Origin of the sequence: Stenotrophomonas sp. GD03930 (assembly GCF_029839665.1) — a bacterium.
In the GTDB taxonomy this organism is placed as follows: Bacteria; Pseudomonadota; Gammaproteobacteria; order Xanthomonadales; family Xanthomonadaceae; genus Stenotrophomonas; species Stenotrophomonas forensis.
The window spans coordinates 226,203-283,605 of record NZ_JAOCAV010000003.1; the positions used below are offsets into that span (position 1 = coordinate 226,203).

Below are 57,403 nucleotides of genomic sequence, written 5' to 3' on the forward strand. Positions count from 1 at the left end.
CCGAAGCGCTGCGCGGCGAACACCATCAGCAGTACCACCACCGTGATCGGCACGATGAAGGCATGCAGTCCGGGCGCGGCCACCTCCAGGCCTTCAACCGCACCCAGCACCGAGATCGCCGGGGTGATCACACCGTCGCCGAAGAACAGCGAGGCGCCGAAAATGCCGAGGATGCCGACCACATAGGCCGAGCGCGACCCGTTGCGCAATGTGCGCTGGGTCAGCGCCATCAGCGCCATGATGCCGCCCTCGCCGTCGTTGTCGGCGCGCATGATGATGGTCACGTACTTCAACGTGACCACGATGTTCAGCGCCCAGAACGCCAGCGACAGCACGCCCAGCACGGTGTCATGGTCGCTGTTGAGCCCGTAGTGCGGCGAGAACGCCTCCTTCAGGGTGTACAGCGGGCTGGTACCGATATCGCCGAAGACCACACCGATCGCACCGATGATCAGCGCCATGCCTCCCGCGGGAGGGGCGTGACCGTGGCCACCGGGGGCGGCTGCGTGCGGGGTTTGACTGCTGGACATGGGACTCCTGGCGGGGCTCAGGCGGTTCGTTGGGGGAAAGGAAGGCGGCTCAGCGCAGCGCCGACTGCAGCGCCTTGCGGATCACGGTCGCCACTTCGTCGCCTTCATTGAAGGCATCACGGGCCATGCGCGCCGCTTCGGCCGGTTTGTAGCCCAGCTGCTGCAGGGCCACGGTGGCGTCGGACAACGGATCGGCCGGGGCCGGCCCACTGCCGGTTGGCAACGCGCCGCCTGCGCCGAACTGGGCGGCGCGGTCGCGCAGTTCCAGCACCATGCGCTCGGCGGTCTTCTTGCCGATGCCCGGAATGCGGGTCAGCGCGGTGATGTCACCGGCCTGGACCATGCGCGCGAACTCCTCGACGGTCACCCCGGACAGCACGGCCAGCGCGATCTTCGCGCCGATGCCACTGACCTTCTGCACGTCGCGGAACAGGCGCCGCTCGCCCTCGCGCAGGAAGCCGTACAGCGAGACGCTGTCTTCCTTCTGCGAATAATGGGTATACAGGGTGACCTCGCGGCCGAGCTCGGGCAGGTCGTAGAAGGTGCTCATCGGCGCCTCCAGCTCGTAGCCCACCCCGTTCACGTCCACCACCAGCCACGGCGGCGCCTTGTAGGCGACGATGCCGCGCAGTCGACCGATCATTGCGTGCAGCTCCTCATTTGCGGCCCCACGCCTGGCGGGCGCTGAGCCCCAGGCGGTTGGCCGTTGCCCTTACGTGGGCATGGGTGATCGCCACCGCCAACGCGTCGGCCGCGTCGGCCTGCAGCTTGGTTTTCAGGTTGAGCATGAGCCCGACCATGTGTTGAACCTGTTGCTTTTCGGCGCCACCGCGACCGACCACCGCCAGCTTGATCTCGCTGGCAGCATATTCGTGCACCGGCAGGTCACGCAGTACCACGGCGGAAATCGCCGCGCCACGGGCCTGGCCCAGCTTCAGCGCCGAATCGGGATTGCGCGCCATGAAGACCTTTTCGATGGCCACTTCGTTGGGCTGGTATTCCCGGCACAGGTCGGCCAGGCCCAGCACCAGCAGCTTCATGCGCTGCGGGAAATCGTCGGCGCCCAGCAGCACCAGCGGCTGGTGGTGCACGTGGCTGACGCGGCCGGCGGCGTCGACATCGATGATGCCGACCCCGGTCCGCTGCGAACCGGGGTCGATGCCGAGGATGCGGGTCATGCCGCACTCCTGGCGGGACGGAACGGGAAGCGCTGGCAGGCGTATGGGCTCATGTCTGTCCGCGGTGACCGTTCAACGGCCCGCGCCCAGGCCGTCAGGACGGCTCAGGCGTAGGCGTCGGCGCCGAGTTCGGCGTTGGAGTACACGTCCTGCACGTCGTCCAGGTCTTCGAGCATGTCCAGCAGCTTCTTGACCTGCAGGGCGACCTCGCCCTCGACCTTGATGTCGTTGTCCGCGCGGAAGGTGATCTCGGCGTGGCCGGCGACATGGCCGGCCGCGGCCATCGCGTCCTTGACCGCGTTGAACGCGTCAGGACTGGTGACCACATCGATCGCACCGTCGTCCGGGTAGACCACGATGTCATCGGCGCCGGCCTCGATGGCGGCCTCGGTGATCGCCTCTTCATCGGCCCCCGGGGCGAAGCTGAGCACGCCCAGGCGCTTGAACATGAAGGCCACCGAGCCTTCAGTGCCCATGTTGCCGCCGCACTTGCTGAACGCATGGCGGACATCGGCCACGGTGCGCACGCGGTTGTCGGTCAGGCAGTCGACGATGACGGCCACGCCGCCCGGGGCATAGCCCTCGTAACGGATTTCCTCGTAGTCGACGCCTTCCAGCTCACCGGTGGCCTTCTTGATGGCGCGCTCGATCACGTCCTTGGACATGTTCACGGCCAGGCCCTTGTCCATCGCCACGCGCAGGCGCGGGTTGTTGTTGGGGTCGCCTCCACCGCCGCGCGCGGCTACGCCGATCTCGCGGATGATCTTGGTGAAAATCTTGCCGCGCTTCGCGTCGGACGCGTTCTTGCGGGCTTCGATGGAGGGGCCTCTACCCATGGGTGCTACCGTCTGGCTGCTTCAGGATCAAGGCGCGGATTCTACCTGATCGCGCGCTGCAACCGTGTCTAGGGCGGAGGGATGCCGCCGGGCATGGGCCGGCGAAGAGCGTGCGAACCAAGGTTCGCACCCACCAAGGTAGGACGGTTCGCACCCACCAAAGCAGGCCGGCCGCACCCACCCACCTACGCGGCAGCGGCGTCGCGGCTGTGGTCGAACTGGCCGTGGCGCAGGAAATACGCGGTCTGCCGTGCGGCATCGGGCGATACCACCAGGCCGCTGTGGCTGGTGCGCACCACGCAATGGTCGGAAAGGCCCGGCAGGCGCGTCTCGGCCAGCGCCACCGTGCCATCGGAGGCGTCGTCCATCGCGCCCAGCAGGCTGCCCAGCCCATGCGGCACCGAGCCGGCGATCAGGCCGACCTCGGCCTTGCCCTGCCAGTCCGGCAGGCCATCCAGCAGCAGCTCGCTGCTGCGCCCCAGCGCCAGGCCCCAGCCATGGTCGGACAGCGACCGCGCGGTGCCGCTGCCACGCAGCGGCGAGCCCAGGCAGACCACGCGCTGAACATCCAGCTGCGGCTGGCGGCGCAGGGCCTCCAGCGCCAGCAACCCACCCAGGCTGTGGCCGACCAGCGACAACGGCCCGGCGTCGGTCAGGCGCTCCAACAGCTGCGGCACGGCCACGTCGGGGCCACCGAACACCGAGGAATAACCGAAGGCGTGCACCTGGAAACCACGCGCGCGCAGGCGCCAGGCCAGCGGCCCGACCCAGGCACGGGCATTCCAGATGCCATGCAGCAGCAATACGGGGGGAGTCATGCAAACAGCCTGGCGGTCAGCGGGGCAGGAACGTACGGTGATTGAACACGCGCGCGCAGCAAGCGGCGGTGAACGTCAGGCCACGCGCGGTGCGCGGCGCAGGATGAATTCAAGGTCGTGGGTGTCACCGACCGGGAACAGGTACTCGCCGGCCTTCTCGAACCCGTAGCGGGCGTAGAAGCGCTGCGCGCCGAAATTCTCCGACCACACGCCCAGCCACAGCGTGCGCGGGCCTTCGTGCTCCAGCCAGGCCAGCGCGGTTTCCAGCAGGCGGCTACCCCAGCCACAACTCTGCTGGGCCTTGATGAGATACAGGCGCTTGAGTTCGCCGTCACCGGGCTTCACCTCCGGATGCGGCAGGCCACAGGGGCCGGCGGCGGCATGGCCGACCGCCTCCCCGTCCAGCTCCAGCAGCCACACCGCGTAATCCGGGTGGGCCAGGATCACGCGCTGGCGCTCGACCGAGTAGGCCTCCCCGAGGAAGGCCTGCAGGTCCTGCGGCGGGTACAGATGGCCGAAGGTTTCGGTGAACGTGCGGGCGGCCAGCGCCGACAGGGTCGGCGCGTCGTCCACGGTGGCGCGGCGGATGGAATACATGCAGGAAGTTGACGTCAGGGCGACGCGCGGGTCAAGCCTTTTCCGGCGCTTCCGCGGCTTCGTCTTCCTCGTCCTCTTCCTCGTATTCCTCTTCGTCCTCGTCCTCTTCTTCCTCGCCTTCCTCGTCCTCGTCGTACTCTTCCTCTTCGTCGTCCTCGTAATCCTCGACGCCGAAGTCTTCACCATCCCAACGGCCTTCGCCGTCGGCGACGAAGGTCAGGGCCATCGCCGCCGGATTGGTACCGACGCGGACCAGCCAACCCCCGAACACGCGCGCACGCTCGGTGACCAGGTTGGCCTCGGAGCCTTCATTGCCCAGCTTTTCCCACTCCAGCGAAAACGCAAACTCGGTCATTGCCTGGATCTCCTGATCAGTTGGTCTTGGGGCGAACCTGGATGTGCACTTCGGCCAGCTGCACGTCGACGATCGGCGACGGCGCGTCGGTCATCAGATCCTGTGCACCGGTGGTCTTCGGGAACGGGATGACGTCGCGGATCGACTCGGTGCCGGCCATCAGCGCGGCGATGCGGTCGATGCCGAAGGCGATGCCACCGTGCGGCGGCGCGCCGTAGTTCAGCGCGTCGAGCAGGAAGCCGAACTTGGCGCGGGCTTCTTCGGCGCCGATGCCGAGCAGTTCGAACACCGCGCTCTGCATGTCCGGACGGTGGATACGGATCGAACCGCCGCCGATTTCATTGCCGTTGAGCACCATGTCGTAACCGCGCGAGACGGCGGTACGGGCGTTGGCGCGCAGGTCGGCGATGTCATCCACGGCCGGTGCGGTGAAGGGGTGATGCAGGGCGACGTAACGCTGTTCTTCCTCGTCCCACTCGAACATCGGGAAGTCGGTGACCCACAGCGGTGCCCAGCCGTCGGCGACCAGGCCGAAGTCCTTGCCGGCCTTCAGGCGCAGCGCGCCCATGAAGTCGGAGACCTTGTTGTAGCCACCGGCGCCGAAGAACACGATGTCGCCGTTGCCGGCGCCGACGTGGGCGACCAGGGCAGCGAACGAGCCCTCGCTGAAGAACTTCTGGATCGGCGAGCTGACCTCGCCGTTATCGGCGATCTTGATGTAGGCCAGGCCCTTGGCGCCGTACTTGGCGGCGTGCGCGGCGTACTCGTCGATCTGCTTGCGCGACAGCGAGGCGCCGCCCGGGATGCGCAGCGCGGCGACGCGGCCTTCGGCATCATTGGCCGGGCCGGTGAACACCGGGAACTCGCTGTCCTTGACCAGTTCGGCCACATCGACCAGTTCCAGCGCGATGCGCAGGTCCGGCTTGTCCGAGCCGTAGCGGCGCATGGCTTCGGCCCAGGTCATGCGCGGGAAGGTGGCGGCCAGCTCGACGTCGACCACTTCCTTGAAGATGGCGCGGATCATCGACTCGACGAAGTCCTGCACGTCCTGCTCGCGGACGAAGGCGAACTCCATGTCCAGCTGGGTGAATTCCAGCTGGCGGTCGGCACGCAGGGCTTCGTCGCGGAAGCAGCGCGCGATCTGGTAGTAGCGGTCGAAGCCGGCCACCATCAGGATCTGCTTGAACAGCTGCGGGCTCTGCGGCAGGGCGTAGAACTCGCCCGGGTGCATTCGCGCCGGCACCAGGAAGTCGCGCGCGCCTTCCGGGGTGGCCTTGGTCAGGATCGGGGTCTCGATGTCCTGGAAGCCCTTTTCGTCCAGGTGGCGGCGCAGCGCCTGCACCAGCTTGATGCGGGTGCGCTGCATGCGCTGCATTTCCGGTCGGCGCAGGTCCAGGTAGCGGTACTTCAGGCGGGTTTCCTCGCCCGGGTTCTCATGGGCGTGGAACGGCAGCGGCGCGGCCTTGTTCAGCACGGTGATGGCGGTGGCGATCACTTCCACCTTGCCGGTGCGCATCTTGTCATTCACTGCATGGCGGGCACGCACCACGCCTTCCACCTGCAGCACGTCCTCGTAGCCCAGCGACGCAGCCACGGCGAACACTTCGGCGTTGTCCACCTCCACCGTCACCTGCACGATGCCTTCATGATCTCGAAGATCGATGAAGCAGACGCCGCCCTGGTTACGGGCCACGTCGGTCCAGCCGGCGAGGGTGACAGTCTGGCCAATCAGGGTCTCGTCGACCAGGCCGCAGAAGTGGGTACGCATGGGGGGAAGCTCCGCTGGAGAACGCCGGCACCGGATGGGGGCCGGAAAGCCTCGTATTCTGCGGCCGAGGCCCCGGCCGGGGCAAATCCGGCCAGTCACACCGGCTTGATCGCCCCCCTCCCTATAGTCGGGCACCTGCCACCGTATGGGATGCCGCCATGAAACCGCTGTCCCTGGCCAGCCTGGCCGTGACCCTCAGCCTGGGTGCGCTGGGCACCCTCGCCCTGCCCGTCCCTTCCGCCACTGCGCAGAACGGGGTGATCCGCTGCGAAAGCCAGAGCAACCGCGAACGCGTCTGCAACACCGGCTGGCGCAACGCGCAGCTGGTCCGCCAGTTGTCCGGCAGCCCGTGCGAGGAAGGCCGCACCTGGGGCAGCCGCAACGGCAGCATCTGGGTCACCAGCGGCTGCCGCGCCGAATTCGTCGAGTCCCGTGGCGGCTGGGGCGGCGGCAACGGCGGTGGCTGGGGCGGCAACAACGGCCGCCCGGGCGACACCATCCGCTGCGAAAGCCAGAACAACCGCGAGCGCAGCTGCCCGGTCGGCTGGCGTAATGCCCGCCTGGTGCGCCAGCTGTCCGGCAGCCCCTGCGACGAGGGCCGCACCTGGGGCGTGCGCAATGGCGCGGTCTGGGTCAGCAATGGCTGCCGCGCCGAATTCGCCGAAGCCCGCGGCTGGGGCGGCGGCGGCGGCTGGGGCGGTGGCAACAGCAACTACTCGGTCACCTGCAGCAGCAACAACAACCGCTCGCAGACCTGCGACTGGGATGACCGCCAGGGCCGGCCGGTGCTGCAGCAGCAGCTGTCCGGCAGTGCCTGCCAGGAAGGCCGCAGCTGGGGCTATGCGCGCGGGCAGGTGTGGGTGAGCAACGGCTGCCGCGCGCGCTTTGGTACGCGCTGAACCCCCGGGGTCGGATCCCTGCCTGGGCTCCGACCCTGGCCAGGCATTCACCCGCGCATCGCGTGATCTACTGGGGTGCCTTCTCGTCATCCCAGGGCGCTGGCGGCAGGTCGACCGGCTGGCTCAGGTCGAACTGCACGCGGAAACGGCGCCCGTCGGGACGGGTCAGTTCGTAGACGAACGTCTGGTCGGGGTCGATTTCCATCGCCCAGGTATTGAACGTCGAGGCCAGCATGTCGGCCCGACGGAACATCGCCACTGAATCGGCATCGGCCGGGAACTGCTGGCGCTCGGCGGTTCCCGGCGGCGTGCTGTCGCCGCCGTACAGGGTGATCGCATCCGGGCTGCCGTCCTGGTGGCGATGATCGTGCTTCAGGCGGAGGCCGTTCGGCGTACGGGTCAGCACCCAGGTGCGCGAATGGTCATCGCCGACATGGAACGGGATGCGCAGCTCGTGTGCCGGGTCGGCACAGCCACGCACGTGCATGACCAGGCGCTGGCCCGCGAACGGGTCCTTGCCGGCAGGTGCCGGCGTGTCCTCCACCACCTTGCCGGCGTAAGCCTGGCCGCAGTGCGCGGCAATGGCCGCCATGAAGGCATCGGCCGGTGCGGTCGCCAGATCATGGGCGACCGTATCGGAGCGCTGCGAACAGGCCGCGAGGCCGAGCAGGAGGGCGGAAGCGGTGACAACGGCAGGCAGTTTCATGCCCCAACCCTAACGGCCTGCGCCGATGGGCGCAAACCGTGCAGGTGCCCGCTCAGCGTGGCGCGGGCTGCGCCTCCGGCAGCGTCTCGGTGGCTGCCACCGGTGCGGACTCGCCCTCGCCTGCCGGCTCCTGTTCCACCGGATCGACATCGAACGGCGTGCGGAACACCAGCGACGGCAGCAGCGTGGTCAGTGCCGCGTACAGCAGCAGCGCGCCGAACAGCACCGCCGGAATCTGGAAGCGCTCGCGCATGATCGCCGCCAGCACCAGGGTGAAGATCAGGGTCGGCGCCAGCGCCAGCGAGACGCGCAGGCTGCTGCGGAAACTCTCGCCGAACATCACCCGCCGCTGCAGCCAGACCACGCCGATGCGCAGCGGCAACACCACCAGGGTGATCACGATGCCCAGCCCCAGCGCCTCGAAGCTGAGCGCTTCGCTGGGCACCTTGGTGCCGGCGTTGAAGAAATAGAACGGCACGAAGAACGAGGCGAACAGGCGCAGCGCGTGCAGGTTCTCGTGCGAGGCCAGCAGCGGCATGCGCTGGTGCAGCAGGCGCGCGACCAGGCCGGCGATGAAGGCGCCGACCAGGTAGTACACGCCCAGCAGATAGGTGATGTAGGCCGCGACCATGCCGACCATCACCAGCAGCGAGAACTCCGAGCCGGGCGCGTGCGGTGCCACCCAGCGTCCCAGCGCGATGAACAGCAGCGGCAGGCCGATCATCATTGCCAGCAGGGCCAGGCTGGACAGCGCCATATGGCCCGGATCACCGGCCTGCAGCACGATGAACAACGCCGCCAGCGCCAGCAGTTCGCCGGCAATGGCCTTGCTGGTCACCCAGAACCGCTCGTCTTCGCTCAGGCCCAGCCGCGACAGCGAATCCATGATGAAGCCGGTGGAGGGCGTCAGCAGCGCCAGCGCCAGCAGGCCCGCGGCCTGCCACGGCAGCTCCGCGTAGCGCCAGGCCAGCCAGCCCACGCCGAACAGCGTGCCGGTGCGGATCACCAGGTGCGCCAGCAGCGGCCACATGCCACGACGCAGCGCCCGCAGATCCACTTCCAGGCCGGCGAACAGGAACAGCGAAGAAATGCCCAGCGTGGCCAGCAGACCAATTACCGCGTCGTGCGCCTGGTCACCCAGCCACAGCATGCCGATGATGCCGAACAGCAGGCAGGTCAGCGGCGCTGGCAGGCTGAAGCGCTGCAGCGCGCGGGGGATCACCAGCAGCGCGAAGATCAGCAGCAGGTAGATCAACTCATGGCTCATCAGTGTCTTCCGTGGGGTTCGAACGCGCGCAGGATGCGCGTGCCGGACCGATCCGGCAAGCCATTTTCGAATGACCCCGGTTACCTCATCCGATCATCGCATCGGCCAGCGCCCCCACCCTTGCAAGCACCGCTGCGCGCTGGTCGTCGTCGACCGACGCGCCTTGCAGATAGGCGGTGACCACCCACGCTGGGCCGCCCGCATGCGGCCACAGCACGGCGATGTCGTTGCGCGTGTCATCACCGTTGCTGCCGGTCTTGTCGCCCACCCGCCAGCGCTTGCCCAGCCCGGCGCGCAGGCAGGCATCGCCGGTCTGGTTGTCGATCAGCCAATCGGCGAACTGCTGGCGCGATGCCGGCTGCAGGCCATTGCCCACCGCGAAGCGGGCCAGGCTGGTGGCCATCGCGGCCGGGCTGGTGGTATCGCGCGGGTCTCCCTTCGCGAACAGATTCATGTCCGGCTCGTTGCGGTCATTGCGGGTAACGCTGTCGCCCTGCCCGCGCAGGAATGCCGTCAGCGCCTGCGGCCCGCCCACCACGTCCAGCAGCAGGTTGGCCGCGGTGTTGTCGCTGGTGGTCAGCGTGCCCCGGCACAGGTCGCGCACCGTCAGGTCCTTGCCCACATGGCGGCGTGCCACCGGGGCGTAGGACAGCAGATCCTTCCCGGCGATGGGTACGCGGGTATCGAGCGAAACGCGGCCTGAATCCGCCAGGCTCAGCACGTGGGCCACCAGCATCGACTTGAACGTGCTGCACATCGGGAAGCGTTCGTCCTGCCGATGCCCGCCGATGCGACGGCCACTATCGGTGTCCAGCACGGTCACGCCCAGGCGGCCACCACTGGCTTTTTCCAGCGCGGCGAAATCGGCGGCGCCGGCAATGGCGGCGCTCGCGGCGGATGTGCCGGACGCAGGTACGACGTCCCGCGCCAGCGCAGGGGCAAGCAGCGAGGAAGCAACGGCAGCACCACTGAACTGCAGGAATCGGCGACGGGCGAGCATAGGGGTTCTCCTGGTGACCGCTCGATTATTGACGCCGCCTGCGGGGGCGACCAGCGCAAAAAATCAGCATCTGACATGAGATTTATTCATGCCTATTGCATTCAAACCCTTAATTTCCCGAAACCGGCCGGTGAAGCGCTAGGATCACCCATCACTCCAGCTCACGACTGCGCCATGCTGCACCCTACCCTGCCGCTGAACGCGCTGCGCGCCTTCGAAGCCGCCGCCCGCCACCAGAACTTCACCCGTGCCGCACTGGAGCTGTGCGTCAGCCAGGCGGCGTTGAGCCATCAGATCCGTGGCCTGGAGGATCGGCTCGGCATCCGGCTGTTCCATCGCCTGCCGCGTGGCGTCGCACTGACCGATGAGGGGGCGGCGCTGTATCCCGTGCTCAACGAATCGTTCGAGCGCATCTCGGCCAGCATCGCGCGCTACACCGGCGGACCCGCGCGTGAGGTGCTGACGCTGGGCGTGGTCGGCACCTTCGCCACCGGCTGGCTGCTGCCACGGCTGGCCGCATTCGAGGCTGCGCATCCGGACATCGAGCTGCGCCTGCAGACCCACAACAACCGCATCGACCTGGCCGGCGAAGGGCTGGACCTGGCGATCCGCTTCGGTGACGGCGACTGGCAGGGCCAGGCCTGCACGGCGATTCTCGATGCACCCTTCGCGCCGCTGTGTGCGCCGGCCCTGGCACGACGGCTGAAGCAACCGCGCGACCTCGCCACGCTGCCGTTGCTGCGCTCTTACCGCAGCGACGAGTGGCCGCGCTGGCTGCAGGCGACCGGGGTCAGTGGCGTGGAAGCACGCGGGCCGGTGTTCGATTCGTCACTGACCGTGGCGATGGCTGCCGCCGGGGGCGCGGGCGTGGCCCTGCTGCCGCTGCGCATGTTCGAGCAGGAACTGGCCGAAGGCCGGCTGCTGCAGCCGTTCGCCACCACGCTGGAGCTGGGCCGCTACTGGCTGACCCGGCTGCGCTCGCGTGCCGAGCGTGAGCCCGCCAAGCGCTTCCGCGAATGGTTGCAGGCGCAGGGCGCGTAGGTAGTGCCGGCCGCCGGCCGGCAACTCCTTGATCGTTGTGGGCGCACCTCGCTGCCGGCCAGCGGCCGGCACTACCGGTCAGGACTCCAGCAGCTCCATCCACGCCGCTTCGGCCTTTTCCAGCTGCGCGGCCGCGGTTTCGCGGTCGCGGCCGATCACCGCCATGCGGGTGGCATCAGCGTAGTTGGCCGGGTCGGCCAGCTGGCGGTCCAGCTCGGCCAGTGCACCTTCCAGTTCGGCCACCTTGGCTTCGGCAGCGGCCAGCTTGTGCGGGTTCACCGGCTTCTTCTGCACCACCTGCGCCACCGGTGCGGTCTTGACCACCACCGGCTCCTCCACCTGCTCCATGCGTGCCTTGGTGCCCTGCGCCTGCGGACGGGTGCGCAACCACGCGGCATACGCATCGAGGTCGCCATCGAACGGCTCGACCACGCCATCGGCCACGCGCCAATAGGTATCGCAGACCAGGCCGATCAGGTGGCGATCATGCGAGACCATCACGATCGCGCCCTCGAAGGTCGCCAGTGCTTCGGCCAGCGCTTCGCGCATTTCCAGGTCAAGGTGGTTGGTCGGTTCGTCCAGCAGCAGCACGTTCGGCTGCTGCCAGGCGATCAGTGCCAGTGCCAGGCGCGCGCGCTCGCCACCGGAGAAGCCATCAACCGGCTCGAACGCGCGGTCGCCGGGGAAGTTCCACTTGCCGAGGAAGTCGCGGAACGACTGGTTCGGTGCATCCGGCGCGATCTCGCGGAAGTGCTCCATCGGCGACTGGCCTTCGTGCAGCGACTCCACCGTGTGCTGGGCGAAGTAGCCGATCTTCAGGTCCGGGTGCGCCATGCGCTCGCCGACGATCGGCGCCAGTTCGCCCACCAGGGTTTTGACCAAGGTGGTCTTACCGGCACCGTTCGGGCCGAGCAGACCGATGCGCTGGCCCGCTTCCAGGCCGAAACCGACGTTGTGCAGGATCACCGCGTCCTTTCCATAGCCGGCCTCAACGTGATTCAGGCGGATCAGCGAGAACGGCAGCTTGGCCGGCGGCGCGAACTCGATGCGGAACTCGCGCTCGGCACGCACCGCTTCGGTACCGGCCAGCTTGGCCAGGCGCTTCATGCGGCTCTGTGCCTGCGCGGCCTTGCTGGCCTGCGCCTTGAAGCGGTCGATGAAGCTCTGCAGGTGGGCGCGTTCGGCCTGTTCCTTCTCGTGCGCGATCTGCTGCTGGCGCAACTGTTCGGCGCGCTGGCGCTCGAAATCGGTGTAGCCGCCCGGGTAGAGCTTGGCACCGCCACCGTGCAGGTGCAGGGTGTGGGTGGCCACGTTGTCGAGGAACTCGCGGTCATGCGAGATCAGCAGCAGCGTACCCGGGTACTTCAGCAGCCACTGTTCCAGCCAGTACACCGCGTCCAGATCGAGGTGGTTGGTCGGTTCGTCCAGCAGCAGCAGGTCGCTGGGCATCATCAGCGCGCGGGCCAGGTTCAGGCGCACGCGCCAGCCGCCGGAGAACGAGGACACCGCGCGGTGGTGGGTCTCGGCCGGGAAGCCGAGGCCGTGCAGCAGCTTGCCGGCGCGCGCTTCGGCGTCGTAGGCGTTGAGCTCGGCCATCTTCGTATGCGCCTCAGCGACCGCTTCCCAGTCCTCGCGGGCGGTGGCGTCGGCTTCGGCGGCCAGCACCGCGGCCACCTCGATATCGCCGCCCAGCACGAAGCTCAGCGCCGGGTCGGGCAGCGACGGGGTTTCCTGGGCCACGCTGGCGATGCGCACCTTGCCGGGCAGGTCGACGTCGCCCTTGTCCGCCTCCAGCTCGCCCTTCACCGCCGCGAACAGGCTGGACTTGCCAGCACCGTTGCGGCCGACCACACCCACCCGGTAACCGGCGTGCAGGGTCAGGTCGACATTGGACAACAGCAGCCGCTCGCCGCGGCGCAAGGCGAAATTACGAAGGGAAATCATCGGGGGAGGGGTCCATATAACCGGATGGAATGTGCTGGTGAGCACTGTTCCTGCGACGCAATTCTAGCGTTAACGAATACTTGACGCGTCCCGGGATGCGCGGCGGCCGACGTTCCTCTCTCCCACGTCCTCGCCGCGCGCCTCCCGGGCTCCCCCTCCCCGCCTGTGCCTGTGCGAGCTAAATGGTTGCTGCTGCAACGTTTTTTTCGATGACCGGCATTTGACAGCCACTGAATATCCCGTTAATTCCTGCCTTGCGCACCGCAACAACCGCCGTCCGCCTCACCCCCGTGATGTCGATTCCGGTGCCACCCCCGCCAACCGGAGCCCCATCCCGATGACCCGCAAGACCAGCCTGATCGCCGCCGCCGTCGCTGTCGCACTCGGTGGCTCTCCGTTCGTCGCCGCTGCCCAGCAGGCCGGCACCGCCGCCAACACCCTGGACACGGTGATCGTCACCGGCACCCGCGTGGCCGACCGCACGGTCGCCGAATCACAGTCGCCGATCGACATCATCACCCCGGAAATCCTGCAGTCCACCGGCACCGGTGAACTGGCCACCGCGCTGTCGCGCGCCCTGCCCTCGCTGAACTTCCCGCGCCCGGCCCTGACCGACGGCACCAGCGGCGTGCGCCCGGCGCAGCTGCGCGGCCTGTCGCCGGACCAGGTGCTGGTGCTGGTCAACGGCAAGCGCCGCCATACCTCGGCGATGATCAACGTCAACGGCAGCATCGGCCGTGGTTCGTCGGCGGTGGACATCAACGCGATCCCGATCGCCGCCATCGAGCGCGTGGAAGTGCTGCGCGACGGCGCTTCGGCACAGTACGGCTCGGATGCCATCGCCGGCGTCATCAACATCGTGCTCAAGGGCAGCGGCCGCGGCGGCAGCCTGGCGGTGGACTATGGCCAGTATTCGGCCGGTGACGGCAACAAGTACCAGCTGTCCGGCGACACCGGCGTCGAGTTCGGCAATGGCCGTGGCCGCGTGCACGTGGCCGGCCAGATCAGCCAGCAGGACGAGAGCAACCGCGCCGGCCCGTACCGCGGCACCACCCCGAACACCGGCAATTTCCCCAGCATCGGCCAGACCACCTTCATCGTCGGCGACCCGCGCGTGGATGCCACCGCCGCCTCGGCCAACGCCAGCTTCGACTTCAGCGACCACGTGACCGGCTACGCCAGCGCGCTGCTGAGCAACCGCGACATCACCTCGTTCGCGTTCTACCGCTCGCGCAACCACAACGGGCAGAGCGCGCTGCTGGCGCAGACCTACCCGGACGGCTTCGTGCCGGAGATCAACCAGTACTCCAAGGACCGCTCGCTGGTGGCCGGGGTCAAGGGCAACACCGACAACGGCTGGACCTGGGACCTGAGCCTGAACCATGGCGAGAACACCCTGGACTTCCACACCCGCAACAGCATCAACTACAGCCTGGGCGCCACCAGCCCGCGCTCGTTCTACGACGGCACGCTGAAGTACCAACAGGACATCTTCAACGCCGACCTGACCAAGTCGCTGGACTGGGGCCTGGCCTATCCGGTCACGCTGTCCTTCGGCGGTGAGTACCGCAAGGAGAAGTGGGACCAGAACCACGGTGAGCTGAATTCGTACACCGGCAGTGGCGCGCAGGGCTTCGGCGGTTTCACCCCGACCAACGAAGTGCATGCCGACCGCCACAACTACGCGGTCTACGCCGGCCTGGAAGCGGACCTGACCGAGAAGTTCTCGGCCGGCATCACCGGCCGTTACGAGGACTACTCGGACTTCGGCGACCGTTTCTCCGGCAAGCTGTCGGCGCGCTATGCGTTCACCGACAAGGTCGCGCTGCGGGCAACCGCCTCCAGCGGCTTCCGTGCACCGTCGCTGGCGCAGCAGGGCTACCAGGCAGTGACCAGCCAGTTCACCAACGGCGTGTTCGTCGAGCGCGGCACCTTCCCGACCACCAGCGCGGCTGCACAGGCACTGGGCGCCTCGCCGCTGAAGGCCGAGACCTCCACCTCCTACAGCCTGGGCCTGGTGCTGCAGCCGGTCGACCGCCTGTACATCACCGTCGACGCGTACCAGATCGACATCGATGACCGCATCGCGCTGTCGTCCAGCATTACCACCAACGCCGCCAGCAGCGCGCTGCTGACCAGCCTCGGCCTGCCGCAGGTGACCGCGTTCTCGTACTTCACCAACGGCCTGGATACGCGCACCCGCGGTGTCGACTTCGTGTCCAGCTACACCGTGCCGTTCGCGGCCAGCAGCCTGGAACTAACCGCGGCCTACAGCTACAACGACACCGAAGTGCGTCGCGTCGGCGGCACCCCGGCGGTATTCGGTACGCTGGGCCTGACCCAGTCGCTGATCGGCCGCGATGAAATCGGCCGCATCGAGGACAGCTACCCGCGCGACAAGGCGATCCTGAGCGGCACCTGGCGTTCGGACCACTGGGAACTGGGCCTGGCCGCCACCCGCTACGGCAAATTCACGGTGCGCAATTCGGCCACCGCGCTGCGCGACCAGACCTATGGCGACGCCTGGGTGGTGGATGCCTCGGCCAGCTACAAGCCGAGCAGCAACTGGACCCTGACCGTGGGCGCGGACAACCTGCTGGACAAGTACCCGGACCGCACCGAAGACCTGCAGAACTCCACCTTCGGCATGCTGCCCTACAGCAACTACTCGCCGTTCGGCTTCAACGGCGCGTATGTGTACGGCCGCATCAAGTACACCTGGTAAGCGGTAGTGCCGGCCACTGGCCGGCAACCCCTCGCCGTATCTGGAGGAAAGCCCCTTCTTGTTGAAGGGGCGCGCCAAAGGCGGGATAGAGGAGAAATGCGTGGGCAAACCCGCCGGCCACAGCATGTGGCCGGCGGGTTTGCCGTATCTGGCCTCATCGGTGAAAATCGGGACATCCCCCCGATTTCTGCGAGAGCCGATGCACCATGACACCGACCTGATCAACATCGTGGCCGTTGGCCTGGGGCTCGCCTTCATCTTCGGCGCGCTGGCCAACAAGCTGCGCTTGTCTCCGCTGGTCGGTTATCTGGTTGCTGGCATCTGTGTAGGCCCGTTCACCCCCGGCTTCGTCGCCGACCAGGCGCTGGCCAACCAGTTGGCCGAACTGGGCGTGATGCTGCTGATGTTCGGCGTTGGCCTGCACTTCTCGCTGAAGGACCTGATGGCGGTCAAGGCGATCGCCATTCCCGGCGCCATCGGCCAGATCGCGGTGGCCACCCTGCTCGGCTGGGGCGTGGCCTGGTTGATGGGCTGGCCGGCCCTGCACGGTGTCATCTTCGGTTTCTCGCTGGCCACCGCCAGCACCGTGGTGCTGCTTCGGGCCATGGAGGAACGCCGCCTGCTGGAAACCATGCGCGGCAAGATCGCGGTCGGCTGGCTGATCGTGGAAGACCTGGCCTGTGTGCTGGCGCTGGTGATGATGCCGGTGCTGGCCGGTGTATTCGGCCCCGAGGCCTCCAAGGAAACCCACAGCATCGGCAGCGTGCTGGCCGACATCGGCTGGACCTTCGTGCAGCTGGGCCTGTTCGTGGCGGTGATGCTGGTGGTCGGCCGCCGGGTCATTCCGTGGATCCTCGAACGCATTGCCGGTACCGGTTCGCGCGAACTGTTCACGCTGTCGGTGCTGGCGATCGCGCTGGGCGTGGCGTTCGGCTCGGCGATGCTGTTCGGCGTTTCGTTCGCGCTGGGCGCGTTCTTCGCCGGCATGCTGCTCAACGAATCGGAACTGAGCCACAAGGCCGCGCATGATTCGCTGCCGCTGCGTGATGCGTTCGCGGTGCTGTTCTTCGTCTCGGTCGGCATGCTGTTCGACCCGAACATCCTCATCCAACACCCGTGGCAGGTACTGGCCACGGTGCTGATCATCATGTTCGGCAAGTCAGCGGCGGCATTCTTCATCGTGCGCGCCTTCGGCCACCCGACCAGCACCGCGCTGACCATCTCGGCCAGCCTTGCGCAGATCGGCGAATTCGCCTTCATCATCGCCGGCCTCGGCGTGGCCCTGCAGATTCTGCCGAAGGAAGGCCAGTCGCTGGTCCTGGCCGGCGCGCTGGTCTCGATCATGCTCAACCCGCTGGTGTTCGGCCTGCTGGACCGCTGGCAGGCCAAGCAGGAGCAGTTGCCACAGCCGCCCGAGCCGGAAGAAGCCACCGGCCCGTCCCGGGACCTGCATGACCACGCCATCGTGATCGGTTATGGCCGCGTTGGCAGCGAACTGGCGCAGGTGCTGCGCGACCGTGGCGTGCCGGTGCTGGTCATCGATGACAACAAGGAGCACGTCGAGCAGGCCCACGCCAAGGGCCTGGCGGCGATCCGTGGCAGTGCCGCCGCCGACCGGGTGCTGGCCGAGGCGCACCCCGAACGCGCGAAGATCGCGGTGCTGGCGATTCCGCAACCGCTGGAAGCCGGCGAGGCGCTGGCCAAGCTGCGCGCGATCAATCCCGACCTGACCCTGCTGGCGCGTGCGCACAGCGATGCCGAAGTGAAGCATCTGCTGGAGCACGGTGCCGATGGCACGGTGATGGCCGAGCGCGAGCTGGCCTATTCGCTGGCGGAGATGATCATGTCGACGCCGCCGTACCGGAACCTGGGGCAGCACAGCATTCCGGTGGTGTGAGGGGCAGCGTGTGCAGGGCTTGCAGCCCTGCACCTGCCGAAGCAACGGCAACAGCAACGGCAACGACAAAAGCAGAAGCTGACATTCCGTGGGATGGCGGGGTGGGTCCGGTTGCGGGAGACGCCGTAAACCCATCCTTGGGGGCTTGGCCGCGGCTTGCTCGTGTGCGCGTTCCTGCGCACACGGCAAGACCGGGGTTGAGCGTCCTGCCCAACCCGCCCGAGGCATGCCTCGGGCCCATGCCGCGGACACTCCCGCAACCGGACCCACCCCGCCTTCGATAGATTCCTGCGATCTGTCCGAACGGCGTTCTGCTCTGGTGGGTGTCGACCTTGGTCGACACGGCGGCACAAAAAAAATCCCCGGTCGACCCGCATCGACCGGGGATCTGGATCGCCACGTTGCCACGCCTTGGAGAGGCAGTTCCACCGTAGCGCATTGCAGCGCCCGTGGTGATCGCCTGTGGCGATGACGACCAAGCCCGTGGCTATCAGGCGTTGGCCAGGGCCTGCTCCAGGTCCGCGCGCAGGTCGCCGATGTGCTCGATGCCGATCGACAGCCGCACGGTGTCTTCGCTGACGCCGGCCTTGGCCAGTTCGGCCGCGTCCAGCTGGCGATGGGTGGTCGAGGCCGGATGGGTGGCCAGTGATTTCGCATCGCCCAGGTTGACCAGGCGGGTGAACAGCTTCAGCGCATCGAGGAAGCGCGCGCCAGCTTCGCGCCCGCCCGGCAGGCCGAAGGTCAGCACGCCCGAGCCGTGTCCGCGCAGATAGCGCTGCGCGGCAGTGTGCTCGGGGTCGTCGACCAACCCGGCATAGCGCACCCAGGCCACCTTGGCGTGCGACTTCAGGAACTGCGCGACGGCCAGTGCGTTGGCATTGATGCGCTCCATGCGCAGGGCGAGCGTCTCGATACCCTGCAGGATCAGGAATGCATTGAACGGCGACAGCGCCGCGCCGGTGTTGCGCAACGGCACCACCCGCGCGCGGCCGATATAGGCGGCCGACCCCAGCGCTTCGGTGTAGACCACGCCGTGGTAGCTCGGGTCGGGCTGGTTGAGGCGGGCGAAGCGTTTTGGCTGCGCCGCCCAGTCGAAGCGGCCGGAGTCGATGATCGCGCCGCCGAGGCTGTTGCCATGGCCGCCCAGGTACTTGGTCAGCGAGTGCACCACGATGTCGGCACCGTGGTCGAACGGGCGCAGCAGGAACGGGGTGGCCACGGTGTTGTCGACGATCAGCGGCACGCCTGCCGCGTGAGCGACTTCGGCGATCGCCGCGATGTCGGTGACGTTGCCACGCGGGTTGCCGATCGACTCGACGAACACCGCCTTGGTGCGCTCGTCGATCAGCCCTGCAAACGCAGCAGGATCGGCCGGATCGGCGAAGCGCGCCTGGATGCCGTACTGCGGCAGCGTGTGCGCAAGCAGGTTGAGGCTGCCACCATACAGCGCACTGGACGCAACGATGTTGTCACCGGCCTCGGCGATGGTCTGGATCGCGTAGGTGATCGCCGCCTGCCCCGAGGCCAGTGCCAGTGCGCCGATACCGCCTTCCAGCGCGGCCAGGCGCTGCTCCAGCACGTCGGTGGTGGGGTTCATGATGCGCGTGTAGATGTTGCCGGGCACCTTCAGGTCGAACAGGTCGGCACCATGCTGGGTGTCATCGAAGGCATAGGCCACGGTCTGGTAGATCGGCACCGCTACCGCGCGGGTGGTCGGGTCGGGACGGTAGCCGCCGTGCACGGCCAGGGTTTCCAGTTGCCACTGCGGGTCGCTCATTGCACCAGGCTCCATCCGGGGAAACCGCCAACATAGGCCAAGCGGAGCCTGCTGCTGAAAGCCGCTGGCGATGACGTCCATACCGCCGGTTATCAGGTTGGCCGCGATTCAGGCAGCCGTCATGGTCCGTTGCTAGGCTTCGCCGCCGGGCGATCCTGCCCGGGCACGGAGGCCCAATACGCATGCAGCCCTCTCGCTGGACACCCGCCGCCAGCGGCGCGCCGACCCCGGTCCTGCTGGTGGAAGACGATCGCCGCCTGGCCGAGCTGGTCAGCGACTATCTGCACGAACATGGCTTCGCCGTACAGCACGTGGCCCGCGGCGACCTGGCCGGCGCGGCGTGCCGCCAGCATGCACCGGAACTGGTGGTGCTGGACCTGATGCTGCCGGGCCTGGGCGGCATCGATGTGTGCCGGCAGATCCGCAGCTTTTCCGATGTGCCGATCCTGATGCTGACCGCCTGCGAAGACGATATCGAGCAGGTACTGGGCCTGGAATCGGGCGCCGACGACTACGTGCACAAGCCGGTCGAGCCACGCCTGCTGCTGGCCCGCCTGCGCGCCCTGCTGCGCCGCCGTCATGGCAGCAGCAACTCCGGCACGCCGTGCCGGTTGATGCATGGCGAATTGCTGATCGACCGGATGCAGCGCGAAGTACACCTGCACGGGCTGCCGGTGGAGCTGGGAACGAGTGAATTCGAGATCCTGTGGCTGCTGGCCAGCCAGCCGGGGCAGATCCTGTCGCGTGACCAGATCCTGCAGGCAGTGCGCGGCATCGGTTTCGATGGGCTGGACCGCAGCGTCGATGTCAGCATCGGCAAGCTGCGCCGCAAGCTCGGCGACGACGCACGCGAACCCCGGCGGATCAAGACCGTGTGGGGCCGCGGCTACCAGTTCAATCCCTCGGCCTGGTCAGCATGAAGCGCCTGTTCCTGTGGTTGTGGTTCGTCACCAGTGCCTGTTTCCTGGTGTCGGTGTTCGTCCTCAACCACATCCTGGACGGCATCTACCTGCCGGTACAGGATCGCGTGTTCGCCGAGCAGGTGCGCGGGCAGGTGTATGCCCTGCGCACCGGGCTGGCCGGCCTGGACGCTGCACAACAGCGAGCGCGCGTGCAGCAGTGGCAACCCCACTATGGCATCGCGCTGACCCTGCTGGAGACGCCTCCCGTGCTCGACGCGCAGGAGCAGGTCCACCTGCAGGCACACGGCTTCATCGTCCGCGATCATTACCAGCAGATCCTGTTGCCCATCGAAGATGCAAGCGGCCGCTGGCTGCACCTGCGCCTGCCCGGCGAGGTGTTGATGACCACCTACATGTCCATCGCCGCCTACCTCAGCATCCTGCTGCTGGTCGGGGCCAGCCTGTATGCCTGGGTCCGCCTGCTGTGGCGCGACCTGGAAGCGCTGCGCCTGCATGCCGACCGCATCGGTGCCGGCGACCTGCAGGCACGGGCGCAGGTGTCGCCACGCTCGCAGATCCGGGTCATCGTTGACCATTCCAACCGCATGGCCGCGCGCGTGGCCGAGCTGGTGCAGCGCCAGCGCGACCTGACCCACGCGATCTCGCATGAACTGCGCACGCCGATCGCACGGGTGGCGTTCGGGCTGGACCTGATGCAGGACAGCGACGATCGCGCACGTCGCGCGAGCCTGGCGCAGGGGCTGCACGGCGATCTGGCCGAACTCAACCGGCTGGTGAGCGAACTGCTGGCCTATGAACGCCTGGAACACCCCAATGAGGGAGAGTCGCTGCAGCGCATCGAGGCCAACGACTGGCTGCAGGCCTGCCTGGCCGATGCGCGCCGCGACGCCGAACGTGCGGGCCTGGCACTGCGTGTGCAGCCCAGCGCGCTGCCGCGGGTGGATGCCGAGCCGCGCCTGCTGCAGCTGGCACTCAGCAACCTCGTGGGCAACGCCCTGCGCCATGCGCATTCGCAGGTGGAAGTCTCACTGGTGGGCGTTGGCGGCCGCGCCTGCCTGCGCGTGGACGACGACGGCCCCGGTATCGCCGAGGCCGACCGCGAAAAAGTGATGCGGCCATTCACCCGGCTGGATGACAGTCGCAGCCGCGATACCGGTGGTTTCGGCCTGGGCCTGGCCATCGTCAACCGCATCGCGGCGCGCCACGGCGGCGAACTGCATGTCAGCCGCGCCACGCTGGGCGGCGCACGCCTGGAAATGCACTGGCCGCTGGCTGGCAGCTGAACGCCAACGGGCGCGATTACAGTTGATTACAACTCCCGCACAACTGCGGACGGATCAGTCGCCGGCGAATCGCCACGCTGTCGACCCTGCAGCGCGCGCCGGATGCGCGTGCTGCATTCCTCCCATTGTCGAGAGAGCCCATGTCCCAGCGTCACCGTACCCCGTCCCTGCTCTGCCTGGCCCTGCTGCCGCTGTTCGCCGCGCCGATCGCCCATGCCAAGGATGACCACTGGACCTTCGAAGTCGCCGCCGGTGCCGGCGTGACCCCGCGCTACAGCGGCAGCAAGGACTTCCAGGCGTCACCGATGGTGTCCTTCGACGCCCTGTCACCCGGTGGCTGGTTTCTCGGCACCAGTGGCATCGGCTGGGGCACGGCGATCGGCGAGCATGCCCACGTGCGCGCCTACATCGGCGCCAGCGGCAGCCGCCGCGACAAGGACTCCGCCCTCGGCGGTTCCGACTTCCTGCGCGGCATGGGTGATATCCGTAGCCGTCCCCTGGTCGGCCTTTCGGCTGGTTATACGCTGGGAGAGGCCGTGCTGAGCGGCACCTGGCAATTCACGCGCAAGGACGAAGACCGCGGCGACAACGGCCTGGCCACCCAGCAGATGCACCTTAGCCTGGACCTGCCGCTGTTCGACCTGGCCGGTGGCGTGGTCAGCGGCAGCGTCTCCACCGAGTATGGCAATCGCGGCTACATGCAGACCTGGTACGGCGTCAGCCCGGAGCAGGCCGCGCGTACCGGCTTTGCCCAGCACAAGCCGAAGGCCGGCCTGGTGAGCGCCGGCCTCGGCCTGAAGTGGAGCCATCGCGTGGGCCGTAATGGCAACTGGTACATCTCGGCCGAAGGCACGCGCCTGCTCGGCGACGCCGCCGACAGCCCGATCGTGCAGAAGCCGAACCAGTTCGGCCTGATGAGCGGCTACACGCACCGCTTCTAAGAGCGGGCCGGGCCCGGCGTTGCCCACGGGAAACGGGGCGCTGCGCTCAGGCAGCGCCCCGATGGAGTCACGCCTTGGCGAACACCAGGTGGCCGCCGTCGTTGCCGACTTCGATGGTGTCACCGTTGACGAAGGCGCCGGAAAGGATCTTCTGCGCCAGCGGATTTTCCAGCTGTGCCTGGATCGCGCGCTTCAACGGACGCGCGCCATACACCGGATCGAAGCCGACGTTGCCCAGCAGGTCGAACGCAGCATCGGACACCACCAGCTTCAAGCCGCGCTCGGCCAGGCGCTTTTCCAGGCCGCGCATCTGGATGCGCGCGATCTGCTTGATCTGCTGCTTGTCCAGCGGGTGGAACACCACGATGTCGTCCAGGCGGTTGATGAACTCCGGGCGGAAGTGCGCCTGCACCACGCCCATCACCGCCGCCTTCATCTGCGTGTAGGCCTCCGGGCTGTCATCACTGCTCATGTCCTGGATCTGGTGCGAGCCCAGGTTCGAGGTCATCACGATGACGGTGTTGCGGAAGTCCACGGTGCGGCCCTGGCCATCGGTCAGGCGGCCATCGTCCAGCACCTGCAGCAGGATGTTGAACACATCCGGATGCGCCTTCTCCACTTCGTCCAGCAGGATCAGCGAGTACGGGCGACGACGCACCGCCTCGGTCAGGTAGCCACCCTCTTCGTATCCGACGTAGCCCGGGGGCGCACCGATCAGGCGGGCGACGCTGTGCTTCTCCATGAACTCGCTCATGTCGATGCGGATCATCGCGTCGGCACTGTCGAACAGGAACTCGGCCAGCGACTTGCACAGCTCGGTCTTGCCCACGCCGGTCGGGCCGAGGAACAGGAACGAGCCGGCCGGCCGGTTCGGATCGGACAGGCCCGCACGCGAACGGCGCACGGCGTCGGAGACGACCTTGATCGCTTCCTCCTGGCCGACCACGCGGTTGTGCAGCACCTCTTCCATGCGCAGCAGCTTGTCGCGCTCACCTTCGAGCATCTTGTTGACCGGAATGCCGGTCCAGCGCGACACGACCTCGGCGATCTCCTCGTCGGTAACCCGGTCCTGCACCAGCCTGAAGTCCTTGTGTTCGGCCTCCTGCGCAGCGGCCAGCTGCTTTTCCAGCTGCGGCAGCAGGCCGTACTGGATCTCGCTCATCCTGGCGAAATCCTGGCGGCGCTGCGCCGATTCCAGCTCCAGCTTGGCCTGCTCGACCTGCTCCTTGATCTTGGTTGCACCCTGCAGCGCGGCCTTCTCCGACTTCCAGATTTCATTGAGGTCGGAGAACTCGCGCTCCAGCGCATCGATGTCGTTTTCCAGATCGGCCAGGCGCTGGCGCGAAGCCTCGTCCTTTTCCTTCTTCAGCATCTCGCGCTGGGTCTTCAGCTGGATCACACGACGTTCCAGGCGATCCAGTTCCTCCGGCTTGGAGTCGATCTCCATGCGCAGGCGCGAGGCCGCCTCGTCCATCAGATCGATGGCCTTGTCCGGCAGCTGGCGGTCAGTGATGTAGCGGTTGGACAGCGTGGCCGCCGCCACAATGGCCGGATCGGTGATTTCCACGCCGTGGTGAACGGCGTACTTCTCCTTCAGCCCGCGCAGGATGGCGATGGTGTCTTCCACCGACGGCTCGCCCACGAATACCTTCTGGAAGCGGCGCTCCAGCGCGGCGTCCTTTTCGATGTACTTGCGGTACTCATCCAGCGTGGTGGCACCGACGCAATGCAGTTCGCCGCGTGCCAGCGCCGGCTTCAGCATGTTGCCAGCGTCCATCGCGCCATCGGCCTTGCCGGCGCCGACCATGGTGTGCAGCTCATCGATGAACAGGATGATCTGCCCTTCGCTCTTGGCCAGGTCGTTGAGCACGCCCTTCAGGCGCTCCTCGAATTCACCGCGGAACTTGGCACCGGCAATCAGCGCGCCCATATCCAGCGACAGCACGCGCTTGCCGCGCAGGCCCTCGGGCACCTCGTCATTGATGATGCGCTGGGCCAGGCCTTCGACAATGGCAGTCTTGCCTACGCCGGGTTCGCCGATCAGCACCGGGTTGTTCTTGGTCCGGCGCTGCAGCACCTGGATGGTGCGGCGGATTTCCTCGTCACGGCCGATCACCGGATCCAGCTTGCCGCTCTCGGCGCGCGCGGTCAGGTCGATGGTGTACTTTTCCAGCGCCTGCCGCTGCTCTTCGGCATTCTCCGACTGAACGTTCTCGCCGCCACGCAGCTTGTCGATGGCAGTCTGCAGGCGCGTCTTGTCGGCACCGGCGGCGCGCAGCGCCATGCCCAGCGTGCCGCCATCCTCCAGCGCGGCCAGCACGAACCACTCGCTGGCAATGAAGGCATCACCGTGCTGCTGGGCCAGCTTGTCGGTCTGGTTCAGCAGGCGCCCCAGGTCGTTGCCCAGCGAAACGTTGCCGGCCTGGCCGGACACCTTGGGCAGCGCGTCCAGCGCCTCGGTCAGGCGCTCGCGCAGCACCGGCACGTTCACCCCGGCCTGGGCCAGCAACGGGCGCGTGCTGCCACCCTGCTGGTCCAGCAGCGCGCTGAACAGGTGAACCGGTTCGATGATGCTGTTGTCGCGGCCCACGGCCAGCGACTGTGCGTCTGCCAGCGCCTGCTGGAAACGCGAGGTGAGCTTGTCCATCCGCATTGCGAAACCTCATCGGTGATCAGGGCCGGCCGCTGCCGGCGATGCTGGAAAGATGCGGTTGCCCCACCCCGTTTCAAGGGTGACTGCGACTGCATCCGGAGGCCAGTCAGCCCGCGGCCAGCATGCCGCACCGCATGTTGCCGCCGCGTTGATCCTGCGCAAGCCAGCGCGCATAGGGCACTGGAATCGGCGCATCACGGATGCGATACTTGCGAATCATTCTCATTTCGATCAAGACCGCGCACCCCGTCCATGCCTCCCCACCACGAACAACTGGGCGTGCTGTACCGCGATCACCGGGCCTGGCTGCAGGGCTGGCTGAGCGGTCGCGTAGGTAATCGCGATGTGGCCGATGACCTCACCCAGGACACCTTCGCCCGCCTGCTGCAGGGCCGCGACCTGGCCGCGCTGCGCGAGCCGCGTGCCTTCCTGACCACCGTTGCGCGCGGGCTGGCCGCCAACTGGTTCCGGCGCCAGGCACTGGAGCGCGCCTACCTGGAGTACCTGGCGCAGTTTCCAGAGCCGGTGCTGCCCTCGCTGGAGGAACAGGCGCTGGTGCGTGAGGCCCTGCAACAGATCGACGCGATGCTCGATGGCCTGCCCGCGATGGCACGCCGCGTCTTCCTGCTGGCGCAGTTCGATGGGCTGCGCTATGAGGCCATCAGCGAGCAGCTGGGGCTGTCGTTGTCGACGGTGAAGCGGCACATGAAGCGAGCGCTGATGGGCTGCCTGGCGCATGCCGGCTGAGACCGCCGCCGCATCGGCCCTTCCGCCGCGCGTACTGGAGCAGGCGGCCGACTGGATGATGCGCCTGCACGAGGACGACAGCGCGGCGCGACGCGCGCAATGGCAACACTGGCACGATGCCGATCCGGCACACGCCCGCGCCTGGCAGCGCGCGGAGCGTCTGTTGGCGCTGACCGCTCAGGTGCCTACGGCGCTGGCCCAACGCACCCTGCAGCCGCCCGCGTCGGCTGGGCGCCGCGCCGTACTGCGCAGCGTCGCCGCTCTGCTGGTGGCGCCACTCGGTGGATGGCTGGCCTGGCGGTTGTGGGACGACGCGGCGTGGGATGCCAGTGCGCGCACGGCGGTGGGCGAGCGCGCCCAGCAGGTGCTGGTCGATGGCAGCGTGCTGCATCTGGATACCGGCACTGCGGTCGACATCGCATTCGATGCGCATGCGCGCCTTCTGCGGCTGCGCCATGGGCAGATGCTGGTGGAGACAGCCGCTGATCCACAACGCCCGGCGAGGCCGTTCCGGGTCACGACCCCCTACGGCACGCTGCAGGCACTTGGCACCCGTTTCAGCGTGCGCCTGTTCGGGGAGGACGCCCTGCTGGTCGTCCAGCACGGCGCGGTGCGGATCTCCACACCGGGGCAACAGCGCCAGGTCGACGCCGGGCAGCAGCTGCGCTGGAACCTGACCCGGCTGCCACCTCCCAAGCCTGCACCACCCGGCGCTGACGCGTGGGTCCGGGGCATGCTGGTCGCCGATGCAATGCCGCTGCAACAGGTTTTGCAGGAGCTGGGGCGCTACCAGCACCGCTGGCTGCGCGTGGATCCGCGCGTCGCCGGCCTGCCGGTGTCCGGCGCATTCCCGCTGGACGACCTGCAACGCAGCCTGTCGATGCTTGCCGCCACCCATGCGCTGCGGATCGAGCAGGGGTTGTGGATCCACGTGTCTGCTGCGGGACATCGCGGCTGACACTTTTCCGAGCGTCGCGTGGCAGAGGGTATGAACCCCTCATTTTCCTCCCCATGACAGTGAACCTGCCCCGGCTTCGACTGAGCCTCCTCGCCACCGCGCTCGCCGCCACACCCGCGCTGGCTCAATCACCGCCCGATGAATCCCTGCACGTCCAGCGCAGCACTGTCTCGCTGGGCAGTGCACTGGGCGCGTTCGCCGCCGAGCATGGCGTGGCCCTGTCCTTCGACCCCGCGCTGACCCGTGGCCGCCAGGCTCCATCGATTGCCACAGGCCTGGACGTTGACGCAGGGTTCGACGCACTGCTGCACGGCAGCGGGCTGCGCGCGGTGCGGCGCGCCGATGGCAGCTACACCTTGCAGCGGGCGCAGCTCTCGGCAGGCGCACGACGCACCAGTACCCTGCATGTGCCGGGGCGGGACACTGGTTCGACCTTCGGAGGCAGCCTGCAACTGGACCGCAGCTACGTCGCGGCGCAGGCCGCCGGCAACGGTGACATCACCCGGCTGCTGCGCATCCATCCCGCCGTGCAGTTCGACAATGCCGACCAGGGCAGCTTCAGCCCCGGCGAGATCCGCCCTGCGGAAATCAGCATCAATGGTGCGAAGTTCTATCAGAACGCGTTCATCGTCGATGGCATGAACTTCAACAACGACATCGACCCTGGCGCCGATCCGGAGGTGTACCGGCTGTTCTCCGTTCCAGGCGGCTCGCAGGCGCTGGCACTGGACAGCAGCCTGCTGGAAGACGTCACCGTGCATGACAGCAACGTTTCGGCCGCCTATGGTGGATTCAACGGCGGCGTTGTCGAAGCGAGCACCCGGCGACCATCACGCACCTTCAGCGGCCGCCTGTCCACCCAGTCCTCGCGATCTTCGTGGACACGCTACCACCTCGACTCCACCGTCGCAGACAGCTACCAGAAGGCCTCCGGCGCGAATGACGGGCAGCCGGAATTCAAGAAGACCACCACGCGCGCCGATCTGGAGGGTTATCTGACCGACCGCATCGGCGTCCTGGCCAGTTTCACCCGCAAACGCTCGACCATTCCCACCTACAACCTGCAGTCGCACCTGGTCGACGACGCGCATCCGGAGAAACAGATCCAGCGGCGCAGCATCGACAATCTGTTCGTCAAGGCGGTCTGGGAAGCGAGCGACACGCTCGACATCGAGGCAAGCTTTACCCGTGCGCCGGAGGAATCCCACTACTTCCGCTCCAACGTCCCCGGTGCCGGCATCGACATCATTGGCGGCGGCCGCCAGGCGATGCTCAAGGCGACGTGGTCACCGCAATGGGGCACTCTGACCCAGCAGGTGGGCTGGAGTTCTACCGAGCAGTCCCGCCATCCGCAGTCTGCGGACTACATGAGCTGGCACTGGGCCGAGGGCAAGGACTGGGGAACCTCAGGCAGCTCGCTGGAAGGTGAATTCGGCGATATTGACCAGGCGCAGAAGACGCTCCAGTACCGTGCCGATCTGATACTGGCACCGCAGCGCTGGCTGGGCATGGAGCATCGTTTCGCGGCAGGCGTCCAGTACCAGCACCAGGAAGTCGACTACGAGCGCCTGGACGACACCTACATCTATGTCTCGCCGGCGCGCACCACCAGCTGTACCAACAAGGCCGGCATCACCGACACGCAGACCTGCTGGATGGGCCTGACCCGCACCGGCCGCGCCAACACCAGCAACTGGCCCGGACAGTTCTTCACCAGCCGCACCTATTACACGCGCGGCCGGCTGGACTTCCAGATCGACAGCTGGAGCGCCTACGCCGAAGACAGCATCCGCGCGGGGCGCCTGTCATTGCGTCCCGGCCTGCGCATCGACCATGACAGCTACATGCAGCACACCACGGTCGCACCGCGCCTGGCGATGTCACTGGATCTCGACACCGCCGGCGACACCCAGCTGATCGCGGGCGCCAACCGCTACTACGGCCGCAACGCGGCCACGTGGCGGCTGCGCGATGGCCTTGATCGGCTGCAATACAGGAACCAGCGCCGCCCCACCCTCGACAGCGAGTGGACCGCAGGTACGCAGACCGCCAACGGGCTGCATTTCGATCGCCTGAGAATCGCCTACGACGATGAGCTGATGCTGGGCGTCAAGCAGCAATGGAAGGGCTGGGAGTTCCTCGGCAAGGTCGTCAACCGCAAGGGGCGTGACCAGGTCGTGCGTTCCAGCAGCCGGGTACAGGACGAACGCGCGGATGATCCTTCGCTGGCCACCCACTACGAAACCTGGAGCAACGACGGCCGCAGCGAGACGCAGATCATCAGCCTTACCGTGCGCCCCCTGCGCCGCCTGCAGTTCGGCGGAACCAGCACCACGGGCCTGCTGGCGCTGGACTGGACCGACAGCCGCTCTTCTGCGCCCGACTACGAGGACGACTTCAGCACCGCGTACTACGAGAATCCGATCATCCGTTACGACGGCAGCTACATCCGTTACCGCGATCGTCCGGCAGACAACTTCACCCGCCCATGGACCGCGCGACTGGCCACCACCACGCATATCCCGGCAGCTCGGCTGACCTGGGGCAATACGCTGCGCTACCGGGCCGGCTATCGCGCGATACGGGACACCGGACTGAAGGATGTCCATGACGGCCAGAGTGTTGCGGTCTGGGAAAGACGGCGGTTTGCCCCTTCGTTGATCTGGGACATGCGCATCGGCTGGGAGCAGCCGTTGTCGACGATGGGCACGGTGTTCGCCAACGTGGATGTGTTCAACGTGCTGGATCGGCGCGCGGTGAATGGCGTATCCAGCAGCGTCAGCCGCGCGCCGTACTACGAAATGGGACGCTCGTTCTGGCTCGAAGTGGGCTACCGGTTCTGAGGCCCGCGCGCCGCCGCAGGCTTGGCTGGAGTGCAGTGCTGGTCAGCGCCGTGCTGGCCAGCGCTGCACAGCCACGTCCTTCCCAGCCGGTCTGCGCGCCTGCTCCGGGCAAGGCGGAACGCTGGGATGGCGCCTGCCTGCGTGCGCTCTACAGCAGCCCCAGTACGCGCTGGCCCGCGCCGGAGGTCGAACCCGGCGTGGCGTGGAAGGAACTGGCCCCACTGCCGTCGCCCGTAGGTCCACCGGACAATCCATCAACACCAGCCAAGGTGGCGCTGGGGCGGCGGCTGTTCTTCGATCCCGTTCTTTCGAAGTCGCGGCAGCTGGCCTGCGCCAGCTGCCACGATCCGGACCTGGGCTGGGCCGATGGTCGTCGCGTGTCCTTCGGGCACGGACGCCAGCCCGGCCGCCGCAATGCACCCAGCATTGCCACCAGCGCACACGTGGCACCGCTGTTCTGGGATGGACGCGCGGCCACGCTGGAAGGGCAGGCGCTGCATCCCATCGCCGATCCCATCGAGATGGGCTTCACCACGCAGGGCGCCGTGCGTCGCCTGCGCCGGGATGCGTCCTATCGTGCTGACTTCGCCGCGGTGTTCGCGCAGCCGCGCATCGATGCCGCCCAGCTCGGCCAGGCCATCGCCGCGTTCGAGCGCAGCCTGTCGCCGCGCAACAGCCGCTTTGATCGCTTCCTGCGTGGTGATACGCGTGCACTGGACGACGCCCAGCTGCGCGGCCTGCACCTGTTCCGCACGCAGGCCGGTTGCATGAACTGCCACAGCGGGGCAGCACTCACCGACAACGGCTTCCACAACCTGGGCCTGCATTTCCACGGCCGCGCGCGGCAGGATCTGGGGCGCTACGAAGTGACCGGCGATCCCGCCGACAGCGGGCGCTTCCGCACGCCCTCGCTGCGAGGCGTGGCCAACACGGCACCGTACATGCACAACGGCCTGATCCCGCGCCTGTCGGGCGTGCTGGCGTTCTACAACGTGGGCGGCGCGCGCCCGCGCGCACCGGGCTCGCTGCCGGCTGATGCGGCGCCGTTCCCAGAGCCGGATCCACTGCTGCGGCCGCGCGGGCTGGGCCGCCAGGATCTGCAGGACATCGAGGCGTTCCTGCAGAGCCTGTAGCCGCGGATCAGCCGCCTGCAGGCAGCGTGGGAGCCGGCTTGGGCGGCAACAGCGGTGGCGCCGCCGCAACGGCCACCGGGCAGCCATAGGTGCCTTCAACATCCATGTACAGGCTGTAGCGCTGGGTCGCGGCAAAGCCCACGCGCCAGTCCGGGTTGAACAGCGGCTTGGGCCCGGGCGACAGCCCCAGGTCCATCGGCAGGTTCAGCACTTCCTCCCCGATCATGACCGGCGTGGTCGCCTCCACGAACTGGATGTCTTCGCTGCCTTCGGTGGTGATCACGTTCTTGCGCCGGATCGCCGACGCGGGTGGCGTGGCCGGCAACGTTCCGCGGGCCTGGAAGGCGCCGTTGAAGCCGGTATCCACCTTGACCAGCACGTTCTGCTTGCCAGCGCGGATCGGATAGCGGACGTCGTACGCATCCGCCCATAGCGAGGACAGCGTGGCCATCCGCCGCGTGCACGGCACCGGACTGGCCGTGGCCTGGATCACCAGCGCATCCTTGCTGACCCGCACCCGGCCCAACGCGCGCAGCACGTCCAGGCCGATGCGTGGCAGGTCGTCCTGGCCCAGTACCGCAAAGGACACATCGCGCACGGCGACACCACCGATGTCCAACTCGACCGGGGCCGCCAGCGCATACAACTTGCCAGGGCTGCCATCGACCGCCATGAAGCCCTCGGTCAGCGTCAAGCCCAGCTCGGTCGCCAGCGCTCGGCCGATGCGCGAGTGTGCGGCGCCGCTGTCCAGATGCACGCGCAGCTCGCGTTCACCGGCTGCGGTGCGCAGCTTCAGGCTGAGCGTCGGCAGTTCGTTGTCCAACTGCAGTGGGACACTGACGTCGCGGGCAGGTGCCTGCGCCGCCATCGCGTTGCGCGGCCATGCGGTAAACCGCTCGAAATGCGGCTCGCTGATGCCGGCAAGATGGATGTCGCGCAGCTTGGGGCTCAGCATGGGGCGGATATCGCGCTCCATCAGCGTGCGGACCTGGAGCATCTGCGTCGCCCAACCCGCGATATCGCCCCGCAGGAGCAGATTGCCGGCCAGGGTGGCCGAACACAGGTACTCGACCCCCTTCACACTGTCGGCCGCCTCGCTGGCCACGGCCTCCAGGCACTCCTGGGCCGCCTGGCCGGAGCGGTCCAGCTCGCCGCGCACACGGTAGAAACCCGCCTGGCCCAGCTTGCCCTTCACGCCGGGTGACTTGCCCAGCGCCTGCAGCCGGGACAGTTCGGCAAGGCGCACGCTGCGGGTGTAGCCGTAGGGATCGCCCAGTTCGCCATCGCGCGTCTCGACGGCCGCAGCCGAGGCCACTGTCGTGGCGAACAACGCACTCACGCCCAACCACATTCGATGCATCGAGGTCACTCCTGTCTACCTGACCGCGACCGTATCACGCTGGCGATGACACTTGCCCCTGCCGTCTTCAGCTTTCAGCCGCGAGCGATGGCACCGCGGATCGCCTGCAGCTGCCGCTTGATCGCCCGTGCCTGTGCCGGGTCCATGCGCAGTAGCGCCTTCTGGCCGATCGACCTCGACTGCAACGTGGGATCGACAAAGCGGTAGCGGCCGCGTTCATCGCGTTCCACCCGCGGCGCCTGGGCCAGTTCCGGCGTGTCCAGCAGATGGTCGATCACCGCGACCAGGCGGTCGTTGAAATAGCCTTGGGGCCGGCCCAGGTCGACGTAGGCCTGCTGGATCAGCGGATAGAAGCGCTTGTACGCAGCCGCCGTTGCCGCCGGGTCCAGCGCAGTGAACGCCTGCACGTAGGGCGCATAGCGCGCTGCGTTGCTGGCGGCGATGCGTTCGCCGCCCTCACCGGGCTCGACCTGCAGGCTGCCGGGCAGCGGGCGCGCGGCCAGTGCGGTCGGCGGCACGCTGGGCTTGTCCAGGTTGTCGACCTGGGTGACCAGGCGCTGGATCAAGTGGTCGCGCAGCAGCAGGGTCAACGGCCCCTCGCCCTGGAACAGCTGGCTCAGCGCGCCCCAGGCGGCGGCATCGCTTTCAGCCAGCCTCGGCAGCGCCGGGTCGGCCGCGTCCCCGGTATCCAGCGGATGCTTGATCGGCGGGGGTGCTGGCGCAGGCGCTGCGGCTGCCTTCGGTTGTGGCGGTGCACCGCTGCTGGCGGGAGCTGACTGCACCGGTACCGACACCACACCGTCTGCCAGGCTTTTCAGCTGATCGCGGAACAACCAGCCCCCCGCGCCACCGATCACCACCACGCCCAGCACCCAGGGCCATACCGCCTTTCCACTCTGCATGATGCAGTCCCTCGTTGTTCACCTGCATGGACAAGGTGTGACCCGGTTGATTTCCATGGGTTCCCTCCCTGTTCCGCTGCCGTTGGGGTTGGGGCCTGCGCATGCGCCACGCTCACGCCTGCTTTGCACAGCGTGCGCGAGGCTGGGGGCCTTGTCGTGCGGAGACGCTGTCATGCAGTACGTGCTGTACTACTGGACGGGCATCCAGGGCCGGGGTGAATTCGTGCGACTGGCGCTGGAAGATGCCGCCGCCGACTACATCGACATGGCGCGGGTGCATGGCGATGCGGTGATGCAGCCGTTCCTCGATGGAAACAGCGAGGGAGCACTGCCCTTCGCACCGCCGTTCCTGAAGGCGGGCCGCCAGGTGATCGCGCAGGTGGCGGCCATCCTGGATTTTCTCGGTCCGACCCTGGACCTGGTGCCACAGGCGGCTTCGCGGCGGATGCAGGCGCTGCAGTTGCAGCTGACCATCGCCGACCTGGTGGCCGAGGTGCATGACACCCACCATCCGATCGCCGCGTCGAAATACTACGAAGAGCAGAAGACCGAGGCCAAGGCGCGTGCGGCTTCACTGCGTGGTGAACGACTGCCGAAGTTCCTCGGCCATTTCGAACAGGTGCTGGCCGCCAACGGCGGCCGCCATGCCCTGCGCGAGCACTCCTATGTGGACCTGTCGCTGTTCCAGCTGCTGAGTGGGCTGGACTACATGTTCCCGCGGCGGATGCAGGCGTTGGCGCCCACCCTGCCCCTGCTGCGTGCGCTACACGAGCGTGTGGCGAAGCGGCCGAACATCGCCGCCTATCTGGCTTCGGAACGGCGGCTGGCGTTCAATACCAACGGCATCTTCCGCCATTACCCGGAACTCGATGCAGAACGGTAGTGCCGGCCGCTGGCCGGCAACCGCACGATGCGCCCGCGGTCCATGAGCATGCCGGCCAGCGGCCGGCACTACCGTGGTGTCAGCTTTTCCCGTCCAGCGGCTTCACCGCCTGCTTCTTCATCGACAACAGCCCCAGCAGCAGCGCCAGCGCCACATAGGCGCCCGCGAACTGCCAGCTGATGATGCGCGCCAGCCCGTCCAGGTCCCATGGCAGGTAGATGCCACCGCGCGGGTCCACCGAGTGGATCAGGCCGAACAGGGTCAACAGCGCCGCCACCAGCAGGAAACCGCAGGCGCGGCGCAGGCGACCATCGACCATCGCCGCCACTGCCGAGATCCACAGCATCGAGGTGATGATGAAGCCGTTGCCGAGGGTGAAGATCACCGCCAGTTCCGGCAGGCCGTGGCCGTCCAGCTTGGTCAGCAACTGCGGCAGCTGGTCCGGCGCGATCCAGCCCGGGGCCTTGATCGCCAGCAGGTACGCCACCGACGGCAGAAAACCGAACACCATCGCACCGGTATGGTGGCGCGGCGTGGCCTGGAAGGCCTGGGTGGTGATGTCGATGGCCACGTACACGATGATCGGCGCCAGCACCGCCAGCGGCAGCCACTGCACCAGCCCGGAGATGATGCCGAGCATGCCGCCGATGCCGACGAACAGGCCGGTCAGCAGCGTATAGCCGCTGCGCGCGCCCATGTGCTTGTAGGCCGGCTGGCCGATGTACGGCGTGGTCTGCGCAACGCCGCCGCAGACACCGGCCACCAGCGTGGCCACCGCTTCCACCAGCAGGATGTCGCGGGTGCGGTAGTCATCACCGGCCGCGCGTGCGCTTTCGGACACGTTGATGCCGCCTACCACCATCAGCAGGCCGAACGGCAGCAGCAGCGGCAGGTAGGTCATCGCGGTGGGCAGGCCCTCGAGGAAACCCAGCGTCGGCAGCGGCAGCACCACCTGCGGCGGCACCCACGCCGGCACATGGAAGCCCGGCGCGCCCAGCCCGGCCAGGCCCAGGCCGTAATACAGCACGGTGCCGAACACGAAGGCCAGCAGCACGCCCGGGCCACGCACCGGCAGCTTGCCCTTGGCAATCAGCACGTACAGCAGCAGGCCCAGCGTGGTGAAGCCGACCAGCGGCGAGCGCAGCGTTTCCAGCAGCGGCAGCAGGCCCATCAGCACCAGCGCGATGCCGGCGATGGATCCCAGCAGCGCAGCACGTGGCAGTGCGCGGGTGACCGCTTCGCCGAAGAACGACAGCACGAACTTCAGCACGCCCATGATGACCAGCGCGGCCATGCCCAGCTGCCAGGTGGCGATGCCGGCGGCATGCGGGTCCAGGCCCTGCTGCTTGAAGGCGATGAAGGCCGGGCCGAGCACCAGCAGGGCCATGCCGATGCTGGTCGGCGCGTCCAGGCCCAGCGGCATGGCGGTGACATCGTCGCGGCCGGTGCGCGCGGCCAGCCGTCGCGCCATCAGGGTGTACAGCAGGTTGCCGACCAGCACGCCGAAGGCGGTGCCGGGGAACATGCGGCCGAACACCACGTCGGCGGGGAACTGGAAGATCCCGACCAGGGCCATGGCGATGAAGCCGAGGATGGAGAGGTTGTCGACGACCAGGCCGAAGAAGCCGTTGAAGTCGCCGGCAACGAACCAGCGACGCGGTGCGGCGGAAGCGGGAGCGGACATGGAAGGGGCGGTGGGGGTGGGGACCGCCGATGGTAGGCCCAGCGGGGCCGGCGCGCCAATTCCGTCATGGAATGATGGGTTCCAGCCAACGGCGGGGGCCCCTCGTGGCTGGGGCACGAACAGCGCTTTCCTCGGCTGGGCCGGGCGGATAGGTGGCGCGGGGGACGCCGTAAACCCATCCATGGGGGCTTGGCCGCGGCATCCATGCCGCGGACACCCCCGCGCCACCTATCCGCCCGGCCCCTGACAGTTTCCTGCGCGTGCCAGCCACGGAAGAGAATCAAAAGATCAAAAGCAAAAGCGGGTCGCTTCGCTCTGAGCCGAGCATGGCTCGGCTCTACAGAAGATCATTCCGAACACTCTTTCGCTCATCCACGCATGGCGTGGATCTACCGACAGATCGCAGAAAACTGTCGAAGGCGGGGTGGGTCCGGTTGCGGGGGTGTCTGATCTGGCTCCCTGAAAACGGACGCCATGAAGCCGTGTCAGGCGGCAGCCCGGAGCTGCCGGGCGTAGTTGTTAGGCGAGTGGTAGCCCAGCGCCGAGTGTAGCCGGGCTGGATTGTAGAAGCCGTGGATGTAAGCAGCGATGGACTGGCTGGCTTGTTCCTTACTGGCGTAAGGCTCGGCAGCCTCTTCTGTCTTGAGCGTCGCAAAGAAGCTCTCGGCCAAGGCGTTGTCCCAGCAATTGCCAGGCCGGCTCATGCTTTGGACCACGTCATGGGACTGCAGCAGCTGGCGAAACTCGTTCCCCCAGTACTGCCCGCCACGATCGGAATGGAAGATCAGGCCAGGTCGTTGTGGATGCAGAGCCCAGGCATTGGCAAATGCTTTCACTACCAGTTCTTCAGTCAAGCGCTTGGAAACGCTGTAGCCCAGCACCTGCCGGGTCTGGACGCTGATGACCACGGCCAGATGCAGCCATCCCTGGCGGGTGGGGACATACGTGATATCCCCGACCCACGCCGTCGGTCCGGTTCCGGGGGCAAATTGCCGATCCAGCAGGTTGGGGGCGAGCTGAGATGAGCCGCCGGAGGATTTGGGCCGGAATCGGCCTTTGGTCTTGCCCTGGATTCGCTCCTCGGCCATTAACCGTGCCACGCGCTTGTGGCCGACTAGATGATTCCTGGCTCGTAAGGCCCTGACCAGCCGACGCCGCCCATAACTGCGTTTGCTGGCCACATGGATGGCCCGAAGCTCGGTACGAAGGGCCGAATCGACATCGCACGTTTGGGCACACTGGCGGCGCAGGTAGTCATGGAATCCAGAGACAGAAACCCCGAGAAGCCGACACAGCAACCTGGTCGGGTAGCGAGTCCTTTGACTGGCGACGAAGGCGTACCTCACTTGGACTCTCTGGCAAAGAACGCCGCCGCTTTTTTTAGGATTTCCCGCTCCATCTTCAGATTGGCGTTCTCGGCCCGAAGGCGGCTGATCTCGCTTTCCAGATCAGTGGCCGGCCTGCGGGCCTCAGAGGTCAACGACCGGCCAGCACGGACCGCGTCAATCCAATTTGCCAGCGTTTTGACGGACATTTCCAATTGGCGGGCCGCTGCGGCTGGGCCGAGCGACTCGGCCAGCTCCACGGCTTGGTGCTTGAACTCATCGGTGTAGCTACGACGGGTGATACGGGACATAAGGGACCTCCCAGTGCGATCAAAGTATCGCTTCTTGGCGTCCGCCCACGGGGAGCCAGATCAGTCCGCGGCATGGATGCCGCGGCCAAGCCCCCAGGGACGGGTTTACGGCGTCCCCCGCAACCGGACCCACCCCGCCATCCCTCAGGAAACCCGCTTCTGCTCTGGCTCCGGCTCGTAGCGGGTGCAGGGCGCAGCCCTGCATCGCCCACCCTACTTCTTCAGAAAGTTGTCCACCAGCAGATGCTTCACATCGTCGAAGCGGCCGTTCAACACCGCCTTGGCCGCATACAGCGCGGTACCCGCGACCTGCTTCGCCTCGATCTGCGGCGGCATCACCAGCTCCGCGCGGCTGGTATGCACATCCAGCAGCGCCGGGCCGCGCTGCGACAGGAAGTCCTGCACCGCCTCTTCCAGATCCTCGCTGCGGGTAACGGTTCGGCCATGGAAGCCGATCACCTCGGCCAGGCGGCCGAAATCCGGGTTCTTCAGGTCGGTGTAATTGTCCAGCAGGCCCTCCACCTTCTGTTCCAGCTCGACGAAATTCAGCGAGCCGTTGTTGTACACCACCACCTTGATCGGCAGGTTTTCCTGCACGGCGGTCAGCAGGTCGCCGAGCAGCATCGCCAGGCCGCCGTCGCCGGACAACGAGATCACCTGCCGCCCCGGGAACGCCTTCTGCAGGCCCAGCGCCTGTGGCATCGCGTTGGCCATCGTGCCGTGCAACAGGCTGGTCAGCGTACGGCGGCGGCCGTTGACCCGGATATGCCGCAGCACCCACACCATCGGTGAGCCACCGTCGGCGGTGAACAGCGCGTCGTCCGTCGCGTATTTGGACAACAACGCCGTCAGGTGCTGTGGATGGATCAGCTCGCCCTCGCCCGGCTGCTCTTCCTGTTCGCGCTTCTTCAGCGCCTTGTCGCGGCGCTCGATGCATTCGTCCAGGAAACTGCTGTCCTCGCGCGGCGGCAGCATCGGCAACAAGGCGTCCAGCGTAGGCGCGATGTCACCGACCACGCCCAGGTTCACCGGATGGCGGCGGCCCAGATGGCTGCCGTCGCGGTCGACCTGGATGATCGTGGCCTTGTCCGGATAGAACTGGCCCCACGCGAAATCGGCACCGAGCAGCAGCAACGTGTCGCACTCCATCAGCGTGTGGAAGCCCGACTCGATGCCGAAGATCCCGGTCATGCCCATGTTGAAGGGGTTGTCGGGCTCGACGAAATCCTTGGCGCGCGAGGTGTGCGCGACCGGCGCCTGCAGGCGCCGCGCCAGTTCCAGCAGCTGCGGGTGTGCGCCCTGGCAGCCCGCGCCGGCATAGATGCCGATGCGCCTGCCCTGCCCCAGCAGCTCGGCGATGCGCTGCAGTTCTGCATCGGACGGGCGCAGCACCGGCTGGGTGTAATGCACCGAGAACGGTACATCGTGCTTCACGTCGGCCTCGCTGATGTCGGCCGGCAGGATCACCACCGCCACGCCGCGGCGGCTGATCGCGGCCTGGCAGGCCAGCGCCACCACGCGCCGCGCCTGCGCGGGGCTGTGCACCTGTTCGCAGAACACCGTGCAGCTGCCATACACCGCCTTGAAATCCACTTCCTGCGGGAACTCCATGCCCAATTCGCTGGTGACGATCTGGCTGGCGATCAGCACCATCGGCGCACGATTGCGGTTGCTTTCGAAGATGCCATTGATGAAATGCAGGCCACCGGGGCCACAGGAGCCGGCACAGGCGGTCAGTTCGCCACTCACCAGCGAATCGGCACCGGCGGCGAACGCGGCCACTTCCTCATGGCGTACGTGCACCCAGGCAATGTCGCTGCCATGCATCGCATCGGTCACATGGTTGAGCGTATCGCCCACGATGCCATAACAGCGGCGGACGCCTGCCTGCTGCAGGGTGTCCACCACAATCTCGGCCACGCGCTTGCTCATCGGATACATCCTCGAACGGGGGAACGTCCGAGGCTAGACCCGGCGAAGTGATGCCTCCGTGGGCAAATTGCGCATCACCTCGATGTGCAAACTGCGGACGGATGTCCGGTCAATCGTTGACGTTGATCCAGCCCAGCACCGCGCCGTGCTTGGGATTCTGGTAGCGCAGCTTCATCCAGCCGTCCTGTTCATCCAGCATTTCCACACGGTCGCCCTGCACCAGGTAACGCGGGGTGCTGGACGCGCCGGGCCTGTCGAACAGGAACAGGCGCGCTGGCACCACCGTTGCCTGCTGACCGCGCAGCGGCCCGTCGGGCGGTGCGCCCAGGCCATCGGCGATGGCGCTCTCACGTACTTTTCCAGCGGGGTCATAGGTCCGCCAGACCGCCAGTGGCCCTTGCTCGTCGCTTTGTTCCCAATGCAGCGCGGCGTTCAGCGTGTCGCCCAGCATCAATACGCTCTCGGCGCGGTACAGATAGAGCTTCGAACCTGCAAACCGGTACTGGTCGGCGTACCACATCGGGCCACTGCGGCAGCTGCTGGTCAGGGTGCGACTCGCACGATCGACCGTCAGCCCCATCAGGTCACCGCAGCTGTCCTTGCCATGGGTTTCAGCCCGCAGCGCACGGAACCCGCCACTGGCCGGATCAAAGCGGTACACCGCCACCGCTTCATTGACCATGCCCACCGATGCGCGTGCGATCAGTTCCGGATAGCCATCGAAGTCGACGTCCTCCAGACCCCACCGCGAGTTGCCGTCCGCATCCGCCGCGCCGGCCAGCGTCTGGCGCTTGCCCGACGGCGAAAGCTGAACCGCGATGTTGCCGTCCTGCTGCGGATCGGCGTGCGCCTGCACGTGAGCGGCCACCTGGAACCGCAGGGTTTCGCCGCCGTCCCCGCCCGCCTGCGCCGACGGTGCCAGCACGCCAGCCAGCACCACGCCCAGCACCCACTCCCTGTAATCCATCATCGCTCCCTGCGGCACCGCGGCGGCACCTTCAACTCAGAACGATACCTCGACCGGCTGCCGCGACCACAGCACCGACTGATGCCTGGTCTGCTGCTTCCACGCCAGGCGGATCGCCTCGATGTCGGCCCGGCGCTGCGGGGTGTCCTCGTGCAGCACCACCAGCACCTTGGTGCGCAGGCGGTTGGGCGAAGCATCGCCGCGGAACAGCCACTGGCCGTAGGCATCGAACACGGTCAGGCCATCCGGGAAGCGCGGGGTCACTTCCTTGTCCAAGAACGCGCGCCACTGCGCCTCGCTGATGGTGTCGGCCTGCGGACGGCTGCCTGCGCCCTGCTCTTCGCCCACGCCGAAATACAGCTCGCTGCGCACCCAGCCGTGGCCGTCGGACGGGCGTGCCGCATCGCCCTGCAGTTCGGCGGTGGTGGCCGTGGCATACGCACTGGGCGCCTGCGAAGAGAGGCTGGCGCAGCCGCTGGTAGCCAGCAGCACGGCAAAGACGAGGCCAAGGTGTTTCATCGGTACAGCTCCGGGCAAATGGGGGGGACAGGGCGAGCCGGCAGCGTACAGCGCCACCGGCCCGGCGTGCTGATGCCGGCAGGGCATCAGCTCATGCCGGACCGGCAGGGGCTTGCATCGGCAGCGGTCATCACGCGAAGATAATATATCGCTTCATCCGGATGGATGTAAGTGAAACCATCTCCCCCTTCCCCGTCGTCGTTGTTGCTGGAGCCCCCATGTCCGCCCGCCTGCCCGCGTCGCCGCTCGGCCTCGCCATCGCCATCGCGCTCTCCTCCGCCGCCGTCCCCGCCCTGGCCCAGGACGCCACCAACCTCGATACGGTGATCGTCACCGGCACCCGTGCCGCCGACCGCACCGTGCTCGAATCCACCTCGCCAGTGGACGTGCTCACTGCCGAGGACATCCGCAAGGCCGGCGTGGTCAACGGTGAACTGGGCAGCGCGCTGCAGGCGCTGCTGCCGTCGTTCAACTTCCCGCGCCAGTCCAACTCCGGCGGCGCCGATCACGTGCGCGCCGCGCAGCTGCGCGGCCTGTCGCCGGACCAGGTGCTGGTCCTGGTCAATGGCAAGCGCCGCCACCACACCGCGCTGGTCAACACCGACAGCAAGATCGGCAAGGGCACCACCCCGGTCGACTTCAACTCGATTCCGGTCAGTGCGATCAAGCGCATCGAAGTGCTGCGCGATGGCGCCGGTGCGCTGTATGGCTCGGATGCCGTGGCCGGCGTGATCAACGTGATCCTCGACAACGGTGGCGACGGTGGCGAGATCGAAGCCAGTTACGGCGCCAACCACACCGACCTCAAGCCGATCGGGCGCACCCTCACCGATGGCCAGACCGGCAACATCAGCGCCAAGGTCGGCACCGCGCTGGGCGAGGACGGTGGCTTCCTGCGCGTCGGCCTGGAGTACAAGCACCGCAACGGCACCAACCGCGCCGGCTTCGACCAGATTCCGCCGTGGGACCAGACCCCGGACAACCTGGCGTTGCAGGGCAAGCGCAACTACGTGCTGGGCGATGGCAAGAGCAAGGACATCAACCTGTGGCTGAACACCGAGATTCCGGTGGGCCAGACCTCGACCTTCTACGCGTTCGGCACCTTCAACCAGCGCGATACCGAAGGCGCGAACTACTTCCGCTACCCCGATGGCGATGCCAACTGGAAGCAGGTCTATCCGAACGGCTACCGGCCGATCTCCGAGGGCGAGAACCGCGACGTGCAGGCCGTGGCCGGCGTGCGCGGCCAATGGGGCGAGTGGAGCTATGACGGCAGCCTGGATTACGGCCAGAACGACTTCACCTACCGCCTGCGTGATTCGCTCAACGCCTCGCTGGGCCCGACCAGCCCGACCCGCTTCAAGACCGCCGATTACCAGTACGCGCAGACGGTGGGCAACCTCGACCTGAGCCGTGTATTCACCCAGAGCGACAGCATCAGCCACACGCTGGGCCTTGGCGTGGAAGCACGCCACGAGCGCTACCAGACCCGTCCGGGTGACCCGGCCAGCTACGCCGCCGGCCCGTACACCGACCGCCCGACCGGTTCGCAGGCCGGTGGCGGCCTGACCCCGCAGGATGCGGCAAACCTGTCGCGCGACGTGGCCAGCGCCTATGCCAGCCTGTCCAGCCAGTTCGGCGAGAAGTTCTCCACCGACCTGGCTGCGCGCTACGAGCACAACGACGACTTCGGCGGCGAACTGACCGGCAAGCTCGGCCTGCGCTACGAATTCACTCCGGCCTTCGCGCTGCGCGGCGCGATCTCCAACAACTTCCGTGCACCGTCACTGGCGCAGATCGGTTACGAATCCACCTCCACCGGCTACAACGCCGGCGGCCAGCTGGTGCAGGGGCGCCTGCTGTCGGTCAACAATCCGATCGCGCGCGGCCTGGGTGCGCAGAACCTGAAGCCGGAAAAGTCGATCAACACCTCGCTGGGCTTCACCAGCCGCATCGGCGAGCACTTCGACCTGTCGCTGGACTTCTTCCAGATCGACATTGATGACCGCATCGCACTGTCGGAAAGCATCACCGGCGATGCGCTGACCGACTACGTGGCGGCCAACTTCGGCGTCAGCGGCCTGCAGAGCGCCAGCTTCTTCGTCAACGCCGCCGACACCCGCACCCGCGGCGCCGAGCTGGTGAGCAACTGGCGCCAGTCGCTGGGCGATGGCCAGCTGCTGTTGACCGGCACCTATGCGTACACCAAGACCACGCTGAAGAACGTGCTGGCCACGCCGGCACAGCTGCGTGCACTGAACCCGGACTACGTGCTGTTCGGCATTGAAGAGACCAACACCCTCACCGACGCCACCCCGCGTACGCGCGGCAGTTTCTCGGCCGCATGGAGCAATGATCACTGGTCGCTGAGCACCCGCGTGAACCGCTACGGCAGCGCCACCCGCGTGTTCAACTTCGGTGATGGCTACATCCCGCGCCAGACCTACCAGGCCGAATGGCAGCTGGATGCGGAAGTGGAGTACCGCATCACCCCGCGCTGGAGCGTGGCCATCGGCGGCCAGAACCTGACCGACAACTACCCGGATCGATCCAACAGCGATATCCACTACTTCGGCAACCTGCCGTATGACGTGTTGTCGCCGATCGGCAGCAACGGCGCGTACTACTACGGCCGCGTCCGCTACACGTTCTGACTCACCGGTCCGGTAGTGCCGGCCGCTGGCCGGCAACCGCCAGGTGCATCCATGGGCCATGAAGTTGCCGGCCAGCGGCCGGCACTACCCCGATTCGTAGCCTGACCTCGACCCCACGTACACGCCCACGCTGGCAAGCTGGGCGTCATGGCTGAACCGCTTCCCCTGCGTCCGCCACCGCCATTGCTGGACGACGCCTGCGCGTTGTTCCTCGATGTCGACGGCACCCTGATCGAATTCGCTGCACGCCCGGATGCCGTGCAGTTGCTGCCGGATGTGCGTGAAGCCATCGGCCGCATCAGCGACCGCCTGGAAGGTGCCGTGGCACTGGTCAGTGGTCGCCCGCTTGAACAGCTGGACCAGCTGTTTGCACCGCTGCAACTGCCTGCCGCCGGCCTGCACGGCCACGAACTGCGCGCCCAGGACGGCCGCGTGCTGCGCGACGCGCACGACGACGATACCGCCGAGTGGCTGCACGCCCTGCACCAGCAGGCGATGCGTTTCGCCCATGGCCATCCCGGCGTACTGGTGGAAGACAAGGGCGTCGGCCTGGCGCTGCATTGGCGCGGCGCTCCGCACGCGGCCAGCGAGGTGCGTGCCTTCGCCGACCGCCACGTGCGCGGCCGTACCAGCTATCGCCTGCAGCCGGGCGACCATGTGGTCGAGTTCGTCCCGGTGGGTACCGACAAGGGCCGCGCGGTGCGCCGCATGATGCAGTACCTGCCGTTCCGCGGGCGCCTGCCCGTGTTTCTCGGCGATGACCTCACCGACGAATTCGGCTTCGACGCCGCCAACGGCCAGCATGGCTGGAGCGTGCTGGTGGGCGAACGTGAACCCAGCGCGGCGGTGTTCGCACTGCCCGACATACGCAGCGTGCACGCCTGGCTGCGTGAGAATGCCTATTGACCCGGCCACCCCCACGGCCGCAACCGACGAGATGTACCGCGTGATGACCCAACCCGATCTTGATCTGGGCGTGGTCGGCAACGGCAGCTTCGGCGCCCTGGTCGACAAACATGCCCGCGTTGTCTGGAGCTGCCTGCCCACCTTCGACGGCGATCCCACCTTCTGCGCCCTGCTCGGCCCCAACCAGCAGACCGGTGGCGACTTCGCCATCGAGCTGGAAGACTTCGCCAGCAGCGAGCAGGAGTACCTGACCAACACCGCGATCCTGCGCACCGTGCTGCGCGACGCGCACGGTGGCGAACTGGAAATCCTCGATTTCGCCCCGCGCTGGCGCCAGAACGACCGCTTCTACCGCCCGGTCAGCCTGATCCGGCAGGTGCGCCCTTTGGCCGGCAGCCCACGCATCACGGTGCGTGCGCGGCCGCTGGCGGACTGGGGCGCACGCGTGCCCGAGTCCACCTGGGGCAGCAACCACGTGCGCTGGATCCTGCCCGAGCACGTGCTGCGGCTGACCACCGATGTGCCGGTGCGCTTCGTACGCGAGGGCCTGCCGTTCGTGCTCAACCATCCCATCCACCTGATCCTGGGTGTCGATGAATCACTCAACCGCTCGATCAGCGGCTATGTGCAGGAAGCCTTCCAGCGCACCCGCGATTACTGGCGCGAGTGGGTGCGCTACCTGTCCATTCCGCTGGAATGGCAGGACGCGGTGATCCGCAGCGCGATCACCCTGAAGCTCTGCCAGTACGAGGACAGCGGCGCGATCATCGCGGCGATGACCACCTCCATTCCAGAGGCACCGGGCAGCGTGCGCAACTGGGACTACCGCTACTGCTGGCTGCGCGATGCCGCGTTCGTGGTGCGTGCGCTGAACCGCCTGGGCGCGACGCGCACGATGGAACAGTTCCTCGGCTACATCTTCAACCTGGCCACCACCGACGGTACGCTGCAGCCGCTGTACGGCATCGGCTTCGAGGCCAAACTTGATGAGGACGAAGTGCCCAGCCTGTCCGGCTATCGCGGCATGGGCCCGGTGCGCCGTGGCAACCTGGCCTGGGTGCAGCGCCAGCACGATGTATACGGCAGCGTGGTGCTGGCCTCCACGCAGCTGTTCTTCGACCGCCGCCTGCAGGACCCGGGCGACGCGCACACCTTCGCCCGCCTGGAACCCCTGGGCGAACAGGCCTTTGCCCTGCATGACGTACCCGATGCGGGTCTGTGGGAATTCCGCGGCCGCACCGAGGTGCACACCTACACCAGCGCGATGTGCTGGGCGGCGTGCGACCGCCTGTGCAAGATCGCCGTGCGCCTCAAGCGCGACGACCGCGCACGCTACTGGCGCGAACGTGCCGACACCATCCACGCGCGCATCATGGCCGAATCCTGGAGCGAGGAGCTGGGCCACTTCACCGATACCTTCGGTGGCCATCGCCTGGATGCCTCGCTGCTGCTGCTGGCCGACATCGGCTTCATCGATGCGCTGGACGCCCGCTTCATCGCCACCGTCGACGCCATCGGCCGCGACCTCAAGCATGGCAATTCGCTGTACCGCTACGTCGCCCCGGATGACTTCGGCGAGCCGGAAACCAGCTTCACCATCTGCACGTTCTGGTACATCGACGCGCTGGCCGCGATCGGGCGCCTGGACGAGGCGCGCGCGATGTTCGAAACGCTGCTGAAACAACGCAATCATCTGGGCCTGCTGTCGGAGGATCTGGCGTTCGACAGTGGCGAGGCCTGGGGCAATTTCCCGCAGACCTATTCGCACGTCGGCCTGATCACGGCCGCGATGCGCCTGTCGCGGTCCTGGCAGGAGGCATCGTGAGTCGTCTTGTAGTGGTTTCAAACCGCGTGGCGGTGCCCGGCGAGAACCGCGCTGGCGGCCTGGCGGTCGGCCTGCTGGCCGCGTTGAAGGAACGCGGCGGCATGTGGTTCGGATGGAGCGGCAAGAGCGTGCGCGAGGGCAGTGGCACGCTGCACACGCAGAAGGACGGCGACATCGAGTTCGTCACCCTGGACCTGAGCAAGCGCGAAGTTGACGGTTACTACAACGGCTTCGCCAACCGCACGTTGTGGCCGCTGCTGCACTTCCGCCTGGACCTGGTCGACTACGACCGTGGCACCCGCGAGACCTACCACAAGGTCAACGCGCTGTTCGCCGACAAGCTCGCCCCGCTGCTGCGCGAGGACGACATCGTCTGGATCCACGACTACCACCTGATCCCGCTCGGTGCGCTGCTGCGCGAACGCGGCATCGGCTGCCGCATCGGCTTCTTCCTGCACATCCCGATGCCCTCGGCCGACCTGCTGCAGGCCATGCCCGATCACCTGCGGCTGTTCTCCGCGCTGTATGCCTGCGACCTGGTCGGCTTCCAGACCCAGCGCGACGCCGATCGCTTCCAGACCTACCTGCGCCTGTTCGGCGGCGGCCGCGTGCTCGACAACGGCGAACTGGAAGCTCCCGGCGGGCGCCGTTTCCGCGCAGCCGCCTTCCCGATCGGCATCGACACCGACCTGATCGCGCGCCAGGCCGGCACCGCCGCCACCAAGGCCGCGGTGAAGAATCTGCGCAACAGCCTGCGTGACCGCCAGCTGGCGATCGGTGTCGACCGCCTGGACTACTCCAAGGGCCTGCCCGAGCGCTTCCTCGGCTTCGAGCGCTACCTGGAGCGTCATCCCGACCAGCGCGGCTCGCTGACCTACCTGCAGATCGCCCCGGTCTCGCGTGGCGATGTCACCGAGTACCGGCAACTGCGCAGCCAGCTGGAACAGATCGCCGGCCACATCAACGGCGGCCACGCCGAGCCGGACTGGACACCGCTGCGCTACGTCAACCAGAACTTCACCCATGCCACCCTCACCGGCTTCTACCGGGCGGCGGCGGTGGGCCTGGTGACACCGCTGCGCGACGGCATGAACCTGGTGGCCAAGGAGTACGTGGCCTCGCAGGACCCGGAGGATCCCGGGGTGCTGGTGCTGTCGCTGCTGGCCGGTGCCGCCGATGAACTGAAACAGGCGCTGCTGGTGAATCCACACGACCTGGACGGCGTGGCCGATGCGATCGCCACCGCTGCGACGATGTCGCTGCGCAGGCGCAAGGAGCGTTGGCACGCGATGATGGACCACCTGCGCACCTACGACATCAACCACTGGCGGCGCAGCTACCTGGACGCGCTGGAGAACTGAGGGATCGCGCCACCAGTCCAGCCATGAAGCGACAGAGGAGCGCCATGTGCGCTCGCAGATTGTCGCTTTAAGCCCGAAAGTAGGTGCACGTGAAACCATTCGCCGAACAGCAGAATGGCGCCCCTGCCCGTCCCAGCCGTCCCGGGCAGGCACGTAAGGCTCGCGTCGCACAAGGCCTCATCGTGTCCTGCCGCACGCTCTGCCGCATCGCCCGCCGGAACGAAAGATGCACCACCGCCAGCCTTTCACCATGCATTGACGCGCGCTCCCCAGAGTGGCGCCCCCAGAGATATCGCAATCCGTCGCGCCCGCTGCGCGGTGCGATGCACATCACATTCCGGGGAGTCACTGTATGTCTGCGTACGACCGTTTCATCGAAGATGCCGCAACACGCCTGGAGCTGGGCCATCGCGCCCGCTGGGTGGTGGAGGTCATCAGCGTCTGGATAACCTCCCATCACCAGGGCCTGGACGGTCTGCAGCAGCGGTTTGAGCAGGCAGGCCTGGCCTCCCGTTTTCATTCCTGGCGGCAACCGGCAGCGATGCGGCTGCCCATCGTCGCCAGTGAGCTCGAACGCGCGCTGGGGGCGCACACGCTGGCCATGATCGCGCACCGTTGTGGCATGTCACCCGGTGCTTTCAGGGTGGTCGCCTGCCACCTTCTGCCGGGGGTGGTCGCGCTGATGGATGCGCCCGGCGGCCTGGTGCCTTCCCCCCATGCCCCTCGCAGCATCGCGGGCCCATCGCCCCGGCGCATGACCGGCACGGTGCCATTGCGCGCGATGTATGGGAGGGCCGTGCGCAGCCTGTTGTGGCTGCTGGCTATTGTCGTTGTCCTCGGCCTCACCACCTGGCTGCAGCTGAAGGCCCGCATGCCCCTGTGGACGGTGCCGGACATTCCACTCGAACACGACGCCTGCCTGTCCCTGCAGCAACACGGCACACAGATGCAGGTGCACGGCAACCTGCCCACCGAGGGGGATCGTCGCCGTATCTGGAGCACGCTGCTGGCGCTACACGGCCGGCAGAACGTGCAGGGCGGGATAACGCTGGACCCACGCGCACGCGCGCCGCGCTGGCTGGATCGCCTGATTGCCGATCTTCCACAGCTGCAGGGCGACGGACTGCGGCTGGAATTCGCCGGATCGCAGCTGCGCATCGACACATCGCTGATGGAGGACGCGCAGCGGCTGGCCATCTCGCACAGATTGCGCCAGGACTTCCCGGCACTGGACATGAGCGGCCTGTGGGGCCCGGGACTGGCGGCGCTGTCGCAGCTGCCGGCGCACGCCGATGCCGCGCAGCGGATTGAAGCGCTGAACCAGACCACGCTGAAGTTCCACGCCGGTTCGTCCGAGTTGACCGGCGACTCGCGGCAGACCCTGGAGGCCGTCGCGGATGCGCTGCGCAGAGCGCCCGACGGCAAGCGTGTTGAGATCGGCGCGCACACCGATGGTCGCGGCCACGCCCAAGCCAACCTGCAGCTCAGCCAGCAGCGCGCCGAGGCGGTATCACACGCGCTGCAGTCCCTGGGCGTCCCCGCCACCTCGCTGGTCGCGGTGGGCTACGGCCAGGACTGGCCGGTCGCCGACAATCGCAGCGACATCGGACGCGCGCAGAACCGTCGCATCGCCTATCAACTGCTCGACTGAAAAAAGGGGACGGAGGGAATCAAGTCGTGTATGCATGAACGACTTGATTCCCTCCGTCCCCTTTTTGTTCAATCCAGGAAGCGCGCGGCCTGTTCTGGCGGCGGCAAAAGGCAGGCGTCATGCCGCCCGAACCAGCGGTAGCGGTTGCGCGCCAGCACGCGATAGGCCGCGTCGCGCCAGCTTCGCGGTAGCACACGCAGCACACCACTCAGGCGCCAGGCGCCGCCCAACCCGGCCAGCACGCGCAGGATCGCGTCGGTGTCGGTCCATGCGCCCTGCGCATCCAGCAGCAGGAATGACCTGGGGTCCTGCGGATCCAGTCCATGCGCGCGCAGCAGCGCACTGCCCCGGGTGCCCTGCATCGCCGCGAAGCGATAGCGCCCGTTGGGATCGAAACGCAGCAGGAAGCGCACCCACCGGTTGCACAGCGCGCAGACACCGTCGAACACGATCACCGCGCCGTCGGCGGTGGTCTCACTGCGGTTCGAGCCAGCCGTCATAGCGGATCAGGGCTCCTGCCCAGGGCAAGGTCACATCAACCCGAAAAGTGTAACGCTGCCCCTGCCCTGCTTCGCGGCAGCGCACGCCGCCAAACCAGCGCGTGGGCAGCGGCAGCACCCCGAACGCCCACACCCGGCGCACCGACCAATCGATGCCGCCCTCGCGGGCCTGCAGGTCGAACTCGAAACGCACCGCGCCCAGCTGCTCACGCAGATGGCCCTCGTGCGCCCACAACCGCGACACCATCGGCCAGCGGCCGAACCGGCGCGCCCAGCGTTCGCCATGCCCGTGTGCACTGAACACCACTTCGGTCGGCAGTGCCTCGCCCTCCCTCGGCAACTGCGCCAAGGCGGCCAGCAGCGGCACCAGCCAGTGCCGTCCGCGCTCGATCCGCGACTGCCCCACGTAGCGGCACGGCAACGCAGCGGCGTGCAGCGCCTGTACCGGCACTGCCAGAGTGGCAAAGGCCGGCCCCAGCACGTGCGCGAACAGGGGCGTGCTCAGCGCGCGATCCAGGCCAGCGTCGCCATGCGTCCGGTGCGACGGTCGCGCCGGTGCGAGTACAGGTCCGTGTCGGCCATGGTCGACACCGTGCCGCCATACACCTGCGCCGGGTCCATGCCGGCGGCCTGCAGCCGCTGGCGGGCCAGGGCGAACAGGTCCACCTTCCAGTGCCCGGGCCGGGTCGCCACGAAAGCCGCCTCCGCAGCCGGGTCATGCCCGACAAAGGCGTGGAAGACCTCTTCGCCGATCTCGTAGTCGGCCGGCCCGGCGGCCGGGCCCAGCCAGGCCCGCAACTGCGCGGGCGGGGTCTGCAGGGCGGCCACGGTGGCCTCCAGCATGCCGTCGGCCAGCCCGCGCCAACCGGCATGGGCCGCGCCCACCTCGCTGCCATCGGCAGCGGCGAACACCACCGGCAGGCAATCGGCGGTCAGGATCGCCAGCACCACGCCCGGCACCGAAGTCACCGCGGCGTCGGCCACCGGCTCACTGGCGCCCGGCACCGGTGGTGCGTTGAAGCGCAGCACGGTACTGCTGTGCACCTGGCGCAGCCAATGCGGCGCGGACGGCAGCGCCAATCCCTGCTGCAGCAGCTGGCGGTTGTGCTCGACATTGGCCGGGGTATCGCCATCGGCCGCGTGCCGGTTGCCCAGGTTGAACTGCGCGAACGGCGCCGGCGAGATGCCCGCGCCATGCCGGCGCGTGGTCAGCGCATGGACGCCTGCTGGCGCTGGCCAGTCGGCCTGCAGCAACGGCAGCGCGGCCGCCATCACCAGCGGTCCCGCTCGCGTGCGGCGAAGGCTTCGCTGTCTTCGCGCAGCACCTTCATCAGGTGCAGCATGTCTTCCGGCACCGGTGCGGTGTTGCGCACCGGCTCGCCGGTGATCGGGTGGGTGAACTCCAGGGTTTCGGCATGCAGGGCTTGGCGCTTGAAGCCGCGCAGCGCGGCCACCAGCTCGTCACTGGCGCCCTTGGGCAGCTTCAGCGCGCCGCCGTACAGCGGATCACCGATGATCGGGTGGCGCACATGCGCCATGTGCACGCGGATCTGGTGGGTACGACCGGTTTCCAGGCGGCACTCCAGCGCGGTGTGCGCACGGAAACGCTCGCGCAGGCGGTAATGGGTGATCGCTTCCTTGCCGTCCTCGCGCACGGCCATCTTCAGGCGGTCGCGCGGGTGGCGGTCGATCGGCGCATCGGCCGTGCCGCCGGCCACCAGTGCGCCCATCACGATGGCCAGGTACTGCCGGTGCACGTCGCGTGCGGCCAGCTGCTCGACCAGCGCGGTCTGCGCCTCCAGGGTCTTGGCCACCACCATCACGCCGCTGGTGTCCTTGTCCAGGCGGTGCACGATGCCGGCACGCGGCAGCACCGCCACCGACGGGTCGCGGAACAGCAGGGCATTGACCAGGGTGCCGCTGTGGTTGCCCGCGCCGGGGTGGACCACCAGCCCGACCGGCTTGTTGATCACCAGCAGGTGCTCGTCCTCGAACAGCACGTCCAGCGGGATGTCCTCCGGCTGGGCGTCGGTCTGGGTCTCGAGCACCACCGTGAGGGTGACCACCTCGCCGCCGCGCAGCGGGTCGCGCGGGCGCACCTGGGCGCCATCCAGCAGGACGTCGCCCGCCTTGATCCACTCGGTCAGGCGCGAACGCGAGTATTCGGGGAACAGTTCGGCCACGACGGCGTCGAAACGACGGCCGGCCGCGGTGTCGGGGACGATGGCCTGGCGGGCCGATTCAGAGGGTTGTTCAGACATGGCAGGGGGCATTCTTTGAAATTTTGGGGTCCCGGCGGCCGGTTTCAGTCGCTGGACAGGACACTAGGCTATCATCGACCCTTCGTATTCCAGCCGCGTCCCGCCTCGACCCCATGATCCGACGCTCCGCCATGCTCTCTGCGCCCGTCCGCCTCACCGCCCTGCTGCTGGTGCTGGTCATCGCCGCCACCGGCTGCCACCGTGGCGCCAAGAAGGGCGATCGCCCCGATGAAGGGACGCCGGTCGAACAGTTGTACGAGAAGAGCCACAAGCTGATGCAGGGTGGCAACTGGAGCGGTGCTGAGACCAGCTTCCGCCGCCTGGTGGCCCAGTATCCGTACGGTCCCTATACCGAGCAGGCGATGATCGAAACCGCCTACGCCCAGTACAAGGCCGGCAAGCACGACGATGCGGTGTCCAGCATCGACCGCTTCATCCGCACCTACCCGACCCACCGCAACATCGCGTACCTGTACTACCTGCGCGGTCTTGCCAACTCCAACCGCAGTACGGTTTTCCTGCGACGCGTATGGTCGCTGGACGCCAGCCGCCGCGACCTGTCCACGCCGCATCAGGCGTATTCGGACTTCAACATCGTGGTCGACCGCTACCCGAACAGCCGCTATGCCGCCGATGCGCGCAGCCGCATGCTGGAACTGCGTGACGTGTTTGCCCAGCACGAGCTGGACAACGCCCTGTACTACATGCGCCGCGGCGCCTGGGTCTCGGCGGCCGGCCGCGCCAACTACCTGCTGGAAACCTACCCGCAGAGCGCGTTCCAGTACGATGCCGTCGCCGTCCTGGCCGATTCCTACACCCACCTGGGCAACAAGACCCTGGCCGACGACGCCCGCCGCGTCCTGCAGCTGAACCAGCCGGACCACCCGTGGCTGGAAGGCAAGTGGCCGAAGTACCCGTGGATGATCCGCAAGCTGAACCCGTTCGCCGGCGAGAAGTCCGCCAGCACCGGCCAGCGCAACGCGCGACTGGAAAAGAAATAAGAAAGGGCCCCGCAAGGGGCCCTCTTCTTTTGTTGCGGTAGTGCCGGCCGCTGGCCGGCAACCCGATGGCCTGTCTGAGGGTCATGCAACAGCCGGCCAGTGGCCGGCTCCAGCCATCGGCCGGGCCACGCCCGGCGCCCCTGCCTCAGCCCTTGTAGCCGTTGCTGATCGGGTAGCGACGCTCACGGCCGAAGGCGCGGCGCGAGACCTTCGGCCCCGGCGCGGCCTGGTGCCGCTTCCACTCGCTGATGCGCACCAGGCGCAGCACGCGGTCGACCACGGCCGCATCGTAGCCGGCGGCCACGATCTCCCCGCGCGACTGCTCCTGATCGATGTAGCGGTACAGGATGCCGTCCAGCACGTCGTAGGCCGGCAGCGAATCCTGGTCCAGCTGGTTCTCGCGCAGTTCGGCCGACGGCGGGCGGCTGATCACCGCCGGCGGGATCACCGGCGCGCCACCTACGGTATTGCGCCACTTGGACAGGCCGAACACTTCGGTCTTGTACAGGTCCTTCAGCGGCGCATAGCCCCCGCACATGTCGCCGTAGATGGTGGCGTAGCCCACCGCGTACTCGCTCTTGTTGCCGGTGGTCAGCAGCAGTCCGCCGAACTTGTTGGCCAGCGCCATCAGGATCACGCCGCGGCTGCGCGACTGCAGGTTCTCCTCGGTCACGTCCGGCGTGGTGCCTTCGAACATCGGCGCCAGCGATTCCATCAGGCCCTTGAACGCCGGCTCGATCGACACCGCTTCCAGCTTCACCCCCAGCGCCTGGCACTGCTCGGCGGCCAGGTCGTTGGACAGGCCAGCGGTATAGCGCGACGGCAGGCGCACCGCGGTCACGTTCTCCGCGCCCATCGCATCCACCGCCAGCGCCAGCACCAGGGCCGAGTCGATGCCGCCGGACAGGCCCAGCCACACCTTCTTGAAGCCGTTCTTGCGGCAGTAGTCCTGGATGCCGCGCGTCACCGCACGCCAGGCCAGCGCGTCCATGCTCTCGTCGCCGTCGTCCATCCACACGTGCGGCAGGAACCGACGGCTCTGGCCGTCGTAGTCCACCACCAGCCATTGGTCGACGAAGGCAGCGGCCGCCGGGTGCACGTTGCCGTCGCCATCGGCCACTACCGAAGCGCCATCGAACACCAGCGCATCCTGCCCCCCCACCACATTGAGGTAGGCGATCGCCGCCCCGCTCTCGCGGGTGCGTGCGGCCAGCACGGCGTCGCGCTGGGCGTGCTTGCCACGCTCATAGGGCGACGCATTGGGGACCACCACCAGCTGCGCACCGGCGCGCACGGTATCGGCCAGCGGTTCGGCAAACCATAGGTCCTCGCAGATCAGCAGCCCCACCGGAACGCCATTGACCTCGAACACGCAGCTGCCGCCGTCCGGGTCCACATCGAAGTAGCGACGCTCGTCGAATACCGCATAGTTGGGCAGCTCGCGCTTGCGGTAGGTCTGCTCGACCAGGCCATCGCGCAGCACGCTGGCGGCGTTGTAGACCACCGCGCCGGCGGCCTGCGGCCAACCGACCACGGCGGTGATGCCGCGGCAGGCGGCGGCAATGCGGCCCATCGCCTGCTCGCACTCGTACAGGAAGCCCGGGCGCAGCAGCAGGTCCTCCGGCGGGTAACCGCTCACGGCCAGCTCGGGGAACATCACCAGCTCGGCGCCGTACTCGTCGCGCGCCTGGCCGATCATCTCGATGATGCGCTCGGTATTGCCGGCGACATCGCCGACCGGGAAGTCGAACTGCGCCATCGCGATGCGGATCGAAGCCATGGGAATCCAGCCTGTGGTTGCAATGCGCCCATTGTAGCGCCGCACCGTGTACGCACCCTGCCCAGCAGATCCACGCCATGCGTGGATGGGGTTGCCCGGATGACCTGGACACCCGACGCAGAAAGGCCGCCCGGGGGCGGCCTTTCTGTTTCAAGCAGCCGGCCAGCGGCCGGCTCTACAGAATCGTCTGCCGGAGGCAGTCGATCTTATTTCACCAGCTTGGCGATGGCAGCACCCAGGTCGCCCGGCGAACGCACGGTGACGACGCCAGCGGCTTCCATGGCGGCGAACTTGCCTTCCGCCGTGCCCTTGCCACCCGAGGCGATCGCACCGGCGTGGCCCATGCGCTTGCCGGCCGGAGCCGACGCACCGGCGATGAAACCGACGACCGGCTTCTTCACGTGGTTCTTGATGTACTCGGCGCCGGCTTCTTCAGCGTCACCGCCGATTTCGCCGACCATGATGATGCCTTCGGTCTGCGGGTCTTCGTTGAACAGCTTCAGGCAGTCGACGAAGTTCAGGCCGTTGATCGGGTCACCACCGATGCCGATGCAGGTGGACTGGCCCAGGCCGACTTCGGTGGTCTGCTTGACCGCTTCATAGGTCAGGGTGCCCGAACGCGACACGATGCCGATCTTGCCCGGCTGGTGGATGTGGCCCGGCATGATGCCGATCTTGCACTCACCCGGGGTGATGACGCCCGGGCAGTTCGGCCCGATCAGCACGGTGTCCGGATGCGAACGGGTCAGCACGTTCTTGACGCGCAGCATGTCCAGCACCGGGATGCCTTCGGTGATGCAGACGATGACCTTGATGCCGGCAGCAGCGGCTTCCAGGATCGCGTCAGCGGCGTACGGCGGCGGCACGTAGATGACCGAAGCGTTGGCGCCGGTGCTCTGCACGGCGTCGGCAACGGTGTTGAAGACCGGCAGGTCGATATGGGTGGTGCCACCCTTGCCCGGGGTCACGCCGCCCACAACCTGGGTGCCGTACTCGATCATCTGAGTGGCGTGGAAGGTGCCCTGCTGGCCGGTGAAGCCCTGCACGATCACCTTGGTGTTCTTGTTGATCAAAACAGACATTGGAATTCCTTGGTGTCGGTATCAGGCGGCGTTCTTGACAGCTTCAACGATCTTCTTGGCGCCATCGTTGATGTTGTCAGCCGGGATGATGGCCATGCCGCTGTCGCGCAGCAGCTGCTTGCCTTCTTCCACGTTGGTGCCTTCCAGGCGCACCACGACCGGAACCTTGACGCCCACTTCCTTCACGGCGGCAATGATGCCTTCGGCAATCATGTCGCAGCGGACGATGCCGCCGAAGATGTTGACGAAGATGCCTTCGACCTTGTCCGAGGACAGGATCAGCTTGAAGGCTTCGATGACGCGCTGCTTGTTGGCACCGCCGCCCACGTCCAGGAAGTTCGCCGGCTCGCCGCCGTTGAGCTTGATGACGTCCATGGTGGCCATGGCCAGGCCGGCGCCGTTCACCATGCAGCCGATGTTGCCGTCCATGGTGACGTAGTTGATGTCCAGCTCCGAAGCGATCACTTCGGTCGGATCTTCCTGGGTCTTGTCGCGCATGGCGACCAGCGCCTTCTGGCGGAACGCGGCGTTGTCGTCGCTGTCGAACTTGCCGTCCAGCGCGTACAGGTTGCCGTCGTCCAGGATGGCCAGCGGGTTGATTTCAACCAGGGCCAGGTCCTTTTCGTTGAACAGGCGGTACAGGTTCACCATGATGCTGGCGAACTGGCCGGCCTGCTTGGCGGTCAGGCCCAGCTTGAAGCCGAAATCACGGCCGTGGTAACCCTGCACGCCTTCGACGAAGTCGACGTTCAGCGAGTGGATCAGCTCCGGGGTTTCAGCCGCAACCTGCTCGATTTCCACGCCGCCTTCCGAAGAGGCGATGTAGGTGATGGTCTTGGTGCCACGGTCGACCAGCACCGACAGGTACAGTTCCTTGACGATCTCGCCGGCGGTGGTCACCAGCACCAGGTTGACCGGCAGTTCAACGCCTGCGGTCTGGTAGGTGGCCATCTTGGTGCCGAGCATCTTGGCCGCAGCGGCCTTCACGTCGTCGGTGGTCTTGCAGAACTTGACGCCGCCAGCCTTACCGCGGCCGCCAGCGTGGATCTGCGCCTTGACCATCCAGGGGCCCTGGCCCAGGGAGTTGGCAGCGGCAACCGCTTCGTCCGGGGTCGCAGCGACCTTGCCGGCCGGGACCGGGATGCCGTACTCGGCAAGCAGTTGTTTTGACTGGTATTCGTGGAAATTCATGCGTCACCGTGGGAATAGGAACGACCGCACGCAATTCCTCAGGGCCCCGGCGGGGCGCCGGCATGGACCGCGGCGGGCCCACTATTGTGGCCGAGCCAGCGCCGGGGCGCAAAGAAGTCTGTACAAAACGCCAGACCCGGCCAGATTTCCACCGTCATTCAGGCAGTTGCGCCGGGCCCGGCGCTGGCCACCGGTGTCCGCGGGCGGCCAAATGCGCGATCCGGGCCACTCCCACGGCACGCTTTGCGGGGGCCTATACTGGTCAGCCAGGGTGTGCAGCGTCGAGCCTGCTCGACCGCTTCCACCACGGGCCACATAGAAGCGACGCGCCGGCCCGGCTTCAGGGGACGCCGGACCGGTGCATCGCAGATTCCAGACCCAGGCAGCCAGAAGGGGAGTTCCGGCGTGTCACCCAGTGCTTCATTGATCGACCGCATCGAATCGATCCCGCGGCGTGAGCTGTATTTCTTCGCGCTGTACCGGGTGCTG

48 protein-coding genes (2 of these 48 only partly in view) are annotated in these 57,403 nt (G+C 67.3%); 19 read left to right on the forward strand and 29 right to left on the reverse strand.

The features are described from left to right. The 8 genes from N5C18_RS16725 to aspS form a co-directional block, all read right to left on the reverse strand. Window positions 1-461, reverse strand: the start of a protein-coding gene (locus N5C18_RS16725) for a potassium transporter Kup (protein WP_168356094.1). Its footprint begins 1,390 nt before the window's first position; only the first 461 of its 1,851 coding nucleotides appear in the window; the start codon lies at window positions 459-461; its stop codon lies beyond the left edge, outside the window. Between the two features lie 118 nt (window positions 462-579). Next, window positions 580-1,173 carry a Holliday junction branch migration protein RuvA gene (gene ruvA, locus N5C18_RS16730; RefSeq protein WP_005410756.1) on the reverse strand — a complete coding sequence of 198 codons (594 nt, stop codon included), beginning with the start codon at window positions 1,171-1,173 and terminating at the stop codon, window positions 580-582. A 13-nt stretch (window positions 1,174-1,186) separates the two neighbouring features. Then, window positions 1,187-1,708 carry a crossover junction endodeoxyribonuclease RuvC gene (gene ruvC, locus N5C18_RS16735; protein WP_008268142.1) on the reverse strand — a complete coding sequence of 174 codons (522 nt, stop codon included), beginning with the start codon at window positions 1,706-1,708 and terminating at the stop codon, window positions 1,187-1,189. 104 nt (window positions 1,709-1,812) lie between these two features. Further along, window positions 1,813-2,544: a YebC/PmpR family DNA-binding transcriptional regulator gene (locus N5C18_RS16740; RefSeq protein ID WP_053510284.1), complete on the reverse strand. Its 732-nt coding sequence runs from the start codon at window positions 2,542-2,544 to the stop codon at window positions 1,813-1,815. 185 nt (window positions 2,545-2,729) lie between these two features. After that, window positions 2,730-3,362, reverse strand: coding sequence for an alpha/beta fold hydrolase (locus N5C18_RS16745; protein WP_053450578.1), 633 nt, complete (start codon window positions 3,360-3,362; stop codon window positions 2,730-2,732). A gap of 75 nt (window positions 3,363-3,437) precedes the next feature. Next, window positions 3,438-3,959, reverse strand: a complete 522-nt coding sequence (locus N5C18_RS16750; RefSeq protein WP_053510282.1) for a GNAT family N-acetyltransferase — start codon at window positions 3,957-3,959, stop codon at window positions 3,438-3,440. 31 nt (window positions 3,960-3,990) lie between these two features. Next, window positions 3,991-4,314 carry a hypothetical protein gene (locus N5C18_RS16755; protein WP_006438575.1) on the reverse strand — a complete coding sequence of 108 codons (324 nt, stop codon included), beginning with the start codon at window positions 4,312-4,314 and terminating at the stop codon, window positions 3,991-3,993. A gap of 16 nt (window positions 4,315-4,330) precedes the next feature. After that, window positions 4,331-6,082 (reverse strand): aspartate--tRNA ligase, encoded by a 1,752-nt coding sequence (aspS, locus tag N5C18_RS16760; protein WP_279945163.1) that lies wholly within the window; start codon window positions 6,080-6,082, stop codon window positions 4,331-4,333. Window positions 6,083-6,240: 158 nt separating this feature from the next. Here aspS and N5C18_RS16765 point away from each other — a divergent pair, with 158 nt between their 5' ends. Further along, window positions 6,241-6,981 (forward strand): DUF3011 domain-containing protein, encoded by a 741-nt coding sequence (locus tag N5C18_RS16765; RefSeq protein ID WP_164242244.1) that lies wholly within the window; start codon window positions 6,241-6,243, stop codon window positions 6,979-6,981. Window positions 6,982-7,048: 67 nt separating this feature from the next. On the opposite strand, the gene N5C18_RS16770 is transcribed toward N5C18_RS16765, so the two are convergent. From N5C18_RS16770 to blaL2, 3 genes are all read right to left on the reverse strand, one after another. Continuing rightward, a complete protein-coding gene (locus N5C18_RS16770; protein ID WP_279945164.1) occupies window positions 7,049-7,687 on the reverse strand; it encodes a hypothetical protein in 639 nt (212 codons plus the stop codon). A gap of 52 nt (window positions 7,688-7,739) precedes the next feature. Continuing rightward, window positions 7,740-8,954 carry a cation:proton antiporter gene (locus N5C18_RS16775; protein WP_279945165.1) on the reverse strand — a complete coding sequence of 405 codons (1,215 nt, stop codon included), beginning with the start codon at window positions 8,952-8,954 and terminating at the stop codon, window positions 7,740-7,742. Between the two features lie 85 nt (window positions 8,955-9,039). Further along, window positions 9,040-9,954 (reverse strand): L2 family extended-spectrum class A beta-lactamase, encoded by a 915-nt coding sequence (gene blaL2 / locus N5C18_RS16780; protein WP_279945166.1) that lies wholly within the window; start codon window positions 9,952-9,954, stop codon window positions 9,040-9,042. Between the two features lie 174 nt (window positions 9,955-10,128). Between blaL2 and ampR the strand changes: the two genes are divergently transcribed. Next, window positions 10,129-10,995 carry a LysR family transcriptional regulator AmpR gene (gene ampR, locus N5C18_RS16785; RefSeq protein ID WP_279945167.1) on the forward strand — a complete coding sequence of 289 codons (867 nt, stop codon included), beginning with the start codon at window positions 10,129-10,131 and terminating at the stop codon, window positions 10,993-10,995. Window positions 10,996-11,073: 78 nt separating this feature from the next. On the opposite strand, the gene N5C18_RS16790 is transcribed toward ampR, so the two are convergent. Next, complete coding sequence (locus N5C18_RS16790) at window positions 11,074-12,939, reverse strand: ABC-F family ATP-binding cassette domain-containing protein (RefSeq protein WP_006438468.1); 1,866 nt, start codon at window positions 12,937-12,939, stop codon at window positions 11,074-11,076. Window positions 12,940-13,276: 337 nt separating this feature from the next. Between N5C18_RS16790 and N5C18_RS16795 the strand changes: the two genes are divergently transcribed. Together N5C18_RS16795 and ybaL are read left to right on the forward strand one after the other, a co-directional pair. Continuing rightward, window positions 13,277-15,664 carry a TonB-dependent receptor gene (locus N5C18_RS16795; RefSeq protein WP_279945168.1) on the forward strand — a complete coding sequence of 796 codons (2,388 nt, stop codon included), beginning with the start codon at window positions 13,277-13,279 and terminating at the stop codon, window positions 15,662-15,664. Window positions 15,665-15,863: 199 nt separating this feature from the next. Further along, on the forward strand, window positions 15,864-17,561 hold the full coding sequence (gene ybaL / locus N5C18_RS16800; protein WP_053510269.1) for a YbaL family putative K(+) efflux transporter: 1,698 nt from the start codon (window positions 15,864-15,866) through the stop codon (window positions 17,559-17,561). A gap of 490 nt (window positions 17,562-18,051) precedes the next feature. Here the strand turns inward: ybaL and N5C18_RS16805 are convergent, their stop codons facing one another. Beyond that, on the reverse strand, window positions 18,052-19,338 hold the full coding sequence (locus N5C18_RS16805; protein WP_279945170.1) for an aminotransferase class V-fold PLP-dependent enzyme: 1,287 nt from the start codon (window positions 19,336-19,338) through the stop codon (window positions 18,052-18,054). Between the two features lie 182 nt (window positions 19,339-19,520). On the opposite strand from N5C18_RS16805, the gene N5C18_RS16810 reads away from it, so the two are divergent. The 3 genes from N5C18_RS16810 to N5C18_RS16820 all read left to right on the forward strand — a co-directional run bounded on the left by N5C18_RS16810 (window position 19,521) and on the right by N5C18_RS16820 (window position 22,485). Further along, entirely contained in the window at window positions 19,521-20,258 is a 738-nt protein-coding gene (locus tag N5C18_RS16810) for a response regulator transcription factor (protein WP_279945171.1), read from the forward strand. Further along, window positions 20,255-21,544, forward strand: coding sequence for an ATP-binding protein (locus tag N5C18_RS16815; protein ID WP_279945172.1), 1,290 nt, complete (start codon window positions 20,255-20,257; stop codon window positions 21,542-21,544). Before N5C18_RS16810 ends, N5C18_RS16815 begins: the two co-directional genes overlap by 4 nt. Before the next feature lie 140 nt (window positions 21,545-21,684). Further along, a complete protein-coding gene (locus N5C18_RS16820; RefSeq protein ID WP_053450591.1) occupies window positions 21,685-22,485 on the forward strand; it encodes a MipA/OmpV family protein in 801 nt (266 codons plus the stop codon). Between the two features lie 67 nt (window positions 22,486-22,552). Here N5C18_RS16820 and clpB read toward each other — a convergent pair whose 3' ends face one another. Continuing rightward, window positions 22,553-25,138, reverse strand: coding sequence for an ATP-dependent chaperone ClpB (gene clpB, locus N5C18_RS16825; RefSeq protein WP_279945174.1), 2,586 nt, complete (start codon window positions 25,136-25,138; stop codon window positions 22,553-22,555). 252 nt (window positions 25,139-25,390) lie between these two features. On the opposite strand from clpB, the gene N5C18_RS16830 reads away from it, so the two are divergent. Genes N5C18_RS16830 through N5C18_RS16845 form a run of 4 tightly spaced genes read left to right on the forward strand, consistent with a single transcriptional unit; the run spans window position 25,391 to window position 30,819 of the window. After that, the gene (locus N5C18_RS16830) at window positions 25,391-25,885 is read left to right on the forward strand and encodes a sigma-70 family RNA polymerase sigma factor (protein WP_049456800.1); all 495 of its coding nucleotides are present in this window, start codon (window positions 25,391-25,393) and stop codon (window positions 25,883-25,885) included. Then, complete coding sequence (locus N5C18_RS16835; protein ID WP_279945176.1) at window positions 25,875-26,843, forward strand: FecR domain-containing protein; 969 nt, start codon at window positions 25,875-25,877, stop codon at window positions 26,841-26,843. The genes N5C18_RS16830 and N5C18_RS16835 overlap by 11 nt, the downstream gene beginning before the upstream one ends. 53 nt (window positions 26,844-26,896) lie before the next feature. Then, the gene (locus N5C18_RS16840) at window positions 26,897-29,686 is read left to right on the forward strand and encodes a secretin and TonB N-terminal domain-containing protein (protein ID WP_279945178.1); all 2,790 of its coding nucleotides are present in this window, start codon (window positions 26,897-26,899) and stop codon (window positions 29,684-29,686) included. A 35-nt stretch (window positions 29,687-29,721) separates the two neighbouring features. Then, entirely contained in the window at window positions 29,722-30,819 is a 1,098-nt protein-coding gene (locus tag N5C18_RS16845) for a cytochrome c peroxidase (RefSeq protein WP_279945179.1), read from the forward strand. 7 nt (window positions 30,820-30,826) lie between these two features. Here N5C18_RS16845 and N5C18_RS16850 read toward each other — a convergent pair whose 3' ends face one another. Both N5C18_RS16850 and N5C18_RS16855 read right to left on the reverse strand, forming a co-directional pair. Then, complete coding sequence (locus N5C18_RS16850) at window positions 30,827-32,179, reverse strand: aspartyl protease family protein (RefSeq protein ID WP_279945180.1); 1,353 nt, start codon at window positions 32,177-32,179, stop codon at window positions 30,827-30,829. Between the two features lie 74 nt (window positions 32,180-32,253). Next, window positions 32,254-33,081, reverse strand: a complete 828-nt coding sequence (locus N5C18_RS16855; protein WP_279945182.1) for a DUF3014 domain-containing protein — start codon at window positions 33,079-33,081, stop codon at window positions 32,254-32,256. 172 nt (window positions 33,082-33,253) lie between these two features. Here N5C18_RS16855 and N5C18_RS16860 point away from each other — a divergent pair, with 172 nt between their 5' ends. Further along, window positions 33,254-33,964 (forward strand): glutathione S-transferase, encoded by a 711-nt coding sequence (locus tag N5C18_RS16860; protein WP_279945183.1) that lies wholly within the window; start codon window positions 33,254-33,256, stop codon window positions 33,962-33,964. A gap of 79 nt (window positions 33,965-34,043) precedes the next feature. Here the strand turns inward: N5C18_RS16860 and N5C18_RS16865 are convergent, their stop codons facing one another. From N5C18_RS16865 to N5C18_RS16890, 6 genes are all read right to left on the reverse strand, one after another. Continuing rightward, window positions 34,044-35,648: a hypothetical protein gene (locus N5C18_RS16865; RefSeq protein ID WP_279945184.1), complete on the reverse strand. Its 1,605-nt coding sequence runs from the start codon at window positions 35,646-35,648 to the stop codon at window positions 34,044-34,046. 485 nt (window positions 35,649-36,133) lie between these two features. After that, on the reverse strand, window positions 36,134-36,994 hold the full coding sequence (locus tag N5C18_RS16870) for an IS3 family transposase (protein ID WP_279943796.1): 861 nt from the start codon (window positions 36,992-36,994) through the stop codon (window positions 36,134-36,136). Continuing rightward, window positions 36,991-37,284, reverse strand: coding sequence for a transposase (locus N5C18_RS16875; RefSeq protein ID WP_087921478.1), 294 nt, complete (start codon window positions 37,282-37,284; stop codon window positions 36,991-36,993). The genes N5C18_RS16870 and N5C18_RS16875 overlap by 4 nt, the downstream gene beginning before the upstream one ends. Window positions 37,285-37,497: 213 nt before the next feature. Next, window positions 37,498-39,216 carry a thiamine pyrophosphate-dependent enzyme gene (locus tag N5C18_RS16880; RefSeq protein WP_279945185.1) on the reverse strand — a complete coding sequence of 573 codons (1,719 nt, stop codon included), beginning with the start codon at window positions 39,214-39,216 and terminating at the stop codon, window positions 37,498-37,500. A 109-nt stretch (window positions 39,217-39,325) separates the two neighbouring features. After that, window positions 39,326-40,183 carry an SH3 domain-containing protein gene (locus tag N5C18_RS16885; protein WP_279945352.1) on the reverse strand — a complete coding sequence of 286 codons (858 nt, stop codon included), beginning with the start codon at window positions 40,181-40,183 and terminating at the stop codon, window positions 39,326-39,328. A 36-nt stretch (window positions 40,184-40,219) separates the two neighbouring features. Beyond that, window positions 40,220-40,702 (reverse strand): DUF3574 domain-containing protein, encoded by a 483-nt coding sequence (locus tag N5C18_RS16890; protein WP_279945186.1) that lies wholly within the window; start codon window positions 40,700-40,702, stop codon window positions 40,220-40,222. 218 nt (window positions 40,703-40,920) lie between these two features. Here N5C18_RS16890 and N5C18_RS16895 point away from each other — a divergent pair, with 218 nt between their 5' ends. The 5 genes from N5C18_RS16895 (at window position 40,921) to N5C18_RS16915 (ending at window position 49,099) form a co-directional block, all read left to right on the forward strand. Next, the gene (locus N5C18_RS16895; RefSeq protein ID WP_279945187.1) at window positions 40,921-43,356 is read left to right on the forward strand and encodes a TonB-dependent receptor; all 2,436 of its coding nucleotides are present in this window, start codon (window positions 40,921-40,923) and stop codon (window positions 43,354-43,356) included. 147 nt (window positions 43,357-43,503) lie between these two features. Beyond that, window positions 43,504-44,262: a trehalose-phosphatase gene (otsB, locus tag N5C18_RS16900; protein ID WP_053450603.1), complete on the forward strand. Its 759-nt coding sequence runs from the start codon at window positions 43,504-43,506 to the stop codon at window positions 44,260-44,262. Window positions 44,263-44,305: 43 nt separating this feature from the next. Next, a complete protein-coding gene (locus tag N5C18_RS16905) occupies window positions 44,306-46,087 on the forward strand; it encodes a glycoside hydrolase family 15 protein (RefSeq protein WP_274510965.1) in 1,782 nt (593 codons plus the stop codon). Then, a complete protein-coding gene (otsA, locus tag N5C18_RS16910) occupies window positions 46,084-47,448 on the forward strand; it encodes an alpha,alpha-trehalose-phosphate synthase (UDP-forming) (protein ID WP_279945188.1) in 1,365 nt (454 codons plus the stop codon). Before N5C18_RS16905 ends, otsA begins: the two co-directional genes overlap by 4 nt. 352 nt (window positions 47,449-47,800) lie before the next feature. After that, window positions 47,801-49,099: an OmpA family protein gene (locus N5C18_RS16915; protein WP_279945189.1), complete on the forward strand. Its 1,299-nt coding sequence runs from the start codon at window positions 47,801-47,803 to the stop codon at window positions 49,097-49,099. Between the two features lie 68 nt (window positions 49,100-49,167). Here N5C18_RS16915 and N5C18_RS16920 read toward each other — a convergent pair whose 3' ends face one another. From N5C18_RS16920 to rluD, 4 genes are read right to left on the reverse strand one after another with little or no spacing between them, the layout of a single operon-like run. Beyond that, entirely contained in the window at window positions 49,168-49,599 is a 432-nt protein-coding gene (locus N5C18_RS16920) for a thiol-disulfide oxidoreductase DCC family protein (protein WP_279945190.1), read from the reverse strand. Then, complete coding sequence (locus N5C18_RS16925; RefSeq protein WP_279945191.1) at window positions 49,574-50,080, reverse strand: DUF4166 domain-containing protein; 507 nt, start codon at window positions 50,078-50,080, stop codon at window positions 49,574-49,576. The genes N5C18_RS16920 and N5C18_RS16925 overlap by 26 nt, the downstream gene beginning before the upstream one ends. Window positions 50,081-50,100: 20 nt before the next feature. Beyond that, window positions 50,101-50,871, reverse strand: a complete 771-nt coding sequence (gene pgeF, locus N5C18_RS16930; protein WP_279945192.1) for a peptidoglycan editing factor PgeF — start codon at window positions 50,869-50,871, stop codon at window positions 50,101-50,103. Further along, the gene (gene rluD / locus N5C18_RS16935) at window positions 50,871-51,860 is read right to left on the reverse strand and encodes a 23S rRNA pseudouridine(1911/1915/1917) synthase RluD (protein ID WP_080357259.1); all 990 of its coding nucleotides are present in this window, start codon (window positions 51,858-51,860) and stop codon (window positions 50,871-50,873) included. Before rluD ends, pgeF begins: the two co-directional genes overlap by 1 nt. A gap of 113 nt (window positions 51,861-51,973) precedes the next feature. Here rluD and N5C18_RS16940 point away from each other — a divergent pair, with 113 nt between their 5' ends. Next, the gene (locus N5C18_RS16940; protein WP_004154436.1) at window positions 51,974-52,861 is read left to right on the forward strand and encodes an outer membrane protein assembly factor BamD; all 888 of its coding nucleotides are present in this window, start codon (window positions 51,974-51,976) and stop codon (window positions 52,859-52,861) included. 145 nt (window positions 52,862-53,006) lie between these two features. Here N5C18_RS16940 and N5C18_RS16945 read toward each other — a convergent pair whose 3' ends face one another. The 3 genes from N5C18_RS16945 to sucC form a co-directional block, all read right to left on the reverse strand. Then, entirely contained in the window at window positions 53,007-54,641 is a 1,635-nt protein-coding gene (locus N5C18_RS16945) for an NAD+ synthase (RefSeq protein ID WP_279945193.1), read from the reverse strand. Between the two features lie 206 nt (window positions 54,642-54,847). Next, the gene (gene sucD / locus N5C18_RS16950) at window positions 54,848-55,723 is read right to left on the reverse strand and encodes a succinate--CoA ligase subunit alpha (protein ID WP_005410793.1); all 876 of its coding nucleotides are present in this window, start codon (window positions 55,721-55,723) and stop codon (window positions 54,848-54,850) included. 21 nt (window positions 55,724-55,744) lie between these two features. Next, the gene (sucC, locus tag N5C18_RS16955; protein ID WP_004154430.1) at window positions 55,745-56,914 is read right to left on the reverse strand and encodes an ADP-forming succinate--CoA ligase subunit beta; all 1,170 of its coding nucleotides are present in this window, start codon (window positions 56,912-56,914) and stop codon (window positions 55,745-55,747) included. Window positions 56,915-57,319: 405 nt separating this feature from the next. On the opposite strand from sucC, the gene N5C18_RS16960 reads away from it, so the two are divergent. After that, window positions 57,320-57,403, forward strand: the 5' end (the start) of a protein-coding gene (locus N5C18_RS16960; protein WP_164242417.1) for an ATP-binding protein. It continues 1,530 nt past the right edge of the window; the window shows 84 of its 1,614 coding nt (coding positions 1-84); its start codon is at window positions 57,320-57,322; its stop codon lies off the right edge, out of view.

Bases quoted from the DNA above. Each gene is read 5' to 3' on its own strand.
- rluD (WP_080357259.1), bottom strand. From the start codon at position 51,860: ATGTCTGAACAACCCTCTGAATCGGCCCGCCAGGCCATCGTCCCCGAC.
- sucD (WP_005410793.1), bottom strand. From the start codon at position 55,723: ATGTCTGTTTTGATCAACAAGAACACCAAGGTGATCGTGCAGGGCTTC.
- N5C18_RS16865 (WP_279945184.1), bottom strand. From the start codon at position 35,648: ATGTCCGCTCCCGCTTCCGCCGCACCGCGTCGCTGGTTCGTTGCCGGC.
- ybaL (WP_053510269.1), top strand. From the start codon at position 15,864: ATGCACCATGACACCGACCTGATCAACATCGTGGCCGTTGGCCTGGGG.
- N5C18_RS16765 (WP_164242244.1), top strand. From the start codon at position 6,241: ATGAAACCGCTGTCCCTGGCCAGCCTGGCCGTGACCCTCAGCCTGGGT.
- pgeF (WP_279945192.1), bottom strand. From the start codon at position 50,871: ATGGCGGCCGCGCTGCCGTTGCTGCAGGCCGACTGGCCAGCGCCAGCA.
- sucC (WP_004154430.1), bottom strand. From the start codon at position 56,914: ATGAATTTCCACGAATACCAGTCAAAACAACTGCTTGCCGAGTACGGC.
- N5C18_RS16795 (WP_279945168.1), top strand. From the start codon at position 13,277: ATGACCCGCAAGACCAGCCTGATCGCCGCCGCCGTCGCTGTCGCACTC.
- N5C18_RS16835 (WP_279945176.1), top strand. From the start codon at position 25,875: ATGCCGGCTGAGACCGCCGCCGCATCGGCCCTTCCGCCGCGCGTACTG.
- N5C18_RS16945 (WP_279945193.1), bottom strand. From the start codon at position 54,641: ATGGCTTCGATCCGCATCGCGATGGCGCAGTTCGACTTCCCGGTCGGC.
- N5C18_RS16860 (WP_279945183.1), top strand. From the start codon at position 33,254: ATGCAGTACGTGCTGTACTACTGGACGGGCATCCAGGGCCGGGGTGAA.
- N5C18_RS16815 (WP_279945172.1), top strand. From the start codon at position 20,255: ATGAAGCGCCTGTTCCTGTGGTTGTGGTTCGTCACCAGTGCCTGTTTC.
- N5C18_RS16855 (WP_279945182.1), bottom strand. From the start codon at position 33,081: ATGCAGAGTGGAAAGGCGGTATGGCCCTGGGTGCTGGGCGTGGTGGTG.
- N5C18_RS16940 (WP_004154436.1), top strand. From the start codon at position 51,974: ATGATCCGACGCTCCGCCATGCTCTCTGCGCCCGTCCGCCTCACCGCC.
- clpB (WP_279945174.1), bottom strand. From the start codon at position 25,138: ATGCGGATGGACAAGCTCACCTCGCGTTTCCAGCAGGCGCTGGCAGAC.
- N5C18_RS16745 (WP_053450578.1), bottom strand. From the start codon at position 3,362: ATGACTCCCCCCGTATTGCTGCTGCATGGCATCTGGAATGCCCGTGCC.
- N5C18_RS16840 (WP_279945178.1), top strand. From the start codon at position 26,897: ATGACAGTGAACCTGCCCCGGCTTCGACTGAGCCTCCTCGCCACCGCG.
- ampR (WP_279945167.1), top strand. From the start codon at position 10,129: ATGCTGCACCCTACCCTGCCGCTGAACGCGCTGCGCGCCTTCGAAGCC.
- N5C18_RS16755 (WP_006438575.1), bottom strand. From the start codon at position 4,314: ATGACCGAGTTTGCGTTTTCGCTGGAGTGGGAAAAGCTGGGCAATGAA.
- N5C18_RS16770 (WP_279945164.1), bottom strand. From the start codon at position 7,687: ATGAAACTGCCTGCCGTTGTCACCGCTTCCGCCCTCCTGCTCGGCCTC.
- N5C18_RS16905 (WP_274510965.1), top strand. From the start codon at position 44,306: ATGACCCAACCCGATCTTGATCTGGGCGTGGTCGGCAACGGCAGCTTC.
- N5C18_RS16810 (WP_279945171.1), top strand. From the start codon at position 19,521: ATGCAGCCCTCTCGCTGGACACCCGCCGCCAGCGGCGCGCCGACCCCG.
- N5C18_RS16775 (WP_279945165.1), bottom strand. From the start codon at position 8,954: ATGAGCCATGAGTTGATCTACCTGCTGCTGATCTTCGCGCTGCTGGTG.
- otsB (WP_053450603.1), top strand. From the start codon at position 43,504: ATGGCTGAACCGCTTCCCCTGCGTCCGCCACCGCCATTGCTGGACGAC.
- N5C18_RS16880 (WP_279945185.1), bottom strand. From the start codon at position 39,216: ATGAGCAAGCGCGTGGCCGAGATTGTGGTGGACACCCTGCAGCAGGCA.
- aspS (WP_279945163.1), bottom strand. From the start codon at position 6,082: ATGCGTACCCACTTCTGCGGCCTGGTCGACGAGACCCTGATTGGCCAG.
- N5C18_RS16740 (WP_053510284.1), bottom strand. From the start codon at position 2,544: ATGGGTAGAGGCCCCTCCATCGAAGCCCGCAAGAACGCGTCCGACGCG.
- N5C18_RS16790 (WP_006438468.1), bottom strand. From the start codon at position 12,939: ATGATTTCCCTTCGTAATTTCGCCTTGCGCCGCGGCGAGCGGCTGCTG.
- N5C18_RS16875 (WP_087921478.1), bottom strand. From the start codon at position 37,284: ATGTCCCGTATCACCCGTCGTAGCTACACCGATGAGTTCAAGCACCAA.
- blaL2 (WP_279945166.1), bottom strand. From the start codon at position 9,954: ATGCTCGCCCGTCGCCGATTCCTGCAGTTCAGTGGTGCTGCCGTTGCT.
- N5C18_RS16920 (WP_279945190.1), bottom strand. From the start codon at position 49,599: ATGACGGCTGGCTCGAACCGCAGTGAGACCACCGCCGACGGCGCGGTG.
- N5C18_RS16830 (WP_049456800.1), top strand. From the start codon at position 25,391: ATGCCTCCCCACCACGAACAACTGGGCGTGCTGTACCGCGATCACCGG.
- N5C18_RS16805 (WP_279945170.1), bottom strand. From the start codon at position 19,338: ATGAGCGACCCGCAGTGGCAACTGGAAACCCTGGCCGTGCACGGCGGC.
- ruvA (WP_005410756.1), bottom strand. From the start codon at position 1,173: ATGATCGGTCGACTGCGCGGCATCGTCGCCTACAAGGCGCCGCCGTGG.
- N5C18_RS16750 (WP_053510282.1), bottom strand. From the start codon at position 3,959: ATGTATTCCATCCGCCGCGCCACCGTGGACGACGCGCCGACCCTGTCG.
- N5C18_RS16890 (WP_279945186.1), bottom strand. From the start codon at position 40,702: ATGAAACACCTTGGCCTCGTCTTTGCCGTGCTGCTGGCTACCAGCGGC.
- N5C18_RS16915 (WP_279945189.1), top strand. From the start codon at position 47,801: ATGTCTGCGTACGACCGTTTCATCGAAGATGCCGCAACACGCCTGGAG.
- ruvC (WP_008268142.1), bottom strand. From the start codon at position 1,708: ATGACCCGCATCCTCGGCATCGACCCCGGTTCGCAGCGGACCGGGGTC.
- N5C18_RS16895 (WP_279945187.1), top strand. From the start codon at position 40,921: ATGTCCGCCCGCCTGCCCGCGTCGCCGCTCGGCCTCGCCATCGCCATC.
- N5C18_RS16820 (WP_053450591.1), top strand. From the start codon at position 21,685: ATGTCCCAGCGTCACCGTACCCCGTCCCTGCTCTGCCTGGCCCTGCTG.
- N5C18_RS16850 (WP_279945180.1), bottom strand. From the start codon at position 32,179: ATGCATCGAATGTGGTTGGGCGTGAGTGCGTTGTTCGCCACGACAGTG.
- N5C18_RS16885 (WP_279945352.1), bottom strand. From the start codon at position 40,183: ATGGATTACAGGGAGTGGGTGCTGGGCGTGGTGCTGGCTGGCGTGCTG.